The 57,671-nt window shown below is 54.4% G+C and carries 37 protein-coding genes, 3 tRNA genes, 3 rRNA genes and 2 pseudogenes (2 of these 45 only partly in view); 21 read left to right on the top strand and 24 right to left on the bottom strand.

What is annotated here, in order from left to right; genetic code table 11:
- Both ACMYSP_RS09855 and ACMYSP_RS09850 read left to right on the top strand, forming a co-directional pair.
- On the top strand, window positions 1–1,020 hold the 3' portion of the coding sequence (locus tag ACMYSP_RS09855) for a glycoside-pentoside-hexuronide (GPH):cation symporter (protein WP_434586565.1). Its footprint begins 363 nt before the window's first position; the window shows 1,020 of its 1,383 coding nt (coding positions 364–1,383); its start codon lies beyond the left edge, outside the window; the stop codon is at window positions 1,018–1,020.
- Window positions 1,021–1,032: 12 nt separating this feature from the next.
- Window positions 1,033–2,652 (top strand): glycoside hydrolase family 43 protein, encoded by a 1,620-nt coding sequence (locus tag ACMYSP_RS09850; protein WP_434586564.1) that lies wholly within the window; start codon window positions 1,033–1,035, stop codon window positions 2,650–2,652.
- A 4-nt stretch (window positions 2,653–2,656) separates the two neighbouring features.
- On the opposite strand, the gene ACMYSP_RS09845 is transcribed toward ACMYSP_RS09850, so the two are convergent.
- From ACMYSP_RS09845 to ahr, 7 genes are all read right to left on the bottom strand, one after another.
- The gene (locus ACMYSP_RS09845; protein WP_434586563.1) at window positions 2,657–3,415 is read right to left on the bottom strand and encodes an IclR family transcriptional regulator; all 759 of its coding nucleotides are present in this window, start codon (window positions 3,413–3,415) and stop codon (window positions 2,657–2,659) included.
- Window positions 3,416–3,897: 482 nt separating this feature from the next.
- Window positions 3,898–5,202, bottom strand: a complete 1,305-nt coding sequence (locus ACMYSP_RS09840; RefSeq protein ID WP_434586561.1) for an ABC transporter substrate-binding protein — start codon at window positions 5,200–5,202, stop codon at window positions 3,898–3,900.
- 28 nt (window positions 5,203–5,230) lie between these two features.
- Window positions 5,231–6,292 carry an ABC transporter ATP-binding protein gene (locus ACMYSP_RS09835; protein ID WP_434586559.1) on the bottom strand — a complete coding sequence of 354 codons (1,062 nt, stop codon included), beginning with the start codon at window positions 6,290–6,292 and terminating at the stop codon, window positions 5,231–5,233.
- Window positions 6,293–6,297: 5 nt separating this feature from the next.
- Window positions 6,298–7,122 carry a phosphodiesterase gene (locus ACMYSP_RS09830; protein ID WP_434586557.1) on the bottom strand — a complete coding sequence of 275 codons (825 nt, stop codon included), beginning with the start codon at window positions 7,120–7,122 and terminating at the stop codon, window positions 6,298–6,300.
- Window positions 7,123–7,132: 10 nt separating this feature from the next.
- Complete coding sequence (locus ACMYSP_RS09825) at window positions 7,133–8,020, bottom strand: carbohydrate ABC transporter permease (protein ID WP_434586556.1); 888 nt, start codon at window positions 8,018–8,020, stop codon at window positions 7,133–7,135.
- Window positions 8,010–8,882 (bottom strand): carbohydrate ABC transporter permease, encoded by an 873-nt coding sequence (locus tag ACMYSP_RS09820; RefSeq protein ID WP_123757941.1) that lies wholly within the window; start codon window positions 8,880–8,882, stop codon window positions 8,010–8,012. Before ACMYSP_RS09820 ends, ACMYSP_RS09825 begins: the two co-directional genes overlap by 11 nt.
- A gap of 144 nt (window positions 8,883–9,026) precedes the next feature.
- A complete protein-coding gene (gene ahr / locus ACMYSP_RS09815) occupies window positions 9,027–10,046 on the bottom strand; it encodes an NADPH-dependent aldehyde reductase Ahr (protein WP_434586554.1) in 1,020 nt (339 codons plus the stop codon).
- Between the two features lie 247 nt (window positions 10,047–10,293).
- Here ahr and ACMYSP_RS09810 point away from each other — a divergent pair.
- The 5 genes and pseudogenes from ACMYSP_RS09810 (at window position 10,294) to ACMYSP_RS09790 (ending at window position 22,048) form a co-directional block, all read left to right on the top strand.
- Window positions 10,294–10,378, top strand: a tRNA-Leu gene (locus tag ACMYSP_RS09810).
- Between the two features lie 258 nt (window positions 10,379–10,636).
- Window positions 10,637–11,745, top strand: a pseudogene (locus ACMYSP_RS09805) (IS3 family transposase).
- A gap of 45 nt (window positions 11,746–11,790) precedes the next feature.
- Window positions 11,791–12,033: pseudogene (locus ACMYSP_RS09800) on the top strand (tyrosine-type recombinase/integrase); the annotation flags it as partial.
- A 382-nt stretch (window positions 12,034–12,415) separates the two neighbouring features.
- On the top strand, window positions 12,416–15,715 hold the full coding sequence (locus ACMYSP_RS09795; RefSeq protein WP_434586553.1) for an STY4851/ECs_5259 family protein: 3,300 nt from the start codon (window positions 12,416–12,418) through the stop codon (window positions 15,713–15,715).
- A gap of 12 nt (window positions 15,716–15,727) precedes the next feature.
- Window positions 15,728–22,048 carry a DEAD/DEAH box helicase gene (locus ACMYSP_RS09790; protein ID WP_434586551.1) on the top strand — a complete coding sequence of 2,107 codons (6,321 nt, stop codon included), beginning with the start codon at window positions 15,728–15,730 and terminating at the stop codon, window positions 22,046–22,048.
- 91 nt (window positions 22,049–22,139) lie between these two features.
- Here the strand turns inward: ACMYSP_RS09790 and symE (ACMYSP_RS09785) are convergent, their stop codons facing one another.
- The 6 genes from symE (ACMYSP_RS09785) to ACMYSP_RS09760 form a co-directional block, all read right to left on the bottom strand.
- Window positions 22,140–22,427, bottom strand: coding sequence for an endoribonuclease SymE (gene symE, locus ACMYSP_RS09785; protein ID WP_434586550.1), 288 nt, complete (start codon window positions 22,425–22,427; stop codon window positions 22,140–22,142).
- Between the two features lie 350 nt (window positions 22,428–22,777).
- The gene (locus tag ACMYSP_RS09780; RefSeq protein ID WP_434586549.1) at window positions 22,778–24,121 is read right to left on the bottom strand and encodes a restriction endonuclease subunit S; all 1,344 of its coding nucleotides are present in this window, start codon (window positions 24,119–24,121) and stop codon (window positions 22,778–22,780) included.
- Complete coding sequence (gene hsdM / locus ACMYSP_RS09775; RefSeq protein WP_434586548.1) at window positions 24,118–25,707, bottom strand: type I restriction-modification system methyltransferase; 1,590 nt, start codon at window positions 25,705–25,707, stop codon at window positions 24,118–24,120. Before hsdM ends, ACMYSP_RS09780 begins: the two co-directional genes overlap by 4 nt.
- A gap of 71 nt (window positions 25,708–25,778) precedes the next feature.
- Window positions 25,779–29,288, bottom strand: a complete 3,510-nt coding sequence (hsdR, locus tag ACMYSP_RS09770; RefSeq protein ID WP_434586547.1) for a type I restriction-modification system endonuclease — start codon at window positions 29,286–29,288, stop codon at window positions 25,779–25,781.
- A 178-nt stretch (window positions 29,289–29,466) separates the two neighbouring features.
- Window positions 29,467–30,150: a winged helix-turn-helix domain-containing protein gene (locus ACMYSP_RS09765; RefSeq protein WP_434586546.1), complete on the bottom strand. Its 684-nt coding sequence runs from the start codon at window positions 30,148–30,150 to the stop codon at window positions 29,467–29,469.
- A gap of 34 nt (window positions 30,151–30,184) precedes the next feature.
- Window positions 30,185–31,054 carry a phosphorothioated DNA-binding restriction endonuclease gene (locus ACMYSP_RS09760; protein ID WP_434586545.1) on the bottom strand — a complete coding sequence of 290 codons (870 nt, stop codon included), beginning with the start codon at window positions 31,052–31,054 and terminating at the stop codon, window positions 30,185–30,187.
- Window positions 31,055–31,233: 179 nt separating this feature from the next.
- Here ACMYSP_RS09760 and ACMYSP_RS09755 point away from each other — a divergent pair, with 179 nt between their 5' ends.
- The gene (locus ACMYSP_RS09755) at window positions 31,234–31,884 is read left to right on the top strand and encodes an HNH endonuclease (protein ID WP_434586544.1); all 651 of its coding nucleotides are present in this window, start codon (window positions 31,234–31,236) and stop codon (window positions 31,882–31,884) included.
- 20 nt (window positions 31,885–31,904) lie between these two features.
- Here the strand turns inward: ACMYSP_RS09755 and symE (ACMYSP_RS09750) are convergent, their stop codons facing one another.
- Together symE (ACMYSP_RS09750) and ACMYSP_RS09745 are read right to left on the bottom strand one after the other, a co-directional pair.
- Window positions 31,905–32,237: an endoribonuclease SymE gene (gene symE, locus ACMYSP_RS09750; protein ID WP_434586543.1), complete on the bottom strand. Its 333-nt coding sequence runs from the start codon at window positions 32,235–32,237 to the stop codon at window positions 31,905–31,907.
- 287 nt (window positions 32,238–32,524) lie between these two features.
- Entirely contained in the window at window positions 32,525–32,683 is a 159-nt protein-coding gene (locus tag ACMYSP_RS09745) for a YqaE/Pmp3 family membrane protein (protein WP_015585265.1), read from the bottom strand.
- A gap of 279 nt (window positions 32,684–32,962) precedes the next feature.
- On the opposite strand from ACMYSP_RS09745, the gene pspE reads away from it, so the two are divergent.
- Window positions 32,963–33,301: a thiosulfate sulfurtransferase PspE gene (gene pspE, locus ACMYSP_RS09740; protein WP_434587057.1), complete on the top strand. Its 339-nt coding sequence runs from the start codon at window positions 32,963–32,965 to the stop codon at window positions 33,299–33,301.
- Window positions 33,302–33,437: 136 nt separating this feature from the next.
- Here the strand turns inward: pspE and ACMYSP_RS09735 are convergent, their stop codons facing one another.
- Window positions 33,438–34,982, bottom strand: coding sequence for an MFS transporter (locus ACMYSP_RS09735; RefSeq protein WP_434586541.1), 1,545 nt, complete (start codon window positions 34,980–34,982; stop codon window positions 33,438–33,440).
- A gap of 22 nt (window positions 34,983–35,004) precedes the next feature.
- Window positions 35,005–36,411: a glucuronate isomerase gene (uxaC, locus tag ACMYSP_RS09730; protein WP_434586540.1), complete on the bottom strand. Its 1,407-nt coding sequence runs from the start codon at window positions 36,409–36,411 to the stop codon at window positions 35,005–35,007.
- Between the two features lie 460 nt (window positions 36,412–36,871).
- On the opposite strand from uxaC, the gene uxuA reads away from it, so the two are divergent.
- Window positions 36,872–37,942 (top strand): mannonate dehydratase, encoded by a 1,071-nt coding sequence (uxuA, locus tag ACMYSP_RS09725; RefSeq protein ID WP_434586539.1) that lies wholly within the window; start codon window positions 36,872–36,874, stop codon window positions 37,940–37,942.
- A gap of 58 nt (window positions 37,943–38,000) precedes the next feature.
- Here the strand turns inward: uxuA and ACMYSP_RS09720 are convergent, their stop codons facing one another.
- A complete protein-coding gene (locus ACMYSP_RS09720) occupies window positions 38,001–38,894 on the bottom strand; it encodes a LysR family transcriptional regulator (RefSeq protein WP_434586538.1) in 894 nt (297 codons plus the stop codon).
- Window positions 38,895–39,011: 117 nt separating this feature from the next.
- Between ACMYSP_RS09720 and ACMYSP_RS09715 the strand changes: the two genes are divergently transcribed.
- Both ACMYSP_RS09715 and ACMYSP_RS09710 read left to right on the top strand, forming a co-directional pair.
- Window positions 39,012–39,194, top strand: coding sequence for a 4-oxalocrotonate tautomerase (locus ACMYSP_RS09715; RefSeq protein ID WP_434586537.1), 183 nt, complete (start codon window positions 39,012–39,014; stop codon window positions 39,192–39,194).
- 148 nt (window positions 39,195–39,342) lie between these two features.
- Window positions 39,343–40,317: a DMT family transporter gene (locus ACMYSP_RS09710; RefSeq protein WP_434586536.1), complete on the top strand. Its 975-nt coding sequence runs from the start codon at window positions 39,343–39,345 to the stop codon at window positions 40,315–40,317.
- A gap of 36 nt (window positions 40,318–40,353) precedes the next feature.
- On the opposite strand, the gene ACMYSP_RS09705 is transcribed toward ACMYSP_RS09710, so the two are convergent.
- The 5 genes from ACMYSP_RS09705 to ACMYSP_RS09685 form a co-directional block, all read right to left on the bottom strand.
- Window positions 40,354–40,869, bottom strand: a complete 516-nt coding sequence (locus ACMYSP_RS09705) for a DUF2867 domain-containing protein (RefSeq protein ID WP_434586535.1) — start codon at window positions 40,867–40,869, stop codon at window positions 40,354–40,356.
- A gap of 131 nt (window positions 40,870–41,000) precedes the next feature.
- Window positions 41,001–44,156 carry a CusA/CzcA family heavy metal efflux RND transporter gene (locus ACMYSP_RS09700; RefSeq protein ID WP_434586534.1) on the bottom strand — a complete coding sequence of 1,052 codons (3,156 nt, stop codon included), beginning with the start codon at window positions 44,154–44,156 and terminating at the stop codon, window positions 41,001–41,003.
- Between the two features lie 11 nt (window positions 44,157–44,167).
- Window positions 44,168–45,469: an efflux RND transporter periplasmic adaptor subunit gene (locus ACMYSP_RS09695; RefSeq protein ID WP_434586533.1), complete on the bottom strand. Its 1,302-nt coding sequence runs from the start codon at window positions 45,467–45,469 to the stop codon at window positions 44,168–44,170.
- Between the two features lie 45 nt (window positions 45,470–45,514).
- Entirely contained in the window at window positions 45,515–45,862 is a 348-nt protein-coding gene (gene cusF, locus ACMYSP_RS09690; protein ID WP_434586532.1) for a cation efflux system protein CusF, read from the bottom strand.
- Between the two features lie 29 nt (window positions 45,863–45,891).
- Entirely contained in the window at window positions 45,892–47,277 is a 1,386-nt protein-coding gene (locus tag ACMYSP_RS09685) for an efflux transporter outer membrane subunit (protein WP_434586531.1), read from the bottom strand.
- 173 nt (window positions 47,278–47,450) lie between these two features.
- Between ACMYSP_RS09685 and ACMYSP_RS09680 the strand changes: the two genes are divergently transcribed.
- Together ACMYSP_RS09680 and ACMYSP_RS09675 are read left to right on the top strand one after the other, a co-directional pair.
- Entirely contained in the window at window positions 47,451–48,134 is a 684-nt protein-coding gene (locus tag ACMYSP_RS09680; protein WP_123757962.1) for a copper/silver response regulator transcription factor, read from the top strand.
- Window positions 48,124–49,575: a Cu(+)/Ag(+) sensor histidine kinase gene (locus tag ACMYSP_RS09675; RefSeq protein WP_434586529.1), complete on the top strand. Its 1,452-nt coding sequence runs from the start codon at window positions 48,124–48,126 to the stop codon at window positions 49,573–49,575. Before ACMYSP_RS09680 ends, ACMYSP_RS09675 begins: the two co-directional genes overlap by 11 nt.
- 55 nt (window positions 49,576–49,630) lie before the next feature.
- On the opposite strand, the gene ACMYSP_RS09670 is transcribed toward ACMYSP_RS09675, so the two are convergent.
- Window positions 49,631–50,752: a JmjC domain-containing protein gene (locus ACMYSP_RS09670; protein ID WP_434586528.1), complete on the bottom strand. Its 1,122-nt coding sequence runs from the start codon at window positions 50,750–50,752 to the stop codon at window positions 49,631–49,633.
- Between the two features lie 633 nt (window positions 50,753–51,385).
- On the opposite strand from ACMYSP_RS09670, the gene ACMYSP_RS09665 reads away from it, so the two are divergent.
- The 7 genes from ACMYSP_RS09665 to ACMYSP_RS09635 all read left to right on the top strand — a co-directional run.
- Window positions 51,386–52,925, top strand: a 16S ribosomal RNA gene (locus tag ACMYSP_RS09665).
- Between the two features lie 71 nt (window positions 52,926–52,996).
- Window positions 52,997–53,073: transfer RNA gene (locus ACMYSP_RS09660), tRNA-Ile, on the top strand.
- Between the two features lie 109 nt (window positions 53,074–53,182).
- Window positions 53,183–53,258, top strand: a tRNA-Ala gene (locus ACMYSP_RS09655).
- A 206-nt stretch (window positions 53,259–53,464) separates the two neighbouring features.
- Window positions 53,465–56,369, top strand: a 23S ribosomal RNA gene (locus ACMYSP_RS09650).
- Window positions 56,370–56,462: 93 nt separating this feature from the next.
- Window positions 56,463–56,578, top strand: a 5S ribosomal RNA gene (rrf, locus tag ACMYSP_RS09645).
- Together the 16S, 23S and 5S rRNA genes with 2 tRNA genes alongside form the textbook arrangement of a ribosomal RNA operon.
- Before the next feature lie 457 nt (window positions 56,579–57,035).
- Window positions 57,036–57,353 (top strand): hypothetical protein, encoded by a 318-nt coding sequence (locus ACMYSP_RS09640; RefSeq protein WP_154144417.1) that lies wholly within the window; start codon window positions 57,036–57,038, stop codon window positions 57,351–57,353.
- Window positions 57,354–57,497: 144 nt separating this feature from the next.
- A protein-coding gene (locus ACMYSP_RS09635; protein ID WP_434586526.1) for a GGDEF domain-containing protein crosses the window boundary here: on the top strand, window positions 57,498–57,671 show its 5' end (the start). It continues 1,236 nt past the right edge of the window; only the first 174 of its 1,410 coding nucleotides appear in the window; it begins with the start codon at window positions 57,498–57,500; the stop codon falls past the right edge of the window.

Genomic DNA, 57,671 nt, shown 5'->3' with positions numbered 1-57,671 from the left:
TTCGTCAACGTGCCGTATTGCGCGATGCCGGGGGTGATTACCGCCGATCCCAAAGAGCGTCATGCCTTGCAATCATGGCGTTTCTTCCTCGCCGCGGCAGGCTCGCTGGCAATTAGCGGGATTGCGCTGCCGCTGGTGGGCATCATCGGTAAAGGGGACGAGCAACTGGGCTACTTTGGCGCGATGTGCGTGCTGGGGCTGACCGGCGTGGTGCTGCTGTACGTGTGCTTCTTTACCACCAAAGAGCGCTACACCTTCGAGGTGCAGCCTGGTTCGTCGGTGGCGAAAGATCTCCGGCTGCTGTTCGGTAACACCCAGTGGCGCATTATGTGTACCTTCAAAATGATGGCGACCTGTTCCAACGTGGTACGCGGCGGGGCGACGCTCTATTTCGTCAAATATGTGATGGACCATCCGGAACTGGCGATGCAGTTTCTGCTGTACGGCAGCATTGCCACCATGTTCGGCTCGCTGGCCTCGTCGCGCCTGTTAGGCCGCTTCGACCGGGTGAAGGCGTTTAAAGCGATTATCGTGATCTACTCGCTGATCAGCCTGCTGATTTTTGTGGTGCCGGCCGAACATATTGCGCTGATTTTTGCCCTCAACATTGTGTTCCTGTTTGTCTTTAACACCACTACGCCGTTGCAGTGGCTGATGGCCTCCGACGTGGTGGATTACGAAGAGAGCCGCAGCGGGCGGCGCCTCGACGGGCTGGTGTTCTCGACTTACCTGTTCAGCCTGAAGATTGGCCTGGCGATCGGTGGCGCGGTGGTGGGCTGGATCCTGGCCTTCGTTAACTACTCCGCCAGCAACAGCGTGCAGCCGGTGGAGGTGCTTTCCACCATCAAAATTCTGTTCTGCGTGGTGCCGGTGGTGCTCTACGTCGGCATGTTCATCATGCTGTCACTCTACAAGCTGACCGATGCCCGCGTGGAGGCCATCAGCCAGCAATTACGTAAGCATCGCTCGGTGCAGGAAGAGGGTATTCCTGCCAACGCCGCCGCGACATCCAATTCCTAAGAAGGAGCCACTATGTACACGATTACCAATCCGATTCTGACCGGGTTTAACCCGGACCCGTCGATGTGTCGCCAGGGGGAGGATTACTACATTGCCACCTCTACCTTCGAGTGGTTTCCGGGCGTGCGCATTTACCATTCGCGAGATTTGAAAAACTGGTCGCTGGTGAGCACCCCGCTGGATCGCGTGTCGCAGCTGGACATGAAGGGCAACCCGGACTCCGGCGGCATCTGGGCGCCGTGCCTGAGCTATGCCGATGGGCAGTTCTGGCTGCTGTATACCGATGTCAAAATTGTGGATTCACCGTGGAAAAACGGCCGCAACTATCTGGTCACCGCGCCGTCCATTGAAGGGCCGTGGAGCGAGCCTGTCGCCATGGGCAACGGCGGTTTCGACCCGTCGCTGTTCCACGATACCGACGGGCGTAAGTACTATATTTATCGCCCGTGGGGGCCGCGCCACCACAGCGATCCGCACTGTACCATCGTGATGCAGGAGTTCTTCCCCCAGACCCAGACGCTGGCGAAAACGCGCAAAACCCTGTTTACCGGTACGGCGCTGCGTTACACCGAAGGCGCTCATCTGTACCAGAAAGACGGCTGGTACTATCTGCTGGTCGCCGAGGGCGGCACCAGCTACGAGCATGCGGTGGTGGTGCTGCGGGCTAAAAACATCGACGGCCCGTATGAGCTGCACCCGGACGGCACGATGATGACCAGCTGGCATCTGCCAGAGAACCCGCTGCAGAAAAGCGGCCACGGTTCGCTGCTGGAGACCCACACCGGCGAATGGTACATGGCCTATCTCACCAGCCGTCCGCAGCGTTTGCCCGGCGTGCCGCTGCTGGCTTCCGGCGGGCGCGGATATTGCTCGCTCGGGCGTGAAACAGGGATCGCGCGCATCGCCTGGCACGATGGCTGGCCGTCGGTGGAAGGGGGCAAGCACGCGCAGCTAACCGTGCAGGGGCCGCAGATGACCGAAAGCCGCGCCGTCGCCAGCGAGCACTGGCGGGATGATTTCAGTGGCCCGATTCTCGATCCGCACCTGCAGACGCTGCGTATCCCGTTTGACGACACTTTAGGCTCGCTCAGCGCGCGTTCGGGCTTTCTGCGGCTGTATGGCAACGATTCGCTTAACTCCACCTTTACCCAGTCGACGGTGGCCCGGCGCTGGCAGCACTCGGCCTTCCGCGCCGAAACGCGCATGGAATTTTCCCCGGAGAACTTCCAGCAGAGCGCCGGCCTGACCTGCTATTACAACAGCAAAAACTGGAGCTACTGCTTTGTGGATTTCGAAGAGGGCCGAGGGCGGACGATAAAAGTGCTGCAGCTGGACCACAACGTGCCGTCATGGCCGCTGCACGAGCAGCCGATTGCGGTCCCGGAAACGGCGCAGAGCGTGTGGCTGCGGGTTGACGTTGACCATCTTGTCTATCGCTACAGCTACTCGTTTGACGGTGAGCAGTGGCACACCGTGCCGGTTGATTATGCCGCCTGGAAGCTGTCGGATGACTATATCGGCGGGCGCGGATTCTTTACCGGTGCCTTTGTTGGCCTGCACTGCGAGGATATCAGCGGCGACGGGTGCTACGCCGATTTTGACTACTTCAGCTATGATCCGGTTGCTGGATAACGCCTCAGGCCGGGTAGCCCAGCGCGATCGACAGTTGGCGCCCGGCGCTTTCCAGCAGGGCACGAAAGCAGGCGAGCTCGTCGTCATCGACGCGGGAGGTGAGCGTTGACAGGCTCAGGGCGGCAATAACGCGCGATTCATGGTTCCACACCGGAACCGCCACGCAGCGCACGCCCTGTTCGTTCTCTTCGCTATCGAGGGCATAGCCGTTGGCGCGGGTTTGCGCCAGCGCCGCCAGCAGGGCCTCGCGGGAGGTGATGGTCGCGGGAGTGAAAGCCGTGTACTGATAGCCTTCCAGCAGGGGCTGGCGTTCGGCTTCGCTGAGCCAGGCGACCAGCACCTTGCCGATCGCCGTGGCGTGGATCGGCAAGCGCCGGCCGATGCGCGAGTAGGCGATGGCGGCGAGCTTGCCTTCGATTTTTTCGATATAAACCCCTTCGCGACCGTCAAGGATACCGAGATGGGTGGTCTGCCCGGTGTGCTGTGACAGTTCGGTCAGCCAGCTTTTAGCCTTCTGACGGATATCGATAGTCCCCACCACAAAATTACCGCGTTCGACCAGCTTCATGCCCAGGCGGTATTTGCCGTTCTCCGGGTTCTGGTCGATATAGCCGTGTAGCTGTAGCGTTTTGAGTAGCGAATGGAGGGTGCTTTTACTGAGGCCCATCTGTTTGCTGATATCGGTGATCTTGAGCTCCGTGGCCTGTTCGTTAAACAGGTCGAGGATCGTCAAGGCACGTTCAACAGACTGAATAATAGGCATAATGCACGACCGCTCACGCTAGGGGGAAGAGGGAAAACGTACCCTTTTTACGCTGAAAAATCAAACGGCTGGCGGTAGTTTCGGGGGATAGTTTTGTCCCGGAGGCGGCGCATTGCGCCTGTCCGGGCTACTCACTTCAGACAGTGGTGGGCTGGTAGCCCGGTCAGCGCAGCGCCACCGGGGAGTGAGTTATCCCGGAGGCGGTGCGTGGCGCCTGTCCAGGCTACTCACTTCATACGGTGGTGAGCTGGTAGCCCGGTCAGCGCAGCGTCACCGGGGAGTGTTGCATCCCGGAGGCGGCGCATTGCGCCTGTCCGGGCTACTACACCTCAGACGGTGGTGAGCTGGTAGCCCGGTCAGCGCAGCGCCACCGGGGAGTGTTGCATCCCGGAGGCGGCGCATTGCGCGTGTCCGGGCTACTCACTTCAGGCGGTGGTGGGCTGGTAGCCCGGTCAGCGCAGCGCCACCGGGAAGGGCAAGGGTTACTGCTGTTGCGCCAGGGCGGTTTTATCGACGTAGGGCTTCATCAGCGCGTCGGCCTCTTTCTGGGCGGCCTGTACCGCGGCTTCCGGGGTCACTTTGGCATCGTTGACCACTGCGGCCAGCTGGTTTTCCATGGCTTTACGCACGGCGACGGTCTCCCAGGTGGAGTACCACGGATGGGCGTACTTCAGCTGCTCCAGCGCAATCGTCGCGCGCGGGTCCTGCTGTAAATAGGCTTTCATTTCCGGAGTATCGTAGGCGGCTTTTCGCGGCGAGAAATAGCCGGTAAAGCGGCTCCAGGCGCCGTTCACCTGCGGGCTGACCAGATAGGTTAAGAACTGATATGCCGCCTTTTTTTGTTCCTCGGAAATACCTTTAAAGCTCACCAGGCTGGCGCCGCCGATCGGCACCGCCCGCTGCTCTTTTGCCGGCAGCATCGCCACGCCCAGCTCAAAATCCTTGCTGTTCTCACGCATAAAGCCCAGCGCGCCGGTGCTCAGCATCGCCATGCCCACTTTGCCGGAGAAGAAGCTGGCGCTGATCTGCTTTGAATTCAGCACGCCGGAGGGCATCACTTTGTCTTTGTAGATCAGATCCTGCCAGAAGCGCAGCGCCCCGATGGTGGTCGGCGCGTTGTAGTACACCTCACCCGGGTAATCTTCGTTGAAATATTTGCCACCGTTGGCCCGCACCAGAGCCGAGAAAATCCAGCCGCCGTAGTCGTCGTTGGTCGACGGCAGCATGATCCCCCACTGGCCCTTGCTCTCGTCGGTCAGCTTTTTGGCATCTGCCAGCAGCTCGGCCCAGGTCTGTGGCGGCTGCTTAATCCCGGCCTGATCGAACAGCGTTTTGTTGTAATAGAGGATCGGCGTCGAGTTATGGAACGGGATCGCATAGGTGGTGCCCATTACCTGGGCGTTCTTGTGCATCGCTGGCCAGAAATCCTGCACCAGGAAATCGCCGGCCTTCTGGTCGCCATATTTAAACAGCTCGTCCATCGGCAGGATCTCATCTTTCAGCGCCAGATCGGTGGTGAAGTTAGCGGACATGATCACCAGCGCCGGCGGCTGCCCGGCCTTCTGCGCCGACTCGGCCTTGATCTTGGTGGTGTCGTAGTTGCCGGTGAAGATCCCGCGCACTTCGACATCCTGCTGCGCGTCGTTAAAGGCTTTGATCACCCGGGTCATCTCCATGGTCAGCTTGCCGTCGACCGGCGCCGGGAACATGAAATCGATCTTCTCTTTCGCCAGCGCGCTGCCGCAGAGGGCGAGTGAAAGCCCGACCGCCGTCAGGGTTTTAAGCATGGTCAATCTCCTGGAGTAAATGCCTGATTCACAGGCTCATTAAGTTGTGCTGGTGCTCAGCATGAAAGAGATGAATATCGGCAGGCGCGAAGCCGAGGGTCAGCGTGTCGCCTTTCTCCGGCACCGTGCCGCGGTGGCGGCGACTAAAGCGCAGGGTGCCGATGGGGGTGCTGACGTGGAGCAGATAATCGGCGCCCATCAGTTCGCGTTGCAGCACGGTGGCGGAGAGGCGCATATGGCCTTCTTCCACGCGATCGCTGATATGTTCGGGACGAATGCCAAACCAGACGCGGGATTCGTCGCGGGAGTACGACGGCAGCGGGTAGCGCAGTTCGCCGAGCTGAACCTGGCCGTCGGCACAGGGCAGCGACAGCAGATTCATCGCCGGCGAGCCGATAAACCCGGCAACAAACAGGTTGGCCGGATGGGCGTAGAGGTGCTCCGGCCGCCCAACCTGCTGCACCTGACCGCCGTTCATCACCACGATACGGTCGGCCATCGACATCGCTTCGGTCTGGTCGTGGGTTACGTAGACGGTGCTGGTTTTCAGCTGCTGGTGGAGATCCATAATGCTGTCGCGTACCTCGCTGCGCAGCCGCGCGTCGAGGTTGGAGAGCGGCTCGTCCATCAGAAACAGACGCGGATTGCGCACGATGGCGCGGGCCATCGCCACCCGCTGACGCTGGCCGCCGGAGAGCTTCGCCGGTTTGCGGTCCAGCAGGCTTTCCAGCTGCAGCATCTGCGCGACTTTATCTACTCGCGGCTGCCAGCTGGCCTTGTCTTCCTTACGCACCTTCATACCGAAGGTGATGTTGTCCTGCACCGACAGATGCGGAAACAGCGCGTAGTTCTGGAAGATCATCGCGAAGTTGCGCTCGCGCGGCGACAGGGCGGTGATGTTTTCGTTGTGCAGCCAGATCTCGCCTTCGCTCACCGGCTCCAGCCCGGCCAGCAGCCGCAGCAGCGTGCTTTTGCCGCAGCCGGAGGGGCCGACCAGCACCACAAACTCGCCGTCGTGAATGTCGAGGGAGAGGGCGTTGAGCGCCGGTTTGCCGTCAAAGCGCTTACTGATGTTTTGCAAACTAAGCATGAGGATTAACGCTCTTCCGTTGGGCAGCTAATGTTTTCGTCATACAGCCACGGTCCGGCGTGGTGAGTCAGCGGGTGCTGGTAGCTGACCCACTGCTCGCCGACCTGACGGTGCATCAGGCACGAGGCTGGCGACAGGTCGTAGTACGGGCGGCTGTCTTCATGAAAATAGGGCACCTGATGGACGGTGCCGGGGATAGTGGAGATGATCGCCTGGCGGTATTGGGTCAGGGTCAGGCTGTGGTTATGGCCGCAGAAGATGCGCGTCAGCGAAGGGAAGCGCTCAACCAGCCCCAGCAGGCGGTAGCCGTTTTCACAGGCGATGGGATCCATCTGGGCGTTGCCCAGCGGCAGCGGCGGGTGGTGCATAAAGACCGTGGCCGGTTTGTCGCCGCCGTCGAACAACTGGGCTTCCAGCCATTTGATGGTCTCGTCGGTCAGCCAGCCTTTGGAGGTGCCGGCGCGGCTGGAGTCGATAAACAGCAGGCGGGTGGCAAAATCGTCCACCGCGTAATGCATGTTCTGCGCATCGTTACCGAGCTGCGGGCACAGCGGCTGCAGGTATTCCAGAAACAGCGCTTTGTCGTCGTGGTTGCCGGGGATCAGGTACAGCGGATAGTCCAGGCTGCCGAGGATCTGGCGGGCTACCTCGTACTCCTGCGGGCGGCCGCAGTTGACGATATCGCCGCTGATCACCACCGCGTCCGGGCGCTCGGGCAGGGCGTTCAGCTGGGAGACCACGTCGGCGTTGGCGGCGTTCACATCGATAAAGCCATACAGCTTCTGACCGTGGCTGCGAAAGTGGGTATCCGAGATTTGCGCTAACAGCATAGATAACTCCTTATTTGATCCCGGAGAAGCCGAAGCTTCGCAGGAACTGTTTCTGGAAAAGGATGAACGCCAGCATCAGCGGCAGACAGACCATTAAGGTACCGGCGCCGATGGTGCCCCACTGGCCGCCGGATTCAGCGCCCATAGCGAAGGAGACCAGCCCCACGGTAAGCACCTGTTTATCGGGATCGTTGAGCATCATCAGCGGCCACAGATACTCGTTCCAGTGGTAGGTAATGCTGACGGTGGCGAAGGCCAGCACCGACGGCCAGGACATCGGCAGCAGCACGCGGAACAGCACCTGCCACCAACGACAGCCCTCCATCAGGGCGGCTTCTTCCAGCTCTTTGGGGATGGCGAGGAACGCCTGGCGCATCAGAAACACGCCGAACGCCGAGGTGAAGTAGGGCATCATCACCCCGGTGAGGGTGTTGAGCAGGCCGAAGGTTTTCAGGGTCAGCATGTTCGGCACCATCATCACTACCGGCATGATCATCAGCTGCACCAGGAACAGCAGGAACAGCGTCTGTTTGCCGCGGAACTCGTGGCAGGCGAAGACGTACCCGGCGGTGGTGATGGTGAACAGCTGCACGATGAAGGTGCCGAAGGTGAAGATCAGAGTGTTGGCGTACAGGCTCAGCCAGTCGGCGCTGGCCCAGGCGTCGCGGAAGTTATCGAGGGTCAGCGGCGGGCGCGGCAGCAGCGAGGCCATGTCTTCGCCGAAGGTGGTGGCGCTGAAGGCGGTCGCCAGCATCCACAGCAGCGGGCTGACCCACAGCAGCGCCAGGCAGGCCATCAGCACGCTGAGGGTGAACGGCTGTGAACGACGCAGGCGCAGCCACAGCGGCTGCGAACGCTGCTGCTCTCGCAGCAGCGGCGGTGAGGCTTCAGCGCTCATAGTGCGCTCCTTTCTCCAGCAGTTTCAGGTTGATCAACGAGAAGGCGAACAGCCCGGCCAGCGTCAGGAAGGTGGCGGCTGAGGCTTTGCCGAGGTCGTGGGTATCCCACGCCAGATTCTGGATGTAGTAGAGCAGCACGGTTGTGGCGTTGTCCGGCCCGCCGCGGGTCATCACCGCCACGTGGTCAATCTGGGTGATGGAGTAGATCAGCGCGGTGGTGATGACGAAGCTGAGAGTCGGGCGCAGCAGCGGCAGGGTGACTTTAAAGAACACCTGGCTGCGGGTGGCCCCTTCCATTATCGCCGCTTCGCGAGTGGAGGCCGGGATACTCTGCAACCCGGCAAGGAAAAACAGCATGTAGTAGCCGGCAAACTTCCACACGCCAATCAGCGCCAGCGCCAGCAGCGCGCTGTTGCTGTGCCCCAGCCAGTTGGTGTTCATCGGGCCGAAGAGCTTTGCCAGATAGTGGTCAAGCAGGCCGAGGCCAGGCATAAAGATAAACAGCCACAGCGCGGCGGCGCTGACCATCGGGATGATCATCGGGAAGAAGAAGGCGGTGCGCAGCCAGCGGTTCACGCGGTGGTTTTCGCTGAGGGCTACCGCCAGCAGCAGGGCCAGGGTGACGCCGGGGATCACCGTCAGCAGGATGTAGAGCAGGTTATTGAGCAGCGATTGCCAGAAGACGTTATCGGCAAACAGGCGGGCGAAGTTATCCAGCCCGACGAAGGGCGCGCCGTCGCTGGCCATGCGGGTGTCGAACAGGCTGTCGTACACCGAACGGCCGAGCGGGAACCAGGTAAACAGCAGTAAAAACAGCAGAGAAGGCGACAGTATCAGCCAGGGGAGCCAGGTTTTTCTCATGGTGGCAGACGTCTCGTTCAGGCGTTTGTGGAAGCCCGGATTGTGGGAACGAATGACTGCAAAGGGATGGCGGGGAGATGACGGTTTGATGAAGTGGCAGCACAATGCCGGGCGCAAGGGGCACCCGGCAGGGGAGCGTCGCGCTTAGAAGTCGGCCTTCAGCACCACGCGGTAGCGGGCTTTGCCATCGCGCACGTGCTTCAGGGCGTCGTTGATCTGCGACATTGGGAACAGTTCGGTGGTCGGGGCAACTTTGCTGCGCCCGGCGAATTTCATCAGCTTGCGCAGTTCAGACGGGTTACCGGTGGCCGAGCCGGAGATGCTGCGGTCGCCGCCAATCAGGGTAAAGGCCGGGACCTGCAGGGGTTTCATCACCGCGCCGACGGTGTGGAAGTTGCCGCCGTAGGCCAGCGCTTCAAAGTACGGCTGCCATTCGAGGTCTACCGCGACGGTGTTGATGATCAGGTCAAACTGGCCGGCCAGTGCTTTTAAGGCTTGCGGATCGCGGCTGTTGACTACACGATCGGCACCCATTGCCAGCACTTCCTGCTCTTTCGCCGGGTTCGAGCTGAAAGCAGTGACTTCCGCGCCCATGGCGTGCAGCAGTTTGATGGCGATGTGGCCCAGGCCGCCGATACCAATGACGCCGACGCGGCTGGTGGCGGTGACGCGGTGCATCAGCAGGGGTTTAAAGACGGTGATGCCGCCGCAGAGCATAGGGCCGGCGGATTCGATGTCGATGCTTTCCGGCAGGGGGATCACCCATTGCCAGTCGGCGCGTAGTTTATCGGCGAAGCCGCCGCGGTTGATGATGGTCGGTACCGAGCCTTCCAGGCAGTTGATCTGGTTGCCGCTGATACAGGCATCGCAGTGCCCGCAGCTGCGGGCGGTCCAGCCGATCCCTACCTTCTGGCCGATCTTCAGTCCTTTATTCTGCGCCGCGCTACCCAGCGCTGAGACGCGGCCGATCACTTCATGGCCGGCAACCAGCGGATAGCTCGACATGCCCCATTCGTTGTCGATCATCGACAGGTCAGAGTGGCAGATCCCGCAGTATTCAACCTGCACTTCGACGTCCTGGGGCAGCAGTTCGCCCGCGTCGTATTCCCATAGCGACAGGTCGGCGCCCGCTTCTTTGGCGGCGTAGCTTTTAATGGTGCTCATGACGGTTTCCTTGGTTTGGCGTAGTGTGCGTTGTCTGGCCTGGTTCAGATAAACAGAAAGTGTAGAGCATCGGGCGGGTGGGCGCTTGGCAGAAGGAGGGGTGAGGGAGGTGGCGGCGGCGGTATATTGCGGGGCGCTGAGGGACTAAACGCTGTTTTTTTCAACACTTAGCGAGTCTGACACATGCTGGCGCTTGCATGGCGGCCATCGACAGGTATAATCCACAACGTTTCCGTATCCCTTCAGTGCCGAAGTGGCGAAATCGGTAGACGCAGTTGATTCAAAATCAACCGTAGAAATACGTGCCGGTTCGAGTCCGGCCTTCGGCACCAAAAGATACAATCAAGTCGCTCAAGGGCGGCTTTTTTTGTGTCTGGAATTCAGTGTCTGCAAGGCTTTCCTCGCTTTTTCACTCAACCTAAGTCAACCTGATTCAATCTACATCAACTTACTGATGCGGGTACAACTGCGGGTATATCTCGGTTCGATAATGTTTGTACCCATACAGACTGACCCTGACCCGAGATCCTGCTCCATTCAGAAACAGAATTCCGGCATGATGACTACTTCCCTGAGCGGAGGTTGTGCCGATGAAAAAGTCACGATTCACCGAAGAGCAAATTGTCTTTGCCCTGAAACAGGCCGAACTGGGTACGAGCGTGTCCGAAGTCTGCCGTAAGCTGGGCATCTCCGATGCCACGTTTTACACCTGGCGAAAAAAATACGGCGGGATTTCCCCTTCTGAACTGAAGCACATGTGACAACTTGAGGAAGAGAATCTCAGGCTGAAGAAGCTGGTTACCGATCTCAGCCTCGACAAGGACATGCTGCAGGATGTGCTGGCAAAAAAGAACTGATGCTGGCACGTCTGCGCGAATGGGGCCGGGACCTGCAGGCACGCTATGGAGCCAGCGAGCGGCAGGTCTGTTTTGCGCTACGGATCAGCCGCAGCTCATTCCGCTACCGTTCTGTGGCGGCAGACGACAGCGCGCTACGCCTTCGTATCAGGGAGATCACTGAAACCCGGGTCCACTATGGCTACCGCAGGGTTCACGTCATGCTCAGGCGGGAGGGCTGACGGGATAATCATAAACGTATTTACCGACTTTATCGCGAGCAGGGTCTGTCCCTGCGTCTCAAACGCCCACGCCGAAATAAATCGGCACAGTGGCGACAGCACCAGCCTCAGGGGTTGTATCCAAATCATGTCTGGGGCATGGATTTTGTCTCTGACGCCTTATTTGACGGGCGTCGGTTACGTCTGCTGACGGTCATTGATCTCTACACGCGCGAATGTCTGGGGATTTGCGTGGGTCAGAATCTGCGCTCAGCGGAGGTCGCAGAGATGCTGAACGCCATTGAGCTCAGACGTCCCTTACCACAATTGCTGAAAACCGATAACGGCTCTGAATTTGCAGGGAAAATGCTGGACAAATGGGTGTACGAAAGAGGGAACCGTATAGACTTCTCACGACCGGGAACGCCAACGGATAATGCCACAGTGGAGTCGTTCAACGGCAGGCTGAGACAGGAGTGTCTGAACGAAAACTGGTTCATGTCGCTGGAGGATGCACGGTGAAAAATCGAAGCCTAGCGCATACACTATAACCAGAGACGCCCTCATTCTGCGCTGGGCTGGATGACCCCGTCCGAATTTGCTGAAAAGTCTGCCGGTTGCCAGAACATGCAACCAACATGAAGCTGGTTATTCCTGATTATGACTGGAGCATATTCGGGGTCAGGGTCAGTCGAACTCACGTTGTTGATTTTCATCCGTTCAAGCGAGCTGCGTTTTGTCCACTGGTCAGAAGTAGATTTTGAAACGGCCATTTGGACGATTCCAAGTGAGCGTGAACCGCTGGAAGGTGTTAAACATTCACAGCGTGGTTCAAAGATGCGGACGCCCCATCTTGTTCCCTTATCGCGTCAGGCCTTAGCTATTCTGGAAAGGATCAAAGGCATGAATGGAAACCGAGAGCTGATCTTCGCACCAAAAGATACAATCATCTCGCTTAAGAGCTGACTTTTTGTGTGTTTTCCATTAAAACAACTCATTAGTTCCCGGTTTATCGATTTTCTGAACTTTCTGGGCCTATTCATTGCTATAGTTGTATCTGATATTTACATTTTCAATTATAGATAAAAGCTTAACATCTTCTTAGTATGTTTTTCTATTAAATCAAATGATTTGAATGATTTGAATGATTTTTTCAAGTCAACATTATCTGTCTTTCATTAGTGAACCTACTTAAATTTGGAGTTGGTGTCTATGCGGAAAGGATGTACGCTGATCAGCTTTGAGTTTTATTTCACCATATAAAATATCTTCCTATCATATTTATTCATTATGAAAATAAAAGGAGCATACTTTGAGTCATACAGAACATATATCAATACTTAAGTGTACTCCATGGTTAGTCAAATTTCTAAATCGTAGAAGTTTAAGAAAACCTGATAATCGCCCTCTTTATGAGTACCATGCAACGAGTGATGAATATGGTGAATTGAAGTGGTTGTTGAGGGCGATAGGGTTACCCGATGGTTACAAAAGTGATAAAGGATATGCAGCCTGTTTCACATTGTTCTGCTCAGAGTGGTATCGAAGAGATTATGAAAGGGAGTGTGGATGGGCATGGGATCCAATTTATAAAACGATAGGTGTATCAGCATCTTCCTCGGAAATGGGGAAAATAATCCCTAGAGGCCTGGACGAGTACTGGGGGCGCCCCGTGCGGTTCTATGATACAGAAAGGCGGAATTTTTTAGGGTCCTTATTCAGTGAAGGCGGTCTACCTTTCAGATTGTTGAAGGAGTCCAATAGCCGTTTTCAGTCGATGTTCTCTCTCATTCTCAATCAATACGATCAGGCCCAGTCTGCTAACATTTCCACGTTTGCGTTAGTTCATGCAGCGGTAGAAAAATCATTTCTGCCAGTCGTTTTTAAAGAGGATACTTCAGTCGAGCTTATTAGTCGTATGGCTGAACAGTTAGTTTCGCTTGTTCAAATATATGATCTGAGTAACCATACAGAACCCGTAAAAGAACTTGACCGTGTTCATCCTAAGTGGCGGGACAGTTTCCCTGTTCCTCTCGATGACGATACAGGGACCAGTTTCCTTAATGGACTTTTACGAACAGCTTCTACTGAATCCAAACCTCGCCTTCAAAAAAATAGAACAACCCTATGCCAGTTCTTATGGTCAGAAAATCATCCTGAGGCTTTACAGTCGCTCATTTCTCTTCCGGAAGAGCTGAGTTTTTCGATTGATAGTGCACCTTCTACAACACGTTTCGAACTTGCCATCTATGAAGATGGTAACGAAATTGCGAGCCTGGGGCCTGCCTATGCAACGCTGAGTAATTCACAGGCGAAAATGAGAGTTCGTAAGCGTGAAATTAAGTTTTTTCGAAAAAAGCCCGCTGCCAGCTTGTTTATTGTGGCGAGAGCCGGAGGGATGCTTGTCGGAAGCAGGTTGTTGGAAGGAAGTGAGGTTGCCGTTGGCGACGTGCCATTAGTTTTTGTTTTTGATAAAAGTGAATGGTTGCTACAAGGGCAAGCATCTTGCAGTGTACGTGGCAGCCATGTGCTCATTGTATTGCCAAAGGATGGTTGTCTGGCCTCAGAGCTCGAGGATTGTGAAACCGATTTTTCGGCTTTGGGATGCCGCGCTCTGATTGTCAAAGGGCGCCTGGATATCCTGATTGAAGGCGGTGAAACGTATCGGATAAAAACAGGAAGAGAGCAGATTATCCAGACAGGGTTCTCTTTCCAGGGGAAGCGGTTAAACTGGACAAGCTACCCGGATGAGCTCTTCCTTGGTGTTCCTGGCATTTCCCAAAATTCTGAGAATCTATTAACGCATCATTATAAACGTTTTTTCAACGGCACATTTATAGATAATTGTGATGTGCAAGAGAAAATGGGTGCTCAGTTTATTTCAGTACGTAACGAGAATAATGAAACGTTACTGCGCAAGAAAATAGGTATTCTTCCCAATGATTTTGGCCTGGAAATAAAAAATGGAGAACAAGCAAACGAAGGTTCTATCATTATTACTACCAAACATCCTTGTTTGTATAGTTTGAAAGAAAAATTATTGGAGATTGATAGGAAGCGATTACCCGGTAGCACAGAAATAATGATGAAAACTGAGGGGGTTCCTCCAGCATCGGTTTTATTACAAATAACGCCAAACCTTGCTGCAAATCCTATTGTTATTTCTCTCCCTTTCCCTGCCCGAGGTTGCCTTGTCTTCGATAAAGACGACAAACCTCTACCAAAAAATTTAACCATTAACGATCTTCTGGGAGCCAGAGCATACCTTTTCGGAAAAAATGGTGAGCCTACGCGATACCAACTTGAACTGCGTTTACGCTCCCGTAGCGGAATGCAGGCATGGTATGAGTGGCGCTATAGTGCGGGAGAAAGCCCGGTAGAGCTTACTTTATACAGCTTAAGAGAGCATATTGACAATTTACTTTCCCTGGAAAAAGGGATTGATCAAACGGTGGATATGCGTATTGAGGGCGGAGGTAGTTCCTTTACCTGGCAAATCAGACGCTATAAATATAGCCTTGAGTATGATCGGGAAATGCAGCTTCTTCTTGCTAATTCAGTGAGCAATCGTACGGGGCAGATCCCTTCACCCGTTATTATGTTACTCAGTGAGCCCGAAAGAAAAGCAATACCACTTGTATCGAGAATGAGCGAAGGTGTTCCGGTTGGTGAATTCGAATTAAGTTCGACAATACAAAATAATGGCCCATGGCTAGTTGTTCCCAAACAAGGTGAAGAAGCTTCATTTCGGCCTTGTTACATTGCAGGTGAGCCGGTAATCCAAAGCGAGACTATGGTAATACAGTCCCTGCAAAAAGCGACGCAGCTTTTTAATCCTCGGGCGGATGTAAATACCATTACGTTAGTTCTGGAACAAATGGCAAGCGACCCCGCACATTCAGGTTGGCAGTTCTTACGTAACTTATACGATCAGTTTGGATATTTACCGCTGGCTACCTTTGAGGTATGGCGTGCCTTGGTCCAGCATCCACAGGCATTGGCAATGTCACTGTTTAAATTTGAGATGTCCATTGATTATCTCAGCCGTATTGAAAGCGAATTTCCTGTTTTCTGGGAGTTTTTGCCTATCACTGAGGTTAAACATGCCGCAATGCGTTTTCGAACGTTTCTGACTCATAAAGGTGCTCCGGAGGAAATGCAGATAAAGTTGCTGGGTCGAATGTTCCAGCAATTAGGGACTGCATTTCCAACTTATGCCAGCGAGGTGCAAACATGGTTCGAGCAGGGAAGATTACCACCAGCTTTTCCGACACAAATGATAAAAGGCATCATTCATGAGTGGTATCAGGAACTCTTACGTGAACATGGTGAATCTCGTTGGCCAGAGTTTGGCGGGCCGGGTCTTTTCCGTTGGTACACGTCGCAACAAGATCCTGTTATAGAGATTTCACCCGATACCAGCTACCGATATTCTGTCACTTTGCTCCCCATATTTGCTGCCGCTGTTGCCTGCGGTAAAACAACATTTGACAGCGTTTTTGAAAATAAACCTGGTGCCGTATTTTTCTTAAGACAAGTCAGAGATTTTGACTCGCGATGGTTTAATGCCATTTTCCAGTATTGCTTATTGCGTAATGTGGCTGAAAAATAAAAAGGAATAAGGATGACTACACGCTATTTTTCTTCGCTGATTGAACAGTCGTTATCTCGTTCGACGGAAGCTACGCTGAGCATTATGGGCGTAACCAACCCGCATCTTCGCGAGCACCTTGCGCAGCAGATGGCGGCTGAATGTGGAAAGGATGGAACATTTCTGGCTTCTCCCGTATTTGAACAAACATTTGGCTGGAAAGAGTCAAATTTCACGATGAGGGATCTTGCCACAAAGCAAACGTTACTGAGTAAGGAGGTTGTTGATTCTCTCGATAACGAAGAAAACGGACGTTATCGTTTTGGCTCAACCTGGAAACCGTTCACACATCAGCTAGCCAGCTGGCAAGCATTACTTGATAAAAAACATTCGGTGGTTGTGACCAGCGGCACGGGCTCGGGTAAAACAGAGTGCTTCATGGTTCCGGTGCTGGAAGATCTTTATCGCGAACTACGGGACAACGGGAAAAAACCACTAATAGGCGTTAGAGCCCTTTTTCTTTATCCCCTGAATGCCCTGATCAATTCACAGCGTGAACGTTTAGATGCCTGGACCCGAGGTTTTGGAGCCGGGATTCGGTACTGTCTGTATAACGGCAATACTGAAGAGCTGCATGCCTCAGTAAAAAGTGAGCAGGCAAACCGGCCAAACGAGGTGCTTTCGCGTGAGAAAATGCGTGAGGAACCAGCTCCTGTTCTGGTCACAAACGGTACCATGCTGGAATACATGATGGTGCGTCAGGTTGATGCACCTATCATTCAGAAATCAAAAGCGGAAAAGTCATTACGCTGGATCGTTCTGGACGAAGCCCATACCTACGTGGGATCCCAGGCTGCTGAACTGGCTTTACAACTTCGTCGTGTCATGACGGCGTTTGGCGTTACGCCTGATGATGTTCGCTTTGTTGCAACATCGGCGACTATTGCCGGAAGTGATGCTGAAAAGCAGCTGAAAAAATTCTTATCTGAGTTGTCCGGTGTGTCACAGGAACGTATTGATGTTCTGGGCGGTAGCCGTGTCATTCCTGATCTGGAGCCGTGCCAGCATCTTTCTTTATCCCTGGATGAGCTTGAGCATATTCCTGATTCTGATGGGGCGGGTATTAGCCTTGAGCGCTATACCGCGCTGACCCACTCTCCGCAAGCGCGTCATCTCCGTGAGATGCTTGTGAGTCAACCCAGACCGATGAAGCTTGATGCGCTGACCTGGCGTTTGAATGAGCTAACAAAACATCAATACACTCAGCAGGATATTTTGCGCTGGCTCGATCTCTGTACCGGCACGCTTCCCAATGCGCAGGAACCGGCATTTCTGAAAGTCAGAGCGCATATTTTCCAGCGTAATACCCAGGGGATATGGGCCTGCGTGGATAAACATTGCTCTGCTAAACACAATACTACGCTGGAAAAAGGGTGGCCTTTTGGCAATGTGTATGTGAATCAGAGGCAAAACTGCGAGTGTGGCAGCCCTGTTTATGAACTCGCGTTCTGTAATGAGTGTAATGAACCGCATTTACTTGCCCGGGATAAAAAAGGAAAGCTTGTACAGTGGGATAATAAAGGCGGGGATGAGTTTTCGCTGCAGGATGAAGCACCTGATGATTTTGACTCTTCGAGTGAAAAAGTTCAAAAAGAACAGGTATTCCAGCCACCACATATTATTGCCGCGGAATGTAATACCGAAATGGGCTATATCGTGCAGCGCCTCGATCGTCAGACTCGGAGTATTGGCGTAGTCAACCCGGATAGTATTCCGCTGGCGATGAATGATATTGAGCAGGTCTGTAGTGCCAGCAACTGCGGTTATAGAGGGGGTAAAGGTAAACAACCCTTCCGGCGGGCACTGCTAGGCGGGCCTTTTTATGTGACGAATATCGTGCCTACCGTGCTGGAATATTGTCAGGACTTTATCAGTGATGAAGGTAAAGAGGGGGTTGGCCCGCTTTCTTTGCCTGGACGAGGGCGGCGACTGATTACATTCACTGATAGCCGTCAGGGAACGGCACGGATGGCGGTGCGGATGCAGCAGGAAGCGGAGCGTAGCCGTTTGCGCGGCAGCGTAGTGGATATTCTTGGATGGCACCAACGGAAACAGTCAACACATGCACCAAATGCCCTGGCTGACGTAACGAAGTTGACTGAGATGGCAGCACAGGCGCGTGAAGAAGCGAAAAATCTTCATGACTGGGGGATGCCGGAAGAAGCGATCCGTCGTGAAGAACAAGCTGAGCGCTTAGAGCACGCTATCCAGGTCGCCACTGGCGGAAAAGTTGATGCGGTTTTGATTTCTCTTTCCTGGCCTGAAATGGTCAAGGAATTGAAAGATAAGGCGGATATCAAGGGTCCTATCCTGCAGTATAACCACTATCTCAAGCCTGAAATCTTCACTGAAAATGGTGGCCCTTTAAAACTCGCTGAAATGCTGCTTTTCCGTGAATTTATGCGGCGCCCGAAACGCACCAATAGTCTGGAAACACAGGGGCTGGTTCAGGTGGGTTATCTGGGGCTGGAGAAGGCGCATAGCATCCCTGCTCATTGGCAAGATAAAGGATTAACTCTGGATGACTGGCGTGATTTTCTTAAGGTCACGCTGGATTTCTATGTCAGGGAAAGCAACTACACCCAGCTGGACGAAGATCTGAAAAACTGGATCGGTAGCCGTTTCTCTTCAAAATTTGTCCGTAATCCCGATTCGAAAGAGCCTGATGACAACCAGGTTAAACGCTGGCCGCAAATTCGTCACGGTAACGTCACGCAGCGTCTGGTCAAACTTTTGATCCTCGGAGCTAAATTCAGCAGCGTAAATACGGTCACAATCGATATCGTTAATGCGTGGCTAAAAGAGGCATGGCTTCAGTTGACGGGGTCATTAGCGGTATTGAAATCTGACGGCAACCGTTTTTATTTACCTAAAGAGCATCTGACATTCTCTCTGGTTCAAAAAGCCTTCATTTGCCCGGTAACCAATAAATTACTGTCGACGGCTTTCAGAGGCCTGACGCCTTATCTGCCGATGCATATTCAGTTTGAACGGCTGACCAGTGCACAATATGACGCCTTTGTCGCCCAGGCGGTGACGCTACCTGAGATTTGGCAGCATGATCGTTCTCAGGATGATTATGTCGATGGGTTAAGAAAAGTTCGTGACTGGCTGGGTCAGGACCTTCTGGTGGCGCAATTACGTTCGCAAAACCTCTGGACGGACATTAACGATCGCGTCGTTGAAGGTGGATTTTACTACCGCACGGCAGAGCATTCCGCCCAGCAATCATCCGAACGTCTGCAAAGTTATGAACGTATGTTTAAAAACGGACAGCTTAACGTTCTCAACTGTTCAACCACCATGGAAATGGGCGTAGATATTGGCGGGATTTCTGCTGTGGTGATGAATAACGTCCCGCCGCACCCCGCTAACTATTTACAGCGTGCCGGGCGTGCCGGGCGTAGCAAAGAGTCCCGCGCAATTTCTTACACGTTATGTAAAGGCAACCCGCACGATCGGCAGGTTTTTGCTAACCCTCTCTGGCCGTTTGAAACGGTGATCCCTGCGCCGATGGTGGCAATGAATTCTGAGCGTCTGGTACAGCGCCACGTCAATTCTCTGCTGCTGTCAGACTATTTGTGCCATGTCATCGGTGAAACCGAAAAAGAACGCACCAGCCTTAATAGTCAGTGGTTCTTTGGTGAAGAGCTTGAACAGTCGGTGTGTAACCGTTTCAAAGCCTGGCTGGAGCGTCCGACGCTGAGCATTGACGCGGCTTTGGTTCGTTTGGTTAAAGGCACCGCGCTTCATGGCGTTGCGGCAGAAAAGCTGCGGGATAAAACGTGCGATGCGATTGCGGTGCTGCAGAAGCGCTGGCTGGGAATTTATCGCGATCTTGTTAAGCAGGAAAGTGAATCACAGCCCAATACGCCGTATCGCAAACGTCTGGAGTTGGAGAAAAAACGGCACTGCGGCGAGTATCTGCTGCGCGATTTGGCAGCCAGAACCTTCTTGCCTGGATATGGCTTCCCAACGGATGTTGTCACTTTTGATAACTTCACCATGGAAGATTATATCCGCGAGAAAACGTACAAAGTCCGTGATAAGAGCGATCGTGAAGATAACGTCTCGCGTTATAAAGGCTTGCCTTCACGTAACCTTTCCGTGGCGATCCGTGAGTATGCGCCGGGCGCGGAAATTATCCTTGATGGTCGGGTCTTCCGCTCAGCTGGGGTGTCTCTGCACTGGCATAATCTTAATGCTGATACCAATGAAGCTCAGCGTCTGGATAGCGCCTGGCGTTGTCACAAATGCGGTACGTTAGGCTATGAGGAAGGTATTGGCGGTTCGGGAGATTTGTTCTGTACCAATGATGCGTGCGGTGAGCGCATCACGCCGGAAAACCGACGTCAGGTTTTACAGCCTGCGGGTTTTGTGACGGATGCGCACGATCCTGTGACCAATAACATTGAGACCATGAAATTCATTCCGGTTGTGCCGGCTTGGGTATTTGTTAAGGCCGAGCGTGTGCCGTTACCGAACCCGTTGATGGGCTTTATGGCTTCCGGGGCGGACGGTAATGTGTTCCAGCAAAGTATGGGGGAAGGCGGTCACGGCTATGCGCTGTGCCTGAGCTGCGGCCGTGCGGAGTCGATGCTCAACCTCACGGATGCGCCGAAATCCATGGAAACACACTATCCGCCACGCCCCGGAAAGGCCGACCGGGATAGCCAGAATCAGCGGATTATCTGCCCGGGTTCAACGGCGCTGAATAAAAATGTCACGCTGGGAGCGCTGGCCAGAACGGATGTCTTCGAGCTGATTGTCCGTCGCCCGCAGGACGGAGAATATATTGCTGATAACACGGAAGAAGATCGAATTGTTGCAATGACGCTGGCCGTGGCGCTGCGGCGCTCGCTGGCGAGCGTGCTGGGCGTTTCCGCAGCGGAGCTGGGCTACGCGGTGCGCCCGGTCAGGCTGGAGAACGAGCAATCCGTTCTGGCGGTACAGCTGTACGATATTATCAGCGGCGGTGCGGGCTTTGCTTCCAGCGCGCCATTGCACATTGAGGCTGTGCTGAAGGGAATGGTGAAGCAGCTGGGCTGCCACCACTGCGATACCGCCTGTAGCGAGTGCCTGCTCGATTCACAGACCCGCCACGATCACGATCTGCTGGATCGTAAAGCGGCGCTGGCCTGGCTGGGGGCGGATTTCAGCCACTATATTGGCTTGCCGGATGAGGAGAAATTCTCTTTGGCTGATGCACAATATTGCCCTGGGAGCATTGAAGATACTCTGCGACGGGCTATCAACGATGGGGGGCGAAAGCTCACGCTGTGGATGAGTGGGCCGTTGAATGAGTGGGATCTGTATGCCCGTCAGTTCCGCACCGCGATCCAGAATTACCGGCTAAAAGATGATGTTGAAGTGGTGCTGGTTATCCCGCGAAACATTGACGATCCGGAGATCCTTCTGGAACTCGCGCAGTTCACTGCGATAGGCGTGCAGCTGTGCCAGTCTGAGCAGGATACGGATACGCCGCTCGTTGCGCAGGTGACGTTTGACGATCGCCTGATGACGTTAATTTCTCGCAGCCATGACGCTACCATCCCCGGGCCGAGCTGGCATCTGAATAGCCAGATGGTTATTCGCAGCCATTTGCAGGCACCGATAGCGCTTTATAAAACCGAGTTGCCATCCGAGGATGCGGGCAGCAAAGGCCTGGTTAACGATATTGAAATCCATAAGCAGCTTAACGGCCCGGTTTCTCAGTTTGGCCAGCGCTTCTGGAACCTGCTGACCGAGTCTCAGGATAATATTCAGCGCCTGCTGACGGAATGCCGGGTGACGGGTATCCACTATAGCGATCGCTATCTGCAAAACCCTGTAGCGCTGGCGTTGTTAGGCGGGTTGTTGAAGACGTTGAAACCGATGCTGACACAAGAGGCGGAAGTGACGATTGATACGCTGTTCAGGAGTAAAGAGCGCCCGGGGAACAAACCTTTCCATGACTGGATGAGTGAAGCAGACTTCCAGGATTTCGCCGACCAGTGGTTTGCGGCATCCATGGGACGAGCCGTGGAGATTCAGACGTTCAACTCTGGCCGCGATATTCCGCACCACCGTAAGCTGATGGTGAGTTTCGATAATGGTCAGGCGCTGAAAATCCGCTTTGATCAGGGGATGGGATACTGGCGTATTAACTTTGCGCGAGCCTGGCGTGATTTTAACTTTAATGACGACGTCTCTTTCCAGCTGGGGAATATGGCGCAAGCCTGCGCAGAAGGCCTGGTAGTGAACAGCGAGGAGAGCTGGGCAACCGATGTGCTGGTGCAGGTTATTGCTCCTTAATCAGGAACCGCTCCCGACTCACGGTCGGGAGCGGTTAGCGTCAGGCGGAACGTTTACCTGAAATCACGTCGATAAAGTCCTGCACCTGCCGCTACTTACGGGCGGACAGCTTACCCACCCGATGAAAAGACTGAAGCAGCGTAGAGTCTTCCGGCTGCGGCGGCTTTGCCGTTAGCACAATACAGCCGTTCATCACCTTCACATCCACCTCGGTACCGGTGGCGAAACCGGCGGCTTCCATCCACTGGCCCTTCATGGTGAGCGCGTGGATACGGGTGTAATCGGGATAACGACTCGCATAACTTACGGTAAGATGACGGTTATTTGTTGGGGAGACTTCTGGATCGCACGGATCTGCAATAGAATGGACGGTAGTCATGATGGCTATTCCTTGAAAATAGTGATTGTGATGAGCAATATGGCCGTGTTCCCGCACGGCCATATCGCGCTAAATACCTGTACATAACATCCGTAAATAAAATAAAAGTCCAGCTAAAAATAGACTGTAATGGGAATATTCAGGAAGATACTGAATATATTTTTGATGGTTATAGTTACGGAAGATAATATACACAAAATCATTCGAGTTGCATCAATGCGGCAAGGGAACGAGTCCCCAGGAGCGTATATAAATACGTGGCTGGGGTGAGCGAACGCAGCCAACGCCGAGGCAGCTTGAAGGATGAAGTGTAAAAAAGCGCACTGTTCAGGTGCGCTTGAAAATAAAGGTCAGGCTTTTTTACGCGAGTTTTTTTTACCGCCGCTGGCGGCGCGTTCGGCCTTAATTTTTTCCAGCAGGGCGGCGGCGCTGTTTTCACCGCTGATAAGACTTGGGTGTTCAGCACGCCACTGGGCGGTAAGCTCGCCGCGGAACGCCTTCGCCAGTATCGACTGGGTGAGGCTGTTGACGCGGGTCAGGGCGCTGTTGACCTGCTTTTCAATGGTGTCGGCGTAGGCGAAGAGTTGTTCGACGCGGCGGACGATTTCGTGTTGTTCCGGGAGTGGAGGTATATGACAATTAAAATTTAGTATCTGTTTTCCGCTGATATGTGGTATATCACTACCTGTTTGATTTGGTTGAATATAGTTAATGAAAGCCAGATCTTTCAATAATAAATAAAGGTAGTCTGGTAACAGATTTTTAAATTCTTTAAACCTAGCAACACGCTGAACTAGAACACAAGGGATGTCATTTCTATTTGCTTTAGCAAGCTTTAATCCTGTAGATATTATTGGGCGGTCCATAGCTAAGATAATATCATTTTCTTTAATAAACAAATGAGAGAACCTTTGGAGCTTTTCTAAAGGAAACCTCTTTGTTTCATCCCAGCGTAATGAGCCTGGCTCAATGTTTTGTCCACGAAGTAAAGGAATACCATCTTCACTAAATTCAGAACTCTTAAAAGCATTACCAATATCAATAGATACAAATGAACCAAGTGCTAAAGATTTTTGTGTGTAGTCTTGATTGATGATTTTTCCGCTCACTGCCGCACCTAACAATGCCTGGCGAAAACGTTTCAGGATTTGTGGTATTTGCTCAAGACGTGCTTTGGTGCTGTCTACCTGTGCCAGCAGCGTATCGAGTTTTTCGGCGATGATTTTTTGTTCGGCTAGGGGGGGTAGAGGAAACGCATACAATTGAACATCACTTGACTTTGCAGCTGGGTATAATGCTCCCTGAACTAATCCTGAAATTGAGTCAATAAAATGGCGAGAACGAACCAGTGCAAAAATATAGCGACTTTCTACCAGAGTTGGCCGAATAACCTCGAAGCCGGTTGAGGCAATCTGTTCATCATATTTTTCGCTCACTAAAGCGACAGCATTTAAATTCGGTCTTGTTAGCGAAACAATGATGTCATGGGCTTTAATCTCTTTTCTTGCCCGGCTTGGAGCATCTTTACCAATAAGATATTGAGGGTTTTCAATTACCTTGAGCTCACGGTTTATGCTACCAATATCAACATAGATGAATTGCTCGTTTTCATCAGGCACTCGTTGTGAACATTTAACCGAAATGTCTCCAATAGTTGTGTTTACCCACCCCTCCGGCAATTTCCCCGCACTCATGCCTTCACCTTACCAAACGCTTCATTCAGCAACTGACGCTGCGCATCCGCCTCATCCCCCGCGCCCAGCTCGCGCATCAGCGCGTCCAGCTCGCCCAGCGCCTGCACCAGCTCGCCCATCGCTTCTGCCGCCAGCACGTCCGGCTCCGGCAGACTGTCGGCGTCGATGCTGTCCTTATCTTTCAGCCAGGAGATATCCAGCGAATCGGATTTTGCGCTGCGGATCCACTCGCGGGTGAACTTGCGCCAGCGGCTGGTGGCCTGGTGCTGGTCGGTGTTTTTGTTCTCTTCGCTGTCGGCGACTTCGCTCTCTTCGGCGTTAAAGCTCCACTCGCCTTCTTCACGCGGGCTTAAGCCGTACGGATCTTCGCCGTAGACGGTTTCAAACGGCTGCAGGTGCTGCTCGGTAAACGGCGTGCGCTTGCCGAAGCTCGGCATATTGGTCCGCAGGTCATACACCCACACGTCGTCGGTGCAGTTTTTATCCTGATTCGGATTGGCGACCGTGCCTTTGGTAAAGAACAGCACGTTGGTTTTGACGCCCTGGGCGTAAAAGATGCCGGTCGGCAGACGCAGGATGGTGTGCAGATGGCATTTGTCCATCAGGTCACGACGAATATCGGTGCCCTTGCCGCCTTCAAACAGCACGTTATCCGGCACCACCACCGCCGCGCGGCCGCCGGAGTGCAGTGTTTCAATAATATGCTGCATAAAGCACAGCTGTTTATTGCTGGTCGGGTGCACGAAGGTGCGGGTGATGTTGGTGCCTGCGGCGCTGCCAAACGGGGGGTTAGTGGCGACAATATCGGCCTGCGGTAAATTCTCGCCGTCGCTGCCCAGCGTGTTGCCCAGACGGATGGCGCCGCCGTGGTCGAGGTTGCCTTCAATATCGTGCAGCAGGCAGTTCATCAACGCCAGACGACGGGTGCCGGGCACCAGTTCGAGGCCGATAAACGCGCGGTGGATCTGGAAATCCTGAGTGTCGCCATCAAGGTCATCCAGATCGTTAGTCTGTGATTTCACGTAACGGTCGGCTTCAATCAGGAAGCCCGCGGTCCCGGCGGCCGGATCCTGCACCACTTCACGCGGCTGCGGCTTCAGCAGATGGATAATGGTTTTGATCAGCGGACGCGGAGTAAAATACTGGCCTGCGCCGGATTTGGTTTCGTTAGCGTTCTTCTGCAGCAGCCCTTCGTACATATCGCCGAAGTCATCGCGAGACTTACCGTGGCTACCGTTATACCAGTCCAGTGAGTCCATATTGCTCACCAGCTCGGTCAGTTGCTTCGGTTGGGTGATGGTGGTGTTGACGTTCTGGAACACCGCCTGCACCAGCTTTTTCTCGTCTGCTCCCAAATGCACCAGCAGGTTGCGGTAAAACTGTAACTGCTCCTGGCCAATGCGCGATTTCAGGTCATCCCAGCGGTAACCTTCCGGCAGGTAGTCCGCTTCCTGGCCGGTCTCTTTGCACATTTTCAAAAACAGTAGCGAGGCGAGTTCATTGACGTAGTTTTGATAGGAGACGCCGCCGTCGCGCAGGTTGTCGCACAGTTTCCACAGCTTGGCGACCAGATCGTTATTGTTCATTGAAGATCCCATGTAAAACAGCGGCCCTTATCGGGGCCGCAGAAGAAGAAATTGCCGGGGATGATAACGCGTCAGGCGAGCTCATCCCAGATGTAATCACTGAACTTATCCAGCACGCTGTCGAGGTTGTCGTCAAAGGTGCGTTGTAACATTGTCTTACCGCCGCGGCGATGGAAATTGCCGGTTTTGAACACGTCGTCGTCGAGCACCACTTTCTCTTTTAGCGCCTGCGCTAAACGGTCGAGCCAGCTTATCTGCTCATCGCTCCAGTCGTTCTCGCCCTTGATACGCGCCAGCGCGTGATCGACACGTTCATCGAACGGTTTGAGCGCATCGCCCACCGCCGCACGACGGATATGGCCAATCAACCTGGCGGCGATATCCTGATTGCGCGTCGCTTTCCACGCGCTGCGCAGGGAAGACTCTTCAAAATGCTGGCGGTCAAACCACTCCTGTAATTCCACCAGCCCTTTACGGGTGAGGTCGCGCGGGCGATTGATCACCGCCAGCAGTGCCGGCTGGGCGTTAGGAGCGTGCTGCACCAGCGCATCGAACGCTTCGAGGAAATCCTGCGGCGTGTCGTAATTGCCGTACAGCGATTTGACGCTTACCACCTCATCGTCAATATCGAGGAAAATAGGGGCCTCGCGCAGGGCGTTGATATCGGTTTTAAGCCTTTCGAGGCGGGCGATAAAGCCGGGAAGCTTGTTGAAAATCTCGGCGCTCCAGTGCGGCCCTTTTTCCCGCAGGCGCGAAGCCAGACCGCCGAAGTTGACGCCTGCAGCATCGAGGCACAGCTCGTCCAGGCGGCGGACCTGCGTATCCACCGTTTCGCTACGGTCGCGATTAAATGTGGCAAGACCGATAATCCGCTGCAGCTTGGCGACCAGTTGTTCATGGCTGTGCTCGGCAAAACTTCGGCCATCCGCTTCGATGGTTTTGTAGGTTTCTGAGTCGGTAATTTCATTGACCAGCGTTTGCAGTTCCACCTGCGGACGCACAACCACCGGGCGCATGGTGTCGACGCTTTCCAGCGAGCTGTAGATATCGACGCAGTCGAAAATCTTAAAGCTGGTTTTGCCCACCGACGGGCACAGACGCGTGGCGCGCCCCTTCATCTGCTCGTAGAGAATGCGGCTTTTGACTTTGCGCAAGAACACAATATTACAGATAGACGGGATATCGACGCCGGTGGTCAGCAGGTCGACGGTGACCACGATATTCGGCAGCCGCTCTTTGTTGAAGCGGACGATCATGCTTTGCACTTTCTTCGCGTCTTTATCGGCATCGCCGGTGATCTTGATGATCGCGTCGTGTTCCAGCTGCGGGTATTTTTTCTTGAACGCGGTACGCAGCTCGTCCACCACCATATCGGCATGGGCGTTGGTGACGCAGAACACCAGCGTTTTTTGCTGCCCGGTGGGATCCAGGTATTTGGTCAGCTCACCGCATACCGCGCGGTTAAACGCCGGGATCACCAGGCCACGGTTAAAATCAGCGACCTCAAAATCCTGATCGTCAGCCAATGTGTCGTTGATCAGCTCGCCCTGCGGGTTCAGGCGTTCCACCTGTTCACCCTCGGAAAGATAGACCCCATCCTGCGCGTTGCGTGTGACGATCTGAATCGGCGGATCCTGGTCAATCAAGTAGCCGTCGATCACCGCCGTACGGTAGGTGTAGCGGTAAACCGGCTCGCCGAAAATATCAACCGTGTGCAGCGCTGGCGTGGCGGTCAGGGCAATTTTTACCGCATCGAAGTGATCGAGAATGCGACGGTAGGCGGAAACGTAATCCAGCTGACTGCGGAACTGCAGCTCGCCTTCGGTCTGCTCTTTATCGAGAATGTAGCCGCGGTGCGCTTCATCGACGACGATACAGTCGTAGCGGCCGACCGGCATCGGTTCATCAGATTGCAGCGTACGCTTGACCAGCGATTGCACCGTGGCAACGTGAATTTTGGTGCTGTCTTCCGGGAATTTGTCGGTCAAGCCTTTGATATCAAAAATGCTGTTAAAGGTGTCGCCGTTAATCCGCGTATCTTCGAACGACCCCAGCGCCTGCTCGCCGAGCGAGCGACGGTCGACCAGGAACAGAACGCGTTTGAAACGCTGCGACTGGATCAGGCGGAACATCAGGGCGATGGCGGTACGGGTTTTACCGGTACCGGTCGCCATCGCCAGCAGAATTTCTTGCTGGCCGTTAACGATAGCCTTTTCTACCGCACGGACGGCATCTTCCTGGTAATAGCGCAGGCCGAGTTCGCTCATTCCGGGGTTTTCAGCAAACCACTGGTTTTGTTTCTGCGGATCGCTGCCCAGCATAGCCAGCAGCTCTTCCGGGCGATGCCATTCCGGTAGCGCTTTTGACATGTTGGTGGTGTGGCGGACGTCGCGATACCAGATGCCGCTTTTGGTCTTCATCGCCGCGCGGTATTCGCGCCCGTTGGTGGAGTAGCAGAAAGGGATTTTAAAGCGCTGTTTACCGCTGGTGTCCTGCCAGCTGATTTCATACTCCGGCACGGCTTCGTGTACTTCGTCGGGAGCATAGTGCTCCAGCAGTGTGTCGCGTAAAAAGGCGTTATCGAAGTATTTGCTGTAGCGGTAAGATTCGTTGAGCTTGCTGGGCACATCGGTATTTTTGCGTTTAGCTTCAACGACGGCAATGGGCTTAAGGCCAACGAACAGCACGTAATCGGCAAAGCCTGTTTTACCCGTTTCATCTGTACCCGTCGGCCATTCGGCTATCGCTTTGTTGATGCCGGGTTCCGGGCGAGCGCCTTTGGCAAAGCGCAGCGTTTTACTATCGGCTTGCCAGCCCGCTTTACGCAGTTGGGCGTCAATCAGGAAGCGACTCTCTTCTTCGCTGAGATTCAGCGTGCGCTTGATAGCCTGGTCGGTGATCTCTTTGTGATAGGCCTTACGTTCCTGTTCGGTCTGTTTTGCTAACTCGGCATTTTTGGCAGCGAGCTGTGCTTCCAGGGCTGCCACACGCGCTTTGGTCTGGGCTTCGGTTTCCTGTTGCTTACCTTCGAGAACGGCAATGTAGCCATTGAGTGCAATCAAGCGTTGCTGCTGAGCTTCCAGCTCTGCCTGGCTGTGTGCTTTTTCCTGTGTCTGCTGCTCCAGCTGTTGTTTGAGAGTGAGAACTTCGGCGTGGTAGCGATCCTCGCCGTGTTCAGGCATCACAAACGTTGGCACCGGGAAATCGTAATCTTTGGTCACCAGCCTGTAGTACCAAACGGCAAGACGGAATCCGAGGCGCAGACACATCTGGGCATCATCGAGATCGTTATGGTATTCGTGAACGGCCTGATTACCGATACGGCGCAGCTTATGGAAAACGGAAAGAATGCTGTCGTCAATGAAGGCGATTTTGCCCAGCTCACGCAGCAGGTCGTGCTGGTTTTCGCAGGGAGGAATATCCAGTAATAACCCCAGGTGTTTGGCCGTCGCTTCGCCAAACATGCGCATTTTTACCAGTGTCGTATTCGGGTCGTCGGGGTAGTTGTTTTCCGCCGCGCAGGCAATGGCGTAAGTGAAATCGTTTACGCCTTTCAGGAAATCGAAGTTGGATTTGTTCATGCACGTTCCGCGTTCAGGCCAGCCTTCGGGATGCTGACGTATTAGGATAATCCGTTAATGGAGGAGGCATCAGTGCATGCTACCTCTCTCCAGTTGTACATTCAATCGTCAGAATTTAATGTAACTCACTATTTTGTAAGTATGTTATCAACTTCCTGCCCAACTTATTGTTCTGTGTTTAACAGGCAGTACTCACTTGTTCCTGTTTTTGTGCTTTTTTCATTAAGGTTTTTAATGCCTCAATAGTAAGTGAGGGTTTTTGTCTGTGGATCATGGCATGGCAATTGGGGCAGACAGGACGAAGGTCTTTTACGGGATCCAGTTTGTAGCGCTCTCCAATATCAGACAGCGGTGTAATATGGTGGACGTGAATATAATCCTTCCCGGTTTCACCATATGTTTCCTCAAAATCCATATTGCACACGCTGCACTGACAGCCGTAATGATCTATGCATTTGTCTCTTGCCGTTTTACTACGTTCGTATTTGTTAACTTTGATTTGCTTTACGGCACCTTCGTAAAAGGTTTCTGGAACATCATCTGGATAATCGATATTTAATCGGGTGGAAAGCGATTCTGCCTTTTTGATGCCATCTGGCGTGAGCTTCCAGACACCAAGGCCTGATTCTTTTGCATTGTGGAGATACTTGTAGTCAACAAGCTTTTTCCTTGCCCATTGGACCATGTTGTTCCATTGAGGGCGATTAGTATCATCAGGAAGTAACATGTTCATTTCTTCGTTTGTCAGGCCGAACTCCTTGCCCAACGGCTCGTAACATGAGGAGGAACTTACTTCTCCTCCTCTATTGTAGATATATAAAAGCAGGGGGATTTCTATCTCTTTATAACTTGGAAAGGGCATATTTATCACCAATGATTAGTTAAATTTTCTATTGTTATGTTCTGAAAACTTCTTGCTTATGCCACTCAATAAAGCGGTCTCTCGGGTAGTTCTCTTTTTCCTGCGGTAACCCAATCAGTTTTCCGTCAAAGTCCCAGAACAGTCTCCCGACGATGCCGCTACCGTTAACGGCTGGAGAAATCTGGACCCGCATATGCTCATCCAGGCCAATTGACCCTTTATCAAACGCCTTATGGTGAATGGCGCACAGCGCCAGACCGTTGGGAGTTTCACAGGGGCCGCCATGCTGCTTCCATTTGATATGGGCCGCTTCCAGCGCAACGGAAGTATTATCGTGGCGCATATTGAAGCCACAGATGGCGCACTCGTAGTTATAGGCCCTAAGGACCTGCTGGCGGAACTGCGGATCGCGTTCCCTACGGATTTGCTGGAGACTAAAACCCATCTCGTCGGCGATCTCTTCCTGGATACTCTCCGGAAAATGGGCGTCGAGGATCTGATGTGCAAGGGTGTTAATCAGCTTGTGGTTGACGGAGAGTAGCGAGTAATGCGCTTCGTCAAAACCTCCCGCAACATGGCAGGATTCCAGCTCTTTAGGCGGGGGCTGGTCGCTTCCTGTTGTCGAGCACAGTTCGGCGTTGTTAAGTTCCCAGAAGCCGTCGCCTTTTAAACGCCAGAAAGGCATATCCGGGCGGTATTGTGCACGCTGCGGGCCAAAGCGTTCCAGCAGACTACGCAGTTGATCGCGAATCTCAGACGTGTAATCAAACATCCGCGGGTGTCCACGCTGATATTGAGACAGCACGTGGAGTAACAACAGCGGCTTATGCGGTGCACGCTGCTCGCCTTTACGCCAGATTGTGATATTGGCAATCGCGTGTTGTAGGGTTTTACTGGAAGGCATCGCGTCAGATCGTGAGCTAAATAATTGCGATGATGCTCGCAAAACACCGTCTGTTCAAGCTTCTAAGCCCCGAGACTTAACGTCGGTCTCGTTTGATTCATAATTTGAATGCATGTATTAGAAAGTAACTTGCCGCTTTACGTATAATAAAGCCTCTTTCGACAACATTAATTCACTCTATGAAAACGCTGCCTGACCATCTACCACGCAAATATATCATCGAAGCCATCCACGCTTACGATGCCGGTGTCGTGCATCAATTCAAACCGGCGCGGTTGTATGAAGTGGAATTTGAAGGGCGTCGCTATCCCTCAAAAGCCATCGTGGGCATCGCCGCGACCCTGATGACGGGCGTGGAATTCACGCCGGCGGACTTTAGCGGTGGGGTTAAATCGAAGTGCGTCAGACTGCTGACCGAACAAGGGTTTCGGATCATTCATGGTCCTGAAGAAAATGACCCGGCTGATGAATATGTCTTCCCGGACGAATGGCGATCGGCGGCTGATTTTGTCGAAGGGGCGGCTACTCAGGTCCTGGTTAACCGCTACGAAAGGGATCGTCGCGCCCGGGAGGCCGCAATTCGCTACCATGGTTGTACGTGCAAAGTGTGCGGCCTTGATATGGAAAAACAATACGGAAATATTGGCAAAGGCTTTATTCACGTTCACCATCTGGTGCCGCTGTCGGCGATCAAACAGGATTACCAGCTGAACCCTAACACCGATCTCATTCCGGTATGTCCTAATTGCCACGCGATGCTGCACCGAACTCATCCGCCGTTAACACCGCAAGCATTACAACGCCTGCTGCAAGAAAATAAACGCTCCTGACCCATCAGGAGCAATGCTGATTACGCCCGCGCCCCTTTCCCCGCAATCACCCCAATAAACTCCTGAACCTGCTTTTGCTTTCTTGCCGACAGCTTTTCAACCCGGCGCATTGCCGCTTCCAGTTCCGGCTCGGGGTCAATTGCCGTCAGCACAATGCAGCCGTCCATCACCCGCACATCCACCTTGGTGCCCGTCGTAAACCCGGCTGCCTCCAGCCACTTGCCGCTCATGGTCAACGCCGAAAGACGGCTGTGGTCGGCAAAACGACGCACATAACCCACGGTTAACTGGCGCTTATTTTTTGGCAATACTTCTGGTTCACCCGAATCTGAAATACAATCCACATCAGTCATAATTTCTATTCCCTGTAAATAGTGATTGTGATGAGCGATGTGGACGTGCAGTCACACGTCCACATCGCGACTAAATAACGCCTGTAAATCTATCCAGTAATAAAAATAAAGTCCAGCTGAAAACAAAACATAATAAGAACCTTCTGCCTTGTTTTTAGAATTAAATAAAAATAATGATGTGGCTGGATGTATTATTGAAGAATAAATGAAGTGAATATAAATGTCTGACAGACTCGGTATCAGCGAACAAATAAAAACGGCGCTGCTGCGCCGTACAGGAACGTAAATTAATCGCGCGTTTGTACCCAGAACGCATGAATCAGACCGGGGATGTAGCCCAGCAGGGTCAGCACAATATTCAGAATAAATGCCCAGCCGAAGCCTTTACCTAACAGCACGCCGAGCGGCGGCAGAATAATCGTCAATACAATTCTCCAGAACCCCATATCTACTCCCTGGAAATAAAATCAATGAATTACAACGTGACGTTATCTTTAAGCATAGCCATTTTATCTCAGTCCTCCACTGTTCTTGCTATTTTTACTCGCTTTTACACATGCATATAATCCATGAATGAATTATGGCTATTTTGTCTGAAAAGCAACCCGTGCGAGGTTCCTGAACAGTTTCTCGTCATTTTCCAGATGAGGTCAAAGAACTGCAGGAATAATTTCACCTACTATGGCTGCCGATGTCAGGAAAAACAAAAAAGGAGAACTATCGTGATGTTTACTCTGGGTCAGGCAGTCAAAAAAACGATCGTAACGGGCGCTTTGCTCATGGCCTCCACGTCATTGTGGGCCGCTGAACACTGGATTGATGTCCGCACTCCCGACCAGTATCAGGCAACGCATGTGGAAGGGGCGGCAAACATTCCCCTGAAGCAACTGGAAGCACGCATTGGCGAAGTCACCAAAGATAAAGATGACACGCTGCATCTGTACTGCAATACCGGCAACCAGTCCGGTAAAGCGGAAAAGATGCTGCAGGAGATGGGGTATAAGCACGCCATCAATGAAGGCGGTCTGAAAGACGTCGAAAAAACGCAGAAGATGGTGCAGTAGCTCGCATTTCACCCGGTGGGCTCACGCTCCGGGGCAGTAAAAAGCCGGTTTTCGCGAGAGGGCGATACACCGGCTTTTTTGCTTGTAGTACTGAGCCGTGCGGCAGCAGGCGTGATGCTGCTGCCGACGGCGCTTGTCAGTTCAGAACGGTGGTGGGCTCTCCCGCCTTTGCCCGCTCCGGCGGCGTGTCGCACCACAGCGTGTCATAGCGGTAACCCGTCAGGTCTTCAACCACATGGCGTGCTTCAGGCGTCACTTCCTGCTTAAGACCGTTGGCCTTCAGGCGCTCAATCTCATCGACAAAAATCTTGTGCGTGCGCTTGTTCAGATGGAAGGTCAGCGCCTGCCACAACGCAATCAGCAGCAGCACGGCGGTGCCGGCAAACAGCAGCGTGGCGATGGTGTTGATGGCTTCCTGCGGCTGCGTCAGGCTGCCTTTCACGAAGCCGCCGCTTTGCAGCAGCAGACCCACGGCAAAGGTGGCGATGGCGACCGTCGTTTTCCGCGAGAAGGTCATCACGGCGGCAAACAGCCCTTCACGACGCTGGCGGGTGATCATCTCGTCAATATCGGGAATAAACGGGAAGACGTTCCACGGCGTAAATTCCAGCACGCAGCGGCCAACCTGGTACACGCCGGCGAGGATCACCAGCAGCATGACTTTATTGTCGGTCGGGAACTGATACACCAGGAAGAAGCCGCCGAGGCACAGCAGCATCAGGCAGTAGGCGAAAACATACAGCCGGGAAGGGCCATACTTAATGATTGCCACGCCCGCCGCCAGGGTTACCGGCAGCCCGACAATACTCATCGACAGCAGCGAACCTGCCAGTGAAGAGGAGACCTGCAGGCAGTAGACGCAGAAGAACACGAACACGGTGTTGTAGACATCTTTTGCCGTAAAGGAGAACAGATAGATCGCCAGGTGCTTACGGAACGCACGGACTTTCAGGGTCGAGGCATACTCCTTGAACAGGTTGCCAAAAGCGGCCAGTTTTTCGGCGCCGCTCTTTGGTTTCTGCTCTTTCTCCAGTTCCGCCAGCATTTCCGGCGTCAGCTCGCGTTCCCAGGTCACTTTCCACGAAATAAACACGCAGATCATAAACATCACGGCAAACACCACGCCGTTGATCAGATACGCATCGGCGTTGTTTTCCCCCAGCGCTGCAATCAACAGGCCCGGAATAAAGGTCGCCAGAAAGGTCCCGGAGGCCGACAGGAACATGCGGCAGGTGGACAGCTTGGTCCGGCCATTAAAATCTTTGGTCATCTCTGAAGGCAGCGTCTCCCACGGGATCAGCACCATGGCGGCGATGATCTCAAAGGCCAGATACACCGCGAGATAGAACCAGTAGTTCATACCGTCCAGCCACAGCAGGGTGTATACCAGCATCAGCGGCGCGCCGATCAGCAGGAAGAACCGGCGACGGCCGAATTTCTTACCGAGATAGTTTTTATAAAAGTGGTCCGTGAAGCTGCCCATAAACAGGCTCACGACGGCATCGACGATGCGCGCAATCGCCACAATCGACGCCGCTTCAATCGGCGACAGGCCGACAAACGTGGTGTAGAAGAACAGCAGCCAGGCGCCGATAACGGTAAATGCGCCGCCGCCCATGATGTCCGTCAGGCCGTAGCCGATACTGACGGGGATGGTTACCTTTCTGTTTTGACGAGTCATGTTTTATCCCTGTCTCTGGCGATCAAAAACGAAAATAACGGCGGGCGTTGTCCACGCAAATTCCGCGGATCATGGTGTCGAGGATGTCGCGATCGTCCGGCACTTCGCCACGCTCGACCCAGCCGCCCACCAGGTCGCAGAGGATCCGGCGGAAATAGTCATGGCGGGTATAGGAGACAAAGCTGCGGGAGTCGGTGAGCATGCCGATAAAGTTGGCCAGCAAGCCCTGATCGGCCAGCGTGTTCAGCTGGTTGACCATGCCGCGCCGCGTATCGTTAAACCACCACCCGGAGCCGAACTGCAGCGGCGATTTCATGCCGTCTTCACCGCTCTGGAAGTTGGCGATGGTGGAGGCCACCACGTCGTTGTCGCGGGCGTTGAGGTTATAAACAATGGTTTTAGGCAGGCCGTTATTCTCCACCATGGCGTTGAACAACGCGTTGAGGCTCTGCGCCAGATGAGTCTGATCGCCGATGGAGTCAAAACCGCAGTTGATGCCGACCTGATTGAACATCGGCAGGTTGTTGTTACGAATGGCGCCAAAGTGGATCTGCATGGCCCAGTCGCGCTGCTTGTACATTTTGGCCAGCGCCACAAAGATCATGCTGTCCCAGGCCTGACACTCGTCTTCCGTCAGCGCATTGCCAGCCAGCCGACGCTGAAACAGCGCGGCCTGAGCGGCGGCGTCGAGCGGGCGGAAGCGGATCTCCAGCGGCCCGTGATCCGACACGCGACAGCCGGTGTCGTGGAAAAAGCTCACCCGCGCCTCGAGGGCGGCAAGGAAGGTCTCCAGCGAGGTGATGGTCTGCTGCGTTTTCTGCGCCAGCAGCGAGACAAACGTCAGGAAGCGGTCGGGATGGGTGTCGAACAGCTCATCCGGGCGGAAAGTGGGCAGAACCCGGGGAGCGAAATCGGCTTTTGTCGCCAGCAGCTGATGCCAGGTCAGGTCGTCGAGCGGGCCGTCGGTGGTGCACAGCGCTTCGACGTTGGAGCGGCAGATCAGCGCCTGTGGTAAAAAATCGTCCTGACGCAATTGCGTATTACAGCGCGCCATAATATCGCGCCAGTTTTTACTGTTAAGTGTGTCGTCGATGCCAAAATAGTGTTTCAGCTCGAGGTGCGTCCAGTGATACAGCGGATTACCAAAACTGGATTCGACCGTCTGCGCCCAGGCGGCAAATTTTTCCTCCGCGCTGGCTTGTCCCGTAATGTACCGTTCGGCAATGCCGTTGGCCCGCATCGCCCGCCATTTATAATGATCGCCTTCCAGCCACAGCTGGGTGATATCGCGAAACGGTTTATTCTCCCAAATCGCTTTGGCATCAAGATGACAGTGGTAATCAATAATCGGCAATGCTTTTGCTACGTCAGAATATAACCGCTGCCCTGGCTCGTTGTTTATCATGAAATGATTATTTATCAGCGACATATCTACTCCATAAACGGTGTTGTTTGCGCTTAAGGTTCCCGCGGTGAGGCGGGGTTCGGTGCATTACGGGGCTTCAAGGAGGACGAGGGTAAACCCTTTATTTATTCTTAGTCTACTACCATACAAGATGCGATAATAAAAATGTGAGCTGCCGCATGTTATTACCTTTCGGGTAGGGAAAGGGCCTGGTAAATGTATTGATGTTTATTTTTCTGTTAATTAATAACGCTATTGCAGTGAGGCTAAAAAATGAAATTCGTTATTTTATTTTACAAATAAAAAACAATAAATCTCGGCGGTGGGCCTTCACGCGTCGCGTGCGGGAAATAGATTTCTTGCGTTGACGCACTCTTTTTTTATCAGGTGGTTGATCGTAAGAGCAATCCTGCATATGCTGTCAAATACTAGTATGGTACATACACATCAACATGCACTGATGCAACGATAAGGTGGATACGAAATGCAGATGACAATGCGCTGGTTTGGGCCACAGGAAGATAAAATCCCGCTGGAATATATTCGGCAGGTGCCGGGTGTCGAGGGGGTTGTGGGGGCGCTGTATGACGTGGCTCCCGGCGAAGTGTGGCCCGTCGACAAAATTCAGGCGCTGGTGAAACAGGCTCATGACGCGGGCCTGACGATGGAAGTGATTGAAAGCGTTAATATTCATGACGATATCAAAATTGGCACCCCCGAACGCGACCGCTATATCGAAAACTACAAGCAAACCATCCGCAACCTGGCGGGCTTTGGGGTCAAGGTCATCTGCTATAACTTCATGCCGGTGTTTGACTGGATGAAAACCGACATGAATTACGTCCTGCCGGACGGTTCCCTCACCATGGCCTTCGAAAAGCACGGCATTGATAAAAGCCTCGAAGAGGTGGTCAAAGAGGTGCTCGATAACTCCAACGGCTTTGCGTTACCGGGCTGGGAACCTGAGCGTCTGGCAAAAGTGCAGGAACTCTTCGCCCGCTATCACGGGGTGGATGACGATAAACTGCGTGAAAATCTGTTCTATTTCCTGCGGGAGATTATTCCGGTTTGTGAAGAAGTCGGTGTGAAAATGGCGATTCACCCGGACGATCCGCCGTATTCTATTTTCGGTCTGCCGCGGGTCGTTAAAAACCATGCGGATCTGACGAAGATTTGCGACGCCGTCGATTCACCGGCCAACGGCATTACGCTGTGCACCGGCTCGATTGCCGAAGACCCGAATAACAACGTCTATGAAATCCTTGCTGAATTTACGCGCCGCAAGCGGATCCACTTTGCCCACGTGCGTAATATCAAGCTGATAAAAGACAAAGACTTCTACGAATCGGCTCACCCTTCGCAGTACGGCTCGCTGGATATGTACCGTGTGATGCAGGCGCTGCACGATAACGGTTTTGATGGGTATATCCGCCCCGACCATGGCCGCTTTATCTGGGGAGAAACCGGGCGTCCGGGATACGGGCTGTTCGATCGCGCCTTAGGGGTAACCTACCTGATGGGGCTGTGGGAAGCGCTGGAGAAAAAGCGCGCCTGACGCTCGTCACCGGGGGAAGATGCCCCCGGTTGGCGCTGCGCGGCGGGCGGCAGGTGGGTTAGTGCCCGGCGCCAAAGCGCTGCATCAGGAAATCAATCACGCTGCGCAGCTTGGCTGATGGCCGGGTATCCTGGTGGTAAATAAGGTACATTGGCGTCGGTTTGTAGGCCCACTGCGGCAGCACCTGCACCAGCCGTCCCTCGGCGATATCCGCCGCCAGAATCGACTCCGGCTGCAGCACAATCCCGCAGCCATTGAGGGCGGCTATCCTCAACGCATCCCCTTGATTCGACGTAAATCGCCCTGTTACCAGCGCCTTGAACATTTCCCCGTCAGGGCCAATCAGCTCCCAACGATCCTGATGTACCCAATAGGAGATCCCCAGACAGCTAAAATTGCCCAGTTGGTCAGGGTGCTCCGGCGTTCCGTGCTGGCGAAGGTAGTCGGGGGAGGCGGCGAGGATCCGCTGATAGGCGCGCAGCGGCCGGGCAACAATATCTGGCTGGTTAATCTTGCCAATATGAATGCCTAATTCCACATTCCCCCGGTGCAAATTGGGCGTCTGGTTATCCAGCGTCAGCATCACGTTCACTTCCGGGTTTTGCGCCATGTAGACGCTCAACGCCGGCACCAGCACCTGGCTGCCGAAGCTGACCGGGGCCACCATCTGCACCAGCCCTTTGGGGGTTGACTGCAGCTCCATGGCGCTGTGTTCGGCGAGCGAAAACTCCGCCAGCACCCGGCGACAGCGCTCGTAGTAGAGCTGACCGACTTCGGTAAGCTGCTGGCGACGGGTGGTGCGGTGCAGCAAACGGGCGCCGAGCCGTTGTTCAATGGCCCTGATCTGCTTGGCGACCATGGTGGCCGATACGTCGCTGATATCGGCCGCGGCGGCAAAGCTGCCGCATTCGACCACTCTGACAAACATCTCCATGCCGGCCAGTTTATCCATGATTAACAACCTGTAGGTTCTGAATCACTTAACCTAACACACATTTATCCCGCTTCCCGTATCGGCAAAGATAAATCCGTCGACGCCAACAAGGTGCGTTACTACGAGGGAATAAAAATGCCTGTTATCCGTTTAGAGCTGCAACCTGGCCGTACGCCGGAACAAAAACGCGATTTTGCCCGGGAAGCGACCCGGGTGGCCGTGGAAACCCTGAAGTGCAAACCCGAGAGCGTGGATGTGGTGATCCTCGAAATCCCCCGGACCCACTGGGCGAAAGGAGGCGTATTGCCGACGGAGTAGTCTTGTCTCCGGATTGATCCGCAACCGGCACGGCAGTCGCTGTGCCGGCTACAGGTTGCGGCCATCCCGGTTTATCTTCTGCCGTACGCCTGTATTTCTGCATGCCACCTCACTCGTGTTGCAGTGGGCGTTTACCGGATACCTCACGATGAAAAATAGCTATTCAACCGGCGTGATCTGCTGCCTGATCGCCACGCTCTCCTGGGGAGCGACGTTTCCGGTCATGACCAGCGCCCTGACGCGGTTTGATCCTTATACCTTTACCACGCTGCGCTACGGTTTTGCCGGGCTGGCGCTAGCGATCGCGCTCTGTTTACGTGAAGGGCGAGCGGGCTTGAGCCTGCGCGGGCAACGGGTATGGCTGGCCTGGCTACTGGGCTCGGCAGGGTTTGTCGGGTTTGGTTTTTTGGTTTTTTCAGGCCAGCAGATGGCTGGAAAAACCGGGGCGCTGACGGCGTCGATCATGATGGCTACGATGCCGATGCTGGGCATTGTGGTTAACGGCATCCTCCGCCGTATTGTGCCACCGGTGCCTTCCATTGGCCTGATTATGTTGTCGTTTTTTGGCGTTCTCACCGTGATGACCAAAGGGCAATATGGCAGCGTGTTCAGCAGCCCCTCCGGCTATATTGCCAATGCGCTGATCATTCTGGGGGCGTTGTGCTGGGTGATTTATACGGTGGGCGCGGGCTATTTTCCCCACTGGTCGCCGCTCAAATATACGGCCGTCACAACCTGTCTCGGCATGACGAGCATCCTGGTGCTGAACGCGCTGTTGTATCTCACCGGCGCGGTGTCCGTGCCGGCACTCGCCGATGTAATCTTTGTGATCCCTCATGTCTTTTATACGGCGATTATCGCCGGCTTTATCGGGATCCTGTGCTGGAATATCGGCAATAAAATCCTGACGCCGCTGAATGGCGTGCTGTTTATGGATGTGGTGCCGATAACGGCGTTTTCTATTTCGGCCCTGTCGGGCGTGGCACCCACGGCCCCGGAAATCATCGGCGCCTGTATTACCGGTGCGGCGCTGATCCTCAATAACCTCTACCTGCGCTACCGTCATAGCAAAACGGCGAGACCCAGCCGGCCAGCGCCGACTTCACGCTGTGGCTGTTCGTGACGCGGCTGTCGCCACGCGGCGGACATGCTGCTGCTGTTAGTGCCAGCCCCGTGCCGCCGCCCGCTTGAGCATGGCGCGTACCACCAGGCGATGGAAGGGCGCAATCAGCGTAATATACAGCTTCCCGATCCGGTTATGGCAGTGCACCACGGAAGCCAGCACAATTTCTCTTTCATCGACTTCACCGCCGTGACGCTGCAGCACCGAGATCCTGAAATCCAGATGCCGGTCATTGGCGCCGATGATCAGCTCGTTGTTCTCTACGGCGATGACAGGAAAGAAATCGATGTGCGGCGTACCGTCTGCAACTAACGCGGTACGCATTTGCGTGGAGGAGAGGATGCCAAAGGGTTTGACCATGATATCCCGACAGGCCAGCAGCCATCTGAACCAGCGTGGTGGCCTCTCCAGAACCTGATGAGCCAGGATATTGATATCAGAAGGCGCATCCGGCGGCAGCGTGATGGCGAAAGCATCAGCAAGCTCGGGAGCTGCAAAGAGATTTACGATCCGGCTATCTCCGGGTAACGGCACGGTACGAACGGTTTGCAAGGCGATCCCTCTGCTGGTGGTGGCATCCGATGACCAGTGTAGTGCTATGCCCCGTTTTTGCGAGTGCCGAGCGTGCTATCCCGCGGTTATCAAAAAGGGCGCCGTGTTGACGCCCTTCTGATATCAAACGCTTACGATGACGCCGGTGCTTTTTGCCGGTGGCGGTACAGCCACATCAGCTTATAGGCCGCCGGAATGATAAACAGCGACAGCAGCGGGGCGGTGATCATCCCGCCGATCATCGGCGCGGCGATACGGCTCATCACCTCCGATCCCGCGCCGGTTCCCCATAAAATCGGCAGCAGACCGGCGATAATCACCGCCACGGTCATCGCCTTCGGCCGCACCCGCAGCACCGCGCCCTGATACAGCGCGTCGTCGAGCCGCTCGGCGCTGAAGGTCTGCGGATTTTCCAGCGTCGGATCCGCCTCAATGGCGTGGCGCAGATACATCAGCATCACCACGCCAAACTCCGCCGCGACTCCGGCCAGCGCGATAAACCCGGTGCCGGTCGCCACGGACAGGTGGAACCCCATCGCATAGAGGAACCAGATCCCGCCAACGAGAGCGAACGGCACGCTGGTGATGATCAATAAGGCTTCGCCAAAGCGACGGAAGGCCAGATAGAGCAGCACGAAAATGATCATCAGCGTCATCGGCACCATCAGCTTCAGCTTCTGGTTGGCACGCTCGAGCAGCTCAAACTGCCCGGAGTAGGAGACGCTGATGCCCGGTTTCAGCTTCACCTGCTGGGCGATGACCTGCTGTAGATCGTGCACCACTGAGACCATGTCGCGATCGCGGGCGTCGATGTAGATCCAACTTGCCGGACGGGCGTTCTCGGTTTTCAGCATCGAAGGGCCGGTTACCACCTTCACATCGGCCACGTCGCCGAGGGTGATCTGCTGCTTCAGCGGCGTCAGGATCGGCAGCTGGCGCAGGGCTTCCGGGCTGTCACGATAGCTCTGCGGGTAGCGAATGTTGATCGGATAGCGCTCAACGCCTTCGACCGTTTCGCCCACCATGGCGCCGCCGATGGCGGAGGAGACGAACAGCTGGACGTCACCGACGGTCATGCCGTAGCGGGCCGCTTTTTCGCGCTGAATATCGATATTGAGATAGCGCCCACCCACCAGGCGTTCCGCCAGCGCTGAGGTGACGCCCGGCACGGTACGGGCGACAACTTCGATCCGTTCGGCGACCTCGTCGATATCGGACAGCACCGTCCCGGAGACCTTAATACCGATCGGGCTTTTGATCCCGGTGGAGAGCATATCGATACGGTTGCGGATCGGCGGTACCCACAGATTCGCCAGCCCCGGCAGGCGCACGGTTTTATCCAGCTCCTCGATAATCTTCTCCATGGTCATTCCCGGCCGCCACTGATCCTGCGGCTTGAGCTGAATGGTGGTTTCGACCATTTCCAGCGGCGCGGAGTCGGTGGCGGTCTCCGCTTTACCGGTTTTACCGAATACCCGGGCCACTTCCGGCACGGTCATGATCAGCTTGTCGGTTTTCTGCAGCATATCTGCCGCCTGCGCCGCCGAGATCCCCGGCAGCGTCGAGGGCATATACAGCAGATCGCCTTCATTAATCTGCGGCAGGAACTCGCCGCCGACGCGGTTAAGCGGCCAGATAATGGTGAGGATCGACAGCAGGGCAATCAGCAGCGTGGTTTTCGGCCAGTGCAGGACCTTCAGCAGCAGCGGATGGTAGATGCGGATCAGGAAGCGGTTGAGCGGGTTGCTGGTTTCCGCCGGGATCCTGCCGCGGATCCAGAATCCCATCAGGATCGGGATCACCACGATCGCCAGCAGCGCCGCGCCCGCCATGGACCAGGTTTTGGTAAAGGCGAGGGGGCCAAACAGTTTCCCTTCCTGGCCTTCGAGGGTGAAAATCGGGATAAACGACAGGGTGATAATCAGCAGGCTGATAAACAGCGCCGGGCCAACCTCCACCGAGGCGTCGGTGATGATTTTCCAGCGCGTGTCGTTACTCAGCTTTTGCTGTGGATGGTGATGCTGCCACTCTTCCAGCCGTTTATGGGCGTTTTCAATCATTACGATGGCGGCGTCCACCATCGCCCCGACGGCAATAGCGATGCCGCCGAGCGACATAATATTGGCGTTCAGTCCCTGGAAGTGCATCACGATAAAGGCGATACACAGGCCGAGCGGCAGAGAGATAATCGCCACCAGGGCAGAGCGGATGTGCCACAGGAACAGGGCGCAGACCAGCGCCACCACGATAAACTCCTCCAGCAGTTTGTTGCTGAGGTTGTCGATCGCCCGGTCGATCAGCTGGCTGCGATCGTAGGTGGTGACGATCTCCACCCCGGGTGGCAGGCTGCCTTTCAGCGTCTCTAACTTATCTTTCACCGCGGCGATCACTTCGCGGGCATTCTTGCCGGAGCGCAGGATCACCACGCCGCCGGCCACTTCACCTTCGCCGTTCAGCTCGGCAATACCGCGGCGCATTTCCGGGCCAATTTGCACGCGGGCAACGTCGCGCAGGTAGACCGGGACGCCGTTTGCACCGGTTTTTAGCACGATATTGTTGAAGTCATCCAGCGTCTGCAGATAGCCGCTGGCGCGCACCATATACTCCGCTTCCGACAGTTCAACCGACGAGCCGCCCGCCTCCTGGTTCGAGGCATCCAGCGCCGATTTCACCGTCGCCAGGCTGATGCCGTACTGGGTCAGCTTCTGCGGGTCGACGACAATCTGATACTCTTTGACCACGCCGCCTACCGACGCTACTTCGGAGACGTTGGGGATGGTCTTCAGCTCATACTTCAAAAACCAGTCCTGCAGCGAGCGCAGTTCGGCAAGGTCGTGCTTGCCGCTGCGGTCGACCAGCGCGTATTCAAAGATCCAGCCGACACCGGTGGCATCGGGCCCCATCTCGGCGCTGACGCCAGACGGCAGCTTGCTCTGCACCTGATTGAGATATTCCAGCACGCGGGAACGCGCCCAGTAGGGGTCGGTACCGTCTTCAAAAATCACGTACACGTAGGAGTCGCCAAACTGCGAGAAGCCGCGCACCGTTTTGGCGCCCGGTACCGACAGCATGGTGGTGGTCAGCGGCCAGGTGACCTGGTTTTCAACGATCTGCGGCGCCTGCCCTGGATAGCTGGTTTTGACGATCACCTGCACATCGGAGAGATCCGGCAGGGCGTCGACCGGCGTATGCACGATGGTCCAGGTGCCCCAGATACTGAGAAACAGCGCGCCCATCATCACCAGAAAGCGGTTGGCCACCGAGCGACGGATTATCCATTCAATCATTTGTCATTTCCTCAGTGGGCGTGTGCCGCCGGGGCTGCACTTGTCGGTACCGTACTTGCCGGCGTCGCGGCGGGCGTCTGCGCGCGCATGCGATCCAGCGCGCCGGAAATATTGGCCTCTGAATCAATCAGGAACAGGCCGCTGGAGACCACCTTTTCGCCTTCGCTAAGGCCGCTGCGCACCGCGGTCATACCGTCGGATTGCTGGAAGACGTCGATGCGTTTTGGCACGAAGCGCCCGTCGCTATCGACGGTGATCACCCGTTGTTCGGAGCCGGTATCGATCAGCGCTTTGGAGGGGATCAGCAGCATTGGCTGACTTTGCGTGCTCAGTTGGAGCCAGGCGTTCATCCCCGGCTTCAGCGCTTCATCCGGGTTATCCACCTGCAGGCGCAGCTGGAGGGTGCGGGTCTCGGCATCGGCGCTGGGCAAAATGGTCCATTTGCTGATGGTGAAGGTCTTACCGGGCCACGCCGGAACCGAGATCGTAAACTGCGAGCTGTCTTTGAGCAGCCAGGCGATAGCTTCCGGCACCGCGGCGCTGATCCACACCGGATCCATCCCCTGAATCTTCGCCACCACGTTATCTTTGGTGATGTTCATCCCGCTGCGTAAATCAAACGCGGTAATTACGCCGTCGATGGGCGCTTTGAGGGTGAAGCGGGTCTGAATTTTTCGCGTCGCTTTGAGGCGGCGGATATCCTCTTCCGGCATCCCGGCGAGGCGCAGGCGCTCGAGGATCCCCTCCACCTGGGTGGCGGTGCCGCCGGTGTCCCGCAGCAGTAAATATTCACTCTGGGCTTCGACCCAGTCGGGGATCGTCAGGTCGACCAGCGGTGTGCCCTGGCGGATTTTATCGCCGACGGTCAGAGGGTAAACCTTGTCGATAAACCCCGCCGAGCGCGCCTGGACAATGACAAACTGATATTCGTTAAAGCTGACGCTCGCCGGAAGCCGCTGCGAGAAATGCAGCGGCTTCCGGCGCACGGGTTCGGTTTTTACGCCCAGGTTTTGGGTTTGCGTCGGGTCGATGCGCACGCCGGGCGTGCTGGATGATGCCGCGTCTTCATCGGCATATTTTGCCACCAGGTCCATGTCCATAAACGGCGACTTTCCTGGCTTATCAAAACGGGTGTTGGGGTACATCGGGTCATACCAGAACAAGACTTTACGGGCGGCGCGTTCGCCGCTCGCCGCCGCGCTGTCTGCCACGACGGGGGGCGAAAAATAGCGATACAGGCCTGCGGAGATAAGACCGCCAATCAGCATACTGCCGATGATTAGCGCACTGTTTTTGAGGGTGAACGATGCCATATCTTTATCCATATCAACGTTATTGGTGGTTATCTCCGTGGGCCGTTATTGCGCGAGATGGATGTCCTGTAATAAGGAGAGGTTGCCCTGCTGCACAAAGGTGAAGGCGACTTTGCTGCCGGTTTTAATGTCGTTGAGCTGGGTTTGCGGGGTGATGGTGAAGCGCATGGTCATCGGCGGCCAGTTCACGGCCGGGATGGCATCGTGGGCGATGGTGACTTTTTTGCTGTCCATATCAATGGATTTGACCTCGCCGGTGGCGCTGATGGCCTGCGCCTGCTGCGCGACGGGCTGGCTGTTCATCATGTCGCCATGCTGGTGCTCTGCGGCCTGGGCGCCAAACATCACTGCGGAAAGAAAGCCAAAAACGATCGTTTTCGTGACCTGATTCATGATTCATGCTCCTGAGAGTAAATAAAAAGTTATTCCACCCATCCGCCGCCAAGGGCGGTGAACAGCGTGATTTCGTTGACCTGACGGGCGTAGTTGAGGTCCAGCAAGGTTTGCCGCGTGGTGAACAGCGAACGCTCGGCGTCCAGCACTTCGATGTAGCTCACCGCCCCGTGCTGATAGAGCGTTCTTGCCCGCTGCTGGGTGATTTGCAAAGAGGCGAGGTAGCGCTGCTGGGCGCTGATTTGGTCGGCCAGGCTCTGGCGCAGGGCCAGCGCGTCGGCGACCTCTTTAAATGCGGTCTGGATTTTTTGTTCGTAATTCACCACCGACTGCTGCTGGCGGATTTCGGCAAGATCGAGGTTCGACTGGTTGCGCCCGGCGTTAAAAATCGGCAGTTCGATGTTCGGGACGAAATTCCACATCCCGCTGGCGGGGTTAAACAGGCGCGATAAGTCGGTGCTGCTGCTGGATAACGAACTGGTTAAGGTTATCGACGGGAAAAATGCCGCCCGCGCGGCGCCAATATTGGCGTTGGCGGCGCGTAAACCGTGCTCGGCTTCTAAGATATCCGGGCGCTGCAACAGGATCTGCGACGACAGCCCGGGCGGTAAGGCCACGCCGTTGATATCAAGCAGGCTGCTGGCCGCGTCATCGGGCAGATGCTGATAGCTGCCGAGCAGCAGCTGTAACGCATTGTTGGCCTGCGCCAGTTCGCCTTCACGCTTGGCGATATCGGCGCGGGTACTTTCGATCACCCCGCGAGCCTGCTCCAGCGCCAGCACGTTGGTGCTGCCGGTCAGCAGCTGTTTCTCCACAAAGGCGTAGGACTGCTGATAGTTCTGCAATGTTTCCCGGGCCACCTGTAGCTGAGCCCAGGCCAGGCGCTGGTTGAAATAGCTTTGCGACACATTGGAGATCAGCAGGATATGGACCGCCCGGCGGGCCTCTTCGCTGGCGAAATAGTTTTGCCGGTCCGCTTCGCTTAAATTTTTCAGCCGGCCAAAGAAATCGAGATCGAAGCTGAGGTTAAGCCCGGCCTGATAGTCACTTTTGGTGGTGGTATCACCTTTGAGCTTGCCGCTGTAGGTGGTGCTGGTGGCGCCATTCAGCTGCGGGTAGCGGTCGGCGTCGGTAACGCCATATTGCGCTCTCGCCTCCTGAACCTTGAGCGTCGCCATGCGCAAATCGCGGTTGTTCAGCAGCGCTTCGCCAATCAGCGATTTGACCTGCGGGTCGACGAAAAACGTCCGCCAGCCGGTATCCTGATAGTGGGCAGTGGCGGCGACCAGCTTGTTCTGGCTGAGCGAGAACTGCTGCGGCACCGGCGAGGCCGGCTGCTGGTACTCTGGTGCCAGCGAGAGGCAGCCGGTCAGAGCAAAGACCACGCTGAGCGTGATGAGCTTTAATGTGCGCATAGGGCAGGACGTTTTTTGGCGATGATTGAATGGCTGGTACTTTACAAAACCGCCTCTGTTCGACGCGTGACAGGAAAATGACAAAGCTGTCATTTTCCTGAGAATTCATTGCTATCCGGTCGCTCTCCACTAAAATTGGAAACCCGCACAAACGGCGGGTGAAGGAGCATGTCATGAAGATTTTGATCGTCGAAGATGAGAAGAAAACCGGTGAGTACCTGACCAAAGGGCTGACGGAGTCCGGTTTTGTCGTTGACCTGGCTGATAACGGCCTGAACGGCTATCACCTGGCGATGACCGGCGATTATGACCTGCTGATCCTCGACATTATGCTGCCTGATGTGAACGGCTGGGATATCGTCAGAATGCTGCGCGCCGCCGGGAAAAGCATGCCGGTTCTGCTGCTGACCGCGCTGGGCACCGTCGAACATCGGGTTAAGGGGCTGGAGCTGGGGGCGGATGATTATCTGGTGAAACCGTTCGCGTTTGCCGAACTGCTGGCGCGGGTAAGAACCCTGCTGCGGCGCGGGGCGTCGGCCATCGTCGAAAACCAGTTTCAGGCAGCGGATTTATTCGTCGACCTGCCCAGCCGCAAAGTGACCCGCAGCGGCGCACGTATCACCCTGACCAGCAAAGAGTTTACGCTGCTGGAGTTCTTCCTGCGTCATCAAGGGGAGGTGCTGCCCCGGTCGCTGATTGCCTCCCAGGTCTGGGATATGAATTTTGACAGCGACACCAACGCCATCGACGTGGCGGTGAAGCGGCTGCGGGCCAAAATAGATAATGATTTTGAGCCGAAGCTTATCCAGACCGTGCGCGGCGTCGGCTATATGCTTGAGGTGCCGGATGGCGAGTAAGTGGCTGCAGCGGCCATTTTCGCTGGCGACCCGGCTGACCTTTTTTATCAGCCTGGCGACGGTGGTGGCGTTCTTTGCGTTCACCTGGATAATGATCAACTCGGTTAAAGCGCACTTTGAAGAGCGTGACGTTCATGACTTAAAGCAGCTGGCGACCACCCTGGAAACGGTGCTTAATCACGGCGACGACTCGCAGGCGCGACGGCTGGAAATCCTGAAAAATGTCATCGATGGCTATGCCAATGTTTTTATTTGTCTGGATGATGCCAACGGCACGATCCTGTTCCAGTCGCCGAATGGCCCGGACCTGAGCCATATTCTGCGCACTCCTGGGCTGGCGGCGCAGCTGCAGGACGGCAGCGTGATTTCGTGGGCCGACCCGCACCCGCAGGTTATGACCCATGATAATCATCAGCTGCAGACCCGCGCCTGGCGGTTGATTATGCTGCCGCTCGGCAAGCAGGCGGATGGCAAACCGGCGTATCACCTGCTGATGGCCTTATCGATCGATTTCCATCTGCACTATATTAATGAGCTGAAGGCGAAGCTGATGTCGGCGGCGTCGGTGATCAGCCTCCTTATCATCTTGATTGTGCTGTTCGTGGTCTATCAGGGGCATAAACCCATTCGCCAGGTCAGCCGACAGATTCAGAACATCACCTCGAAAGATCTCGACGTGCGTTTAGATCCCGGTCGTGTCCCGGTTGAACTGGAACGGCTGGTGCTCTCTTTTAACCATATGCTGGAACGTATAGAGGATGTTTTTACGCGCCAGTCGAACTTCTCTGCTGACATTGCCCATGAGATCCGCACGCCGATTACCAATCTGGTGACGCAAACCGAAATCGCCCTCAGCCAGACTCGTAATCAGAAAGAGCTGGAAGAGGTGCTGTATTCCAATCTGGAAGAGTTCTCGCGGATGTCGCGGATGGTCAGCGACATGCTGTTTCTGGCGCAAGCGGACAACAACCAGCTGACGCCTGAGCAGAAAACCATGAATCTGGTCGATGAGGTCAATAAAGTGTTCGACTTCTTCGAGGCCTGGGCCGAAGAGCAGGCGGTGACGCTGCGTCTGAGTGGAAGTGCCGGCTGGGTGACCGGCGATCCGCTGATGCTGCGTCGGGCGATCGGTAACCTGCTGTCGAACGCCATTCGTTATACTCCGGCCCTGCAGGCGGTGACAATCCACATCCATGAACGCGCAGGGCAGGTGACGCTGGTGGTGGAAAACCCCGGCAAGCCGATTGCCGCTGAGCACTTGCCCCGGCTGTTTGATCGCTTCTATCGCGTCGATCCGTCCCGTCAGCGCAGCGGTGAGGGGAGTGGGATCGGCCTGGCGATCGTGAAGTCTATTGTGATTGCCCATCACGGCAGCGTGGCGGTGGAGTCCGACAGCCGCTCAACGCGGTTTATCCTGACGTTGCCAACGCAGCAGCTGTAACTGCCGGAAGCCGGGGCTTTCAGGCTCCCGGCTACCCGGCGGTGGTGCGGCGGGATTACTCTTCGAAGTACCAGTAGCCCTGGTTGATCAGGCGCGTCAGTTCCGTCACAAAGGCCGGGTTCTGCAGCGCATTGCCCAGCTCTTGCTGGCTCAGGGTGGTGTAGCGGCACAGGGCGTCCAGCGCTTGAGCATCGGTCGTTTCCAGGCGCTCGCTGTTCACAAAGAAGCTGTCACCGATATGCAGCACCCGCAGTCCGCTCAGGCGGCACAGGTTTTCCCCACCGGCCAGCGCATCGACTATTTCATCTTCAGCATAGGGCGGTTCCGCTGGGGCGACGTCCAGCTCATGACGTGGCGTGGTCGCGAAGCGGCCGAACCACTGGGTGAAGTCTGCCGGCTGGTTAATCATGTCGATCATCATCATGCGCAGGCGTTCGAGTTCGTACTCTTCTACCCGGCCAGGATGTTCGCGACAGGTGAGGTCCGGATCGCTGTAGTGTTCGCCGCCGAGGTCGTTTTCCAGCGCATAGTCCGCAAAGCTGCTGATCAGGTCGCGGCCATTAGGGCCACGGAAGCCCACCGAGTAGTTCAGCGCGGTTTCGTGGGTGATGCCATCGTGCGGGAATCCAGGTGGAATATAGAGAATATCGCCAGGTTCCAGATCTTCATCGATGATCGGTGGGAAAGGATCAACATGCAGCAGCGCCGGATGCGGGCAGAACTGGCGCATCGGCAGCTTGTCCCCAACGCGCCAGCGACGGCTGCCCATTCCCTGAATAATAAAGACATCATACTGGTCGATATGCGGACCCACGCCGCCGCCGGGTACTGAGAAGGAGATCATTAGATCGTCCAGGCGCCAGTCCGGCAGAACGCGGAACGGGCGAACCAGTTCCGCGGCAGGCATATGCCAGTGGTTCACCGCCTGGGCCAGCAGGGACCAGCCGGTCTCGCCCAGACCGTCGAAATGTTCAAACGGCCCGTTGCTGGCCTGCCACTGACCGTTGACCAGGCTCACCAGCCGACTGTCGACTTCCGGCTCCATGGCCAGGCCGGCCAGCTCGTCCGGGGTAATCGGATCGACGAAGTTCGGGAAAGCCTGCTTTAACACTACCGGCTGCTTTTGCCAGTACTTCTCTAAAAACTCGGGCCAGTTAATGTTCAGTTGATAAGCCATAGATTCACACCAGTCATGAAGAAACGGGCCTGATTATAGAAAGGTGTCGGTGACGGACGCTTTGTCATGCGTCAAAGCCGCTGCTTAATTGGCCATCGCGGAATGGCGTTTTCCGTTGCTATATAGATATGGGGATGGATGACAATGAGAGACGAACCGGAAGCGGCGAGGATAAGGCGTTCTTTTATCTGCGAGGGGAAATGACGTGAATGTGTCTGCAGGCCGCGTGGTGACTGGGTTTCTTTGTTGATATGCCAGAGCGGGAATAGCTGTTTAGTTTAAATAATGAGCGCTTGATAAGTTTTTTGTATTTTAGCGCTTGCCATCCAAAGAGAACTCCCTATAATGCGCTCCCACTGACACGGCAAATGTGAACAACTTCACAGAGTAAGCCGGGTCAGAAAGAGAAAACTTCTGAAAAATGAGTTGACTCTGAAAGAGGAAAGCGTAATATACGCCACCTCGCGACAGAGCGCTAAGCGCCGTCGCACTGCTCTTTAACAATTTATCAGACAATCTGTGTGGGCACTCAAAGTGACATGGATTCTTAACGTCCTCGGACGAAAAATGAATACCAAGTCTCTGAGTGAACACGTAATTCATTACGAAGTTTAATTCACGAGCATCAAACTTAAATTGAAGAGTTTGATCATGGCTCAGATTGAACGCTGGCGGCAGGCCTAACACATGCAAGTCGAGCGGTAGCACAGGAGAGCTTGCTCTCGGGTGACGAGCGGCGGACGGGTGAGTAATGTCTGGGAAACTGCCTGATGGAGGGGGATAACTACTGGAAACGGTAGCTAATACCGCATAACGTCGAAAGACCAAAGTGGGGGACCTTCGGGCCTCATGCCATCAGATGTGCCCAGATGGGATTAGCTAGTAGGTGGGGTAATGGCTCACCTAGGCGACGATCCCTAGCTGGTCTGAGAGGATGACCAGCCACACTGGAACTGAGACACGGTCCAGACTCCTACGGGAGGCAGCAGTGGGGAATATTGCACAATGGGCGCAAGCCTGATGCAGCCATGCCGCGTGTATGAAGAAGGCCTTCGGGTTGTAAAGTACTTTCAGCGAGGAGGAAGGCATTAAGGTTAATAACCTTAGTGATTGACGTTACTCGCAGAAGAAGCACCGGCTAACTCCGTGCCAGCAGCCGCGGTAATACGGAGGGTGCAAGCGTTAATCGGAATTACTGGGCGTAAAGCGCACGCAGGCGGTTTGTTAAGTCAGATGTGAAATCCCCGGGCTCAACCTGGGAACTGCATTTGAAACTGGCAAGCTTGAGTCTTGTAGAGGGGGGTAGAATTCCAGGTGTAGCGGTGAAATGCGTAGAGATCTGGAGGAATACCGGTGGCGAAGGCGGCCCCCTGGACAAAGACTGACGCTCAGGTGCGAAAGCGTGGGGAGCAAACAGGATTAGATACCCTGGTAGTCCACGCTGTAAACGATGTCGACTTGGAGGTTGTTCCCTTGAGGAGTGGCTTCCGGAGCTAACGCGTTAAGTCGACCGCCTGGGGAGTACGGCCGCAAGGTTAAAACTCAAATGAATTGACGGGGCCCGCACAAGCGGTGGAGCATGTGGTTTAATTCGATGCAACGCGAAGAACCTTACCTACTCTTGACATCCAGAGAACTTAGCAGAGATGCTTTGGTGCCTTCGGGAACTCTGAGACAGGTGCTGCATGGCTGTCGTCAGCTCGTGTTGTGAAATGTTGGGTTAAGTCCCGCAACGAGCGCAACCCTTATCCTTTGTTGCCAGCGGTCCGGCCGGGAACTCAAAGGAGACTGCCAGTGATAAACTGGAGGAAGGTGGGGATGACGTCAAGTCATCATGGCCCTTACGAGTAGGGCTACACACGTGCTACAATGGCATATACAAAGAGAAGCGACCTCGCGAGAGCAAGCGGACCTCATAAAGTATGTCGTAGTCCGGATTGGAGTCTGCAACTCGACTCCATGAAGTCGGAATCGCTAGTAATCGTAGATCAGAATGCTACGGTGAATACGTTCCCGGGCCTTGTACACACCGCCCGTCACACCATGGGAGTGGGTTGCAAAAGAAGTAGGTAGCTTAACCTTCGGGAGGGCGCTTACCACTTTGTGATTCATGACTGGGGTGAAGTCGTAACAAGGTAACCGTAGGGGAACCTGCGGTTGGATCACCTCCTTACCTGAAAGAACCTGCCTTTGTAGTGTCCACACAGATTGTCTGATGAAAAATAAGCAGTAAAACATCTCTGCAGGCTTGTAGCTCAGGTGGTTAGAGCGCACCCCTGATAAGGGTGAGGTCGGTGGTTCAAGTCCACTCAGGCCTACCAAATTCGCTACCGTGCTGCGTTATGGCGACGCTCGCATACTTCAGTATGCTTCGTGTCACCACGCCTTGCCCGATATCGAATTACGGTAAACAGAGATGGCAATTACGATGGGGTTATAGCTCAGCTGGGAGAGCGCCTGCCTTGCACGCAGGAGGTCTGCGGTTCGATCCCGCATAGCTCCACCATCCTTTACTGCTGAATAACAAGAAAACTTCAGAGTGTACCTGAAAAGGTATACTGCGAAGTTTTGCTCTTTAAAAATCTGGATCAAGCTGAAAATTGAAACGACACACTGTTTTCTTTCTCCGTAATAAGAAAGGAAAAATGGTGTGTTCGAGTCTCTCAAATTTTCGCAACGCGGACTGTTTTACGAAACAGCTTCGGGTTGTGAGGTTAAGCGACTAAGCGTACACGGTGGATGCCCTGGCAGTCAGAGGCGATGAAGGACGTGCTAATCTGCGATAAGCGTCGGTAAGGTGATATGAACCGTTATAACCGGCGATTTCCGAATGGGGAAACCCAGTGTGATTCGTCACACTATCGTTAAGTGAATACATAGCTTAACGAAGCGAACCGGGGGAACTGAAACATCTAAGTACCCCGAGGAAAAGAAATCAACCGAGATTCCCCCAGTAGCGGCGAGCGAACGGGGAGGAGCCCAGAGTCTGAATCAGCGCGTGTGTTAGTGGAACGGTCTGGAAAGTCCGGCGGTACAGGGTGATAGCCCCGTACACTAAAATGCACACGTTGTGAACTCGAAGAGTAGGGCGGGACACGTGGTATCCTGTCTGAATATGGGGGGACCATCCTCCAAGGCTAAATACTCCTGACTGACCGATAGTGAACCAGTACCGTGAGGGAAAGGCGAAAAGAACCCCGGCGAGGGGAGTGAAAAAGAACCTGAAACCGTGTACGTACAAGCAGTGGGAGCCTACTTGTTAGGTGACTGCGTACCTTTTGTATAATGGGTCAGCGACTTATATTCTGTAGCAAGGTTAACCGTATAGGGGAGCCGCAGGGAAACCGAGTCTTAACTGGGCGTTAAGTTGCAGGGTATAGACCCGAAACCCGGTGATCTAGCCATGGGCAGGTTGAAGGTTGGGTAACACTAACTGGAGGACCGAACCGACTAATGTTGAAAAATTAGCGGATGACTTGTGGCTGGGGGTGAAAGGCCAATCAAACCGGGAGATAGCTGGTTCTCCCCGAAAGCTATTTAGGTAGCGCCTCGTGAACTCATCTTCGGGGTAGAGCACTGTTTCGGCTAGGGGGTCATCCCGACTTACCAACCCGATGCAAACTACGAATACCGAAGAATGTTATCACGGGAGACACACGGCGGGTGCTAACGTCCGTCGTGAAGAGGGAAACAACCCAGACCGCCAGCTAAGGTCCCAAAGTCATGGTTAAGTGGGAAACGATGTGGGAAGGCACAGACAGCCAGGATGTTGGCTTAGAAGCAGCCATCATTTAAAGAAAGCGTAATAGCTCACTGGTCGAGTCGGCCTGCGCGGAAGATGTAACGGGGCTAAACCATGCACCGAAGCTGCGGCAGCGACACTTAGGTGTTGTTGGGTAGGGGAGCGTTCTGTAAGCCGTTGAAGGTGGCCTGTGAGGGTTGCTGGAGGTATCAGAAGTGCGAATGCTGACATAAGTAACGATAAAGCGGGTGAAAAGCCCGCTCGCCGGAAGACCAAGGGTTCCTGTCCAACGTTAATCGGGGCAGGGTGAGTCGACCCCTAAGGCGAGGCCGAAAGGCGTAGTCGATGGGAAACAGGTTAATATTCCTGTACTCGGTGTTACTGCGAAGGGGGGACGGAGAAGGCTATGTTAGCCGGGCGACGGTTGTCCCGGTTTAAGCATGTAGGCGGAGCGTTTAGGTAAATCCGGACGCTTATTAACGCTGAGGTGTGATGACGAGGCACTACGGTGCTGAAGTAACAAATGCCCTGCTTCCAGGAAAAGCCTCTAAGCATCAGGTAACATCAAATCGTACCCCAAACCGACACAGGTGGTCAGGTAGAGAATACCAAGGCGCTTGAGAGAACTCGGGTGAAGGAACTAGGCAAAATGGTGCCGTAACTTCGGGAGAAGGCACGCTGATGGTAAGTGAAGCGACTTGCTCGTGGAGCTGAAATCAGTCGAAGATACCAGCTGGCTGCAACTGTTTATTAAAAACACAGCACTGTGCAAACACGAAAGTGGACGTATACGGTGTGACGCCTGCCCGGTGCCGGAAGGTTAATTGATGGGGTTATCCGTAAGGAGAAGCTCTTGATCGAAGCCCCGGTAAACGGCGGCCGTAACTATAACGGTCCTAAGGTAGCGAAATTCCTTGTCGGGTAAGTTCCGACCTGCACGAATGGCGTAATGATGGCCAGGCTGTCTCCACCCGAGACTCAGTGAAATTGAACTCGCTGTGAAGATGCAGTGTACCCGCGGCAAGACGGAAAGACCCCGTGAACCTTTACTATAGCTTGACACTGAACATTGAGCCTTGATGTGTAGGATAGGTGGGAGGCTTTGAAGCGTGGACGCCAGTCTGCGTGGAGCCAACCTTGAAATACCACCCTTTAATGTTTGATGTTCTAACGTAGACCCGTAATCCGGGTTGCGGACAGTGTCTGGTGGGTAGTTTGACTGGGGCGGTCTCCTCCCAAAGAGTAACGGAGGAGCACGAAGGTTAGCTAATCCTGGTCGGACATCAGGAGGTTAGTGCAATGGCATAAGCTAGCTTGACTGCGAGCGTGACGGCGCGAGCAGGTGCGAAAGCAGGTCATAGTGATCCGGTGGTTCTGAATGGAAGGGCCATCGCTCAACGGATAAAAGGTACTCCGGGGATAACAGGCTGATACCGCCCAAGAGTTCATATCGACGGCGGTGTTTGGCACCTCGATGTCGGCTCATCACATCCTGGGGCTGAAGTAGGTCCCAAGGGTACGGCTGTTCGCCGTTTAAAGTGGTACGCGAGCTGGGTTTAGAACGTCGTGAGACAGTTCGGTCCCTATCTGCCGTGGGCGCTGGAGAATTGAGGGGGCTGCTCCTAGTACGAGAGGACCGGAGTGGACGCATCACTGGTGTTCGGGTTGTCATGCCAATGGCATTGCCCGGTAGCTAAATGCGGAAAAGATAAGTGCTGAAAGCATCTAAGCACGAAACTTGCCCCGAGATGAGTTCTCCCTGACTCCTTGAGAGTCCTGAAGGAACGTTGAAGACGACGACGTTGATAGGTCGGGTGTGTAAGCGTAGCGATACGTTGAGCTAACCGATACTAATGAACCGTGAGGCTTAACCTTACAACGCCAAAGCTGTTTTGGTGGACAGAGAGAAGATTTTCAGCCTGATACAGATTAGTTGGGGTGCTTTTAGCATCCTGATAACAGAATTTGCCTGGCGGCGATAGCGCGGTGGTCCCACCTGACCCCATGCCGAACTCAGAAGTGAAACGCCGTAGCGCCGATGGTAGTGTGGGGTCTCCCCATGTGAGAGTAGGGAACTGCCAGGCATCAAATAAAACAAAGAAACCTCATGCGAAAGCATGGGGTTTTTTTGTTTATCTGCTGTTTGTCGGTGAGCGCTACTTACCCGATTCCTATCGCATTTTATATGTTCGCCCCGCCATTTTTATATATCCTCGCTATTTTAGTGCTCCCTTTATCTTGTCTAAATATACGGAATTATGAATATTGACCATGCACCAGTAATATATAAATTAAAAGATAAAAATATTTAAATATATTGTCAGTATTTTTTCGGTCGCTTAATATTTATTTCGGTATATCAGCAGGAATTTATTCTCATATTTAACGACCTGTGCGGTTGTTACTGGACTTTTTAGGTAAAATGTTTTAGTGTCATTAACACTTTGTTAACTTGGCCGTTTTTTAGTTCCCCCATTTTCGATAAAAACAGCGTGTGTCGTGGCCGGAAGAAGAGTATCGAGCGGCACGATGAGAATACTAATGAAGAACCTGCTAACATGGTCGCCCCTGCGCCCGCTCATAAGTTACCTGCAAGAACGCTTCACTTTTTTAGTTCTGCTATGCTGGCCGGCGATTATTTGGGTCGTTTGCCGGGGATGCGTCTGGGCCATCGAAAGCGTACTGCTGCTGATGGGAAAGCCGCTCAGCGAGTCGTTTACCGTGCACCTTCAGCCACTGATGACCTTCAGCGCCTTAGTGCGTATTTCTCTCAGTTGGGTGGCGCTGCTGTTTATCCTGTTTAGCATGGCGATGGGATTTACCTGGCTGCTACGCCGGGTGATGAACCGCAAACCATGAACCACAATCAGCGTTACCCCTGCGAATCCTTGATGGCTGCCAGCATCGTCCTCACCTGCTGAATTTTCAATCTGGTTGACCAGAGCGAACTGTTGTATGATCTTCAGCCTTAAAATAGATCCTAATCGGTGAGTGCTTTATTCAATGAGTGATGAAAGCAAGAAATATATCTCCGTTATTTTCAAGGAATGGCTGCCGCTGTATGACGGTTTGACTCCCGATGTGAAGGCTGTTCTTAAAAATATTGCCTCTGAGCAGTCAGAAGCACTGGCAGCCCGATTTTATGACTTTATTTTTCAGGATCCTGATATTGCCCGC

The sequence above is a fragment of the Klebsiella sp. R390 genome, assembly GCF_051131745.1.
In the GTDB taxonomy this organism is placed as follows: domain Bacteria; phylum Pseudomonadota; class Gammaproteobacteria; order Enterobacterales; family Enterobacteriaceae; genus Klebsiella.
This window is presented reverse-complemented; position numbering and strand designations above follow the sequence as displayed.

What these genes read in the sequence shown, in the direction of transcription:
- ACMYSP_RS09850 (WP_434586564.1), top strand. Translation starts at nt 1,033, where the DNA reads ATGTACACGATTACCAATCCGATTCTGACCGGGTTTAACCCGGACCCG.
- ACMYSP_RS09695 (WP_434586533.1), bottom strand. Translation starts at nt 45,469, where the DNA reads ATGGCATCGTTCACCCTCAAAAACAGTGCGCTAATCATCGGCAGTATG.
- hsdM (WP_434586548.1), bottom strand. Translation starts at nt 25,707, where the DNA reads ATGAACAATAACGATCTGGTCGCCAAGCTGTGGAAACTGTGCGACAAC.
- ACMYSP_RS09720 (WP_434586538.1), bottom strand. Translation starts at nt 38,894, where the DNA reads ATGGATAAACTGGCCGGCATGGAGATGTTTGTCAGAGTGGTCGAATGC.
- ACMYSP_RS09780 (WP_434586549.1), bottom strand. Translation starts at nt 24,121, where the DNA reads ATGAGTGCGGGGAAATTGCCGGAGGGGTGGGTAAACACAACTATTGGA.
- ACMYSP_RS09640 (WP_154144417.1), top strand. Translation starts at nt 57,036, where the DNA reads ATGAAGAACCTGCTAACATGGTCGCCCCTGCGCCCGCTCATAAGTTAC.
- ACMYSP_RS09760 (WP_434586545.1), bottom strand. Translation starts at nt 31,054, where the DNA reads ATGCCTTCCAGTAAAACCCTACAACACGCGATTGCCAATATCACAATC.
- uxuA (WP_434586539.1), top strand. Translation starts at nt 36,872, where the DNA reads ATGCAGATGACAATGCGCTGGTTTGGGCCACAGGAAGATAAAATCCCG.
- pspE (WP_434587057.1), top strand. Translation starts at nt 32,963, where the DNA reads ATGTTTACTCTGGGTCAGGCAGTCAAAAAAACGATCGTAACGGGCGCT.
- ACMYSP_RS09685 (WP_434586531.1), bottom strand. Translation starts at nt 47,277, where the DNA reads ATGCGCACATTAAAGCTCATCACGCTCAGCGTGGTCTTTGCTCTGACC.
- ahr (WP_434586554.1), bottom strand. Translation starts at nt 10,046, where the DNA reads ATGAGCACCATTAAAAGCTACGCCGCCAAAGAAGCGGGCGCCGACCTG.
- ACMYSP_RS09675 (WP_434586529.1), top strand. Translation starts at nt 48,124, where the DNA reads ATGGCGAGTAAGTGGCTGCAGCGGCCATTTTCGCTGGCGACCCGGCTG.
- symE (WP_434586543.1), bottom strand. Translation starts at nt 32,237, where the DNA reads ATGACTGATGTGGATTGTATTTCAGATTCGGGTGAACCAGAAGTATTG.
- ACMYSP_RS09680 (WP_123757962.1), top strand. Translation starts at nt 47,451, where the DNA reads ATGAAGATTTTGATCGTCGAAGATGAGAAGAAAACCGGTGAGTACCTG.
- cusF (WP_434586532.1), bottom strand. Translation starts at nt 45,862, where the DNA reads ATGAATCAGGTCACGAAAACGATCGTTTTTGGCTTTCTTTCCGCAGTG.
- ACMYSP_RS09790 (WP_434586551.1), top strand. Translation starts at nt 15,728, where the DNA reads ATGACTACACGCTATTTTTCTTCGCTGATTGAACAGTCGTTATCTCGT.
- ACMYSP_RS09710 (WP_434586536.1), top strand. Translation starts at nt 39,343, where the DNA reads ATGAAAAATAGCTATTCAACCGGCGTGATCTGCTGCCTGATCGCCACG.
- ACMYSP_RS09735 (WP_434586541.1), bottom strand. Translation starts at nt 34,982, where the DNA reads ATGACTCGTCAAAACAGAAAGGTAACCATCCCCGTCAGTATCGGCTAC.
- ACMYSP_RS09845 (WP_434586563.1), bottom strand. Translation starts at nt 3,415, where the DNA reads ATGCCTATTATTCAGTCTGTTGAACGTGCCTTGACGATCCTCGACCTG.
- symE (WP_434586550.1), bottom strand. Translation starts at nt 22,427, where the DNA reads ATGACTACCGTCCATTCTATTGCAGATCCGTGCGATCCAGAAGTCTCC.
- ACMYSP_RS09825 (WP_434586556.1), bottom strand. Translation starts at nt 8,020, where the DNA reads ATGAGCGCTGAAGCCTCACCGCCGCTGCTGCGAGAGCAGCAGCGTTCG.
- ACMYSP_RS09840 (WP_434586561.1), bottom strand. Translation starts at nt 5,202, where the DNA reads ATGCTTAAAACCCTGACGGCGGTCGGGCTTTCACTCGCCCTCTGCGGC.
- ACMYSP_RS09745 (WP_015585265.1), bottom strand. Translation starts at nt 32,683, where the DNA reads ATGGGGTTCTGGAGAATTGTATTGACGATTATTCTGCCGCCGCTCGGC.
- ACMYSP_RS09715 (WP_434586537.1), top strand. Translation starts at nt 39,012, where the DNA reads ATGCCTGTTATCCGTTTAGAGCTGCAACCTGGCCGTACGCCGGAACAA.
- ACMYSP_RS09700 (WP_434586534.1), bottom strand. Translation starts at nt 44,156, where the DNA reads ATGATTGAATGGATAATCCGTCGCTCGGTGGCCAACCGCTTTCTGGTG.
- ACMYSP_RS09765 (WP_434586546.1), bottom strand. Translation starts at nt 30,150, where the DNA reads ATGCCCTTTCCAAGTTATAAAGAGATAGAAATCCCCCTGCTTTTATAT.
- ACMYSP_RS09755 (WP_434586544.1), top strand. Translation starts at nt 31,234, where the DNA reads ATGAAAACGCTGCCTGACCATCTACCACGCAAATATATCATCGAAGCC.
- ACMYSP_RS09835 (WP_434586559.1), bottom strand. Translation starts at nt 6,292, where the DNA reads ATGCTTAGTTTGCAAAACATCAGTAAGCGCTTTGACGGCAAACCGGCG.
- ACMYSP_RS09670 (WP_434586528.1), bottom strand. Translation starts at nt 50,752, where the DNA reads ATGGCTTATCAACTGAACATTAACTGGCCCGAGTTTTTAGAGAAGTAC.
- ACMYSP_RS09830 (WP_434586557.1), bottom strand. Translation starts at nt 7,122, where the DNA reads ATGCTGTTAGCGCAAATCTCGGATACCCACTTTCGCAGCCACGGTCAG.
- hsdR (WP_434586547.1), bottom strand. Translation starts at nt 29,288, where the DNA reads ATGAACAAATCCAACTTCGATTTCCTGAAAGGCGTAAACGATTTCACT.
- ACMYSP_RS09820 (WP_123757941.1), bottom strand. Translation starts at nt 8,882, where the DNA reads ATGAGAAAAACCTGGCTCCCCTGGCTGATACTGTCGCCTTCTCTGCTG.
- uxaC (WP_434586540.1), bottom strand. Translation starts at nt 36,411, where the DNA reads ATGTCGCTGATAAATAATCATTTCATGATAAACAACGAGCCAGGGCAG.